This window comes from Psychrobacter sp. CX90 (assembly GCF_057396305.2).
The window spans coordinates 749727-807397 of the sequence record NZ_CM182008.1; the positions used below are offsets into that span (position 1 = coordinate 749727).

The 57671-nt window shown below is 37.8% G+C and carries 39 protein-coding genes (1 of these 39 only partly in view); 19 read left to right on the forward strand and 20 right to left on the reverse strand.

Annotation, left to right across the window (positions count from 1 at the left end):
• Nucleotides 1-19 precede the first annotated feature (19 nt).
• From hscB to AC2SLN_RS03060, 6 genes are all read right to left on the reverse strand, one after another.
• Nucleotides 20-574 carry a Fe-S protein assembly co-chaperone HscB gene (gene hscB, locus AC2SLN_RS03035; RefSeq protein WP_486548650.1) on the reverse strand — a complete coding sequence of 185 codons (555 nt, stop codon included), beginning with the start codon at nucleotides 572-574 and terminating at the stop codon, nucleotides 20-22.
• Nucleotides 575-997: 423 nt separating this feature from the next.
• Nucleotides 998-1318, reverse strand: a complete 321-nt coding sequence (iscA, locus tag AC2SLN_RS03040; RefSeq protein ID WP_486548649.1) for an iron-sulfur cluster assembly protein IscA — start codon at nucleotides 1316-1318, stop codon at nucleotides 998-1000.
• A gap of 208 nt (nucleotides 1319-1526) precedes the next feature.
• Nucleotides 1527-1919 (reverse strand): Fe-S cluster assembly scaffold IscU, encoded by a 393-nt coding sequence (iscU, locus tag AC2SLN_RS03045; protein WP_486529962.1) that lies wholly within the window; start codon nucleotides 1917-1919, stop codon nucleotides 1527-1529.
• 135 nt (nucleotides 1920-2054) lie between these two features.
• The gene (locus tag AC2SLN_RS03050) at nucleotides 2055-3281 is read right to left on the reverse strand and encodes an IscS subfamily cysteine desulfurase (protein WP_486548648.1); all 1227 of its coding nucleotides are present in this window, start codon (nucleotides 3279-3281) and stop codon (nucleotides 2055-2057) included.
• Nucleotides 3278-3787 (reverse strand): Rrf2 family transcriptional regulator, encoded by a 510-nt coding sequence (locus AC2SLN_RS03055; protein WP_486529960.1) that lies wholly within the window; start codon nucleotides 3785-3787, stop codon nucleotides 3278-3280. The genes AC2SLN_RS03050 and AC2SLN_RS03055 overlap by 4 nt, the downstream gene beginning before the upstream one ends.
• A 393-nt stretch (nucleotides 3788-4180) precedes the next feature.
• Complete coding sequence (locus AC2SLN_RS03060; RefSeq protein WP_486548647.1) at nucleotides 4181-4825, reverse strand: hypothetical protein; 645 nt, start codon at nucleotides 4823-4825, stop codon at nucleotides 4181-4183.
• A 702-nt stretch (nucleotides 4826-5527) separates the two neighbouring features.
• Between AC2SLN_RS03060 and AC2SLN_RS03065 the strand changes: the two genes are divergently transcribed.
• Both AC2SLN_RS03065 and AC2SLN_RS03070 read left to right on the forward strand, forming a co-directional pair.
• Complete coding sequence (locus AC2SLN_RS03065; protein WP_486529958.1) at nucleotides 5528-5800, forward strand: HU family DNA-binding protein; 273 nt, start codon at nucleotides 5528-5530, stop codon at nucleotides 5798-5800.
• Nucleotides 5801-5938: 138 nt separating this feature from the next.
• Nucleotides 5939-7813 carry a SurA N-terminal domain-containing protein gene (locus AC2SLN_RS03070; RefSeq protein ID WP_486548646.1) on the forward strand — a complete coding sequence of 625 codons (1875 nt, stop codon included), beginning with the start codon at nucleotides 5939-5941 and terminating at the stop codon, nucleotides 7811-7813.
• A 156-nt stretch (nucleotides 7814-7969) separates the two neighbouring features.
• Here the strand turns inward: AC2SLN_RS03070 and purH are convergent, their stop codons facing one another.
• The 6 genes from purH to mrcB all read right to left on the reverse strand — a co-directional run bounded on the left by purH (nucleotide 7970) and on the right by mrcB (nucleotide 16198).
• Nucleotides 7970-9574, reverse strand: a complete 1605-nt coding sequence (gene purH, locus AC2SLN_RS03075; RefSeq protein ID WP_486548645.1) for a bifunctional phosphoribosylaminoimidazolecarboxamide formyltransferase/IMP cyclohydrolase — start codon at nucleotides 9572-9574, stop codon at nucleotides 7970-7972.
• A 349-nt stretch (nucleotides 9575-9923) separates the two neighbouring features.
• A complete protein-coding gene (locus AC2SLN_RS03080; protein ID WP_486548644.1) occupies nucleotides 9924-10244 on the reverse strand; it encodes a helix-turn-helix domain-containing protein in 321 nt (106 codons plus the stop codon).
• A 278-nt stretch (nucleotides 10245-10522) separates the two neighbouring features.
• Complete coding sequence (locus tag AC2SLN_RS03085) at nucleotides 10523-11578, reverse strand: zinc-ribbon domain-containing protein (protein WP_486548643.1); 1056 nt, start codon at nucleotides 11576-11578, stop codon at nucleotides 10523-10525.
• 253 nt (nucleotides 11579-11831) lie between these two features.
• A complete protein-coding gene (gene prmA, locus AC2SLN_RS03090) occupies nucleotides 11832-12746 on the reverse strand; it encodes a 50S ribosomal protein L11 methyltransferase (RefSeq protein WP_486548642.1) in 915 nt (304 codons plus the stop codon).
• A 70-nt stretch (nucleotides 12747-12816) separates the two neighbouring features.
• Nucleotides 12817-13680, reverse strand: a complete 864-nt coding sequence (locus tag AC2SLN_RS03095; RefSeq protein WP_486548641.1) for a tetratricopeptide repeat protein — start codon at nucleotides 13678-13680, stop codon at nucleotides 12817-12819.
• A 109-nt stretch (nucleotides 13681-13789) separates the two neighbouring features.
• Nucleotides 13790-16198, reverse strand: a complete 2409-nt coding sequence (gene mrcB / locus AC2SLN_RS03100) for a penicillin-binding protein 1B (protein WP_486548778.1) — start codon at nucleotides 16196-16198, stop codon at nucleotides 13790-13792.
• A gap of 542 nt (nucleotides 16199-16740) precedes the next feature.
• Between mrcB and AC2SLN_RS03105 the strand changes: the two genes are divergently transcribed.
• Nucleotides 16741-19821, forward strand: coding sequence for a heavy metal translocating P-type ATPase (locus tag AC2SLN_RS03105; RefSeq protein WP_486548640.1), 3081 nt, complete (start codon nucleotides 16741-16743; stop codon nucleotides 19819-19821).
• Nucleotides 19822-19924: 103 nt separating this feature from the next.
• On the opposite strand, the gene AC2SLN_RS03110 is transcribed toward AC2SLN_RS03105, so the two are convergent.
• Complete coding sequence (locus tag AC2SLN_RS03110; RefSeq protein ID WP_486548639.1) at nucleotides 19925-20644, reverse strand: Bax inhibitor-1/YccA family protein; 720 nt, start codon at nucleotides 20642-20644, stop codon at nucleotides 19925-19927.
• A 515-nt stretch (nucleotides 20645-21159) separates the two neighbouring features.
• Between AC2SLN_RS03110 and AC2SLN_RS03115 the strand changes: the two genes are divergently transcribed.
• Together AC2SLN_RS03115 and AC2SLN_RS03120 are read left to right on the forward strand one after the other, a co-directional pair.
• Nucleotides 21160-22146, forward strand: a complete 987-nt coding sequence (locus tag AC2SLN_RS03115) for an NAD(+) kinase (RefSeq protein ID WP_486548638.1) — start codon at nucleotides 21160-21162, stop codon at nucleotides 22144-22146.
• 87 nt (nucleotides 22147-22233) lie between these two features.
• A complete protein-coding gene (locus AC2SLN_RS03120) occupies nucleotides 22234-22542 on the forward strand; it encodes a YeaC family protein (protein ID WP_486548637.1) in 309 nt (102 codons plus the stop codon).
• 240 nt (nucleotides 22543-22782) lie between these two features.
• On the opposite strand, the gene AC2SLN_RS03125 is transcribed toward AC2SLN_RS03120, so the two are convergent.
• From AC2SLN_RS03125 to AC2SLN_RS03145, 5 genes are all read right to left on the reverse strand, one after another.
• On the reverse strand, nucleotides 22783-23157 hold the full coding sequence (locus AC2SLN_RS03125; protein ID WP_486529947.1) for a HopJ type III effector protein: 375 nt from the start codon (nucleotides 23155-23157) through the stop codon (nucleotides 22783-22785).
• A gap of 111 nt (nucleotides 23158-23268) precedes the next feature.
• Complete coding sequence (csrA, locus tag AC2SLN_RS03130; protein WP_486529946.1) at nucleotides 23269-23514, reverse strand: carbon storage regulator CsrA; 246 nt, start codon at nucleotides 23512-23514, stop codon at nucleotides 23269-23271.
• Between the two features lie 454 nt (nucleotides 23515-23968).
• A complete protein-coding gene (locus AC2SLN_RS03135) occupies nucleotides 23969-25252 on the reverse strand; it encodes an aspartate kinase (protein ID WP_486548636.1) in 1284 nt (427 codons plus the stop codon).
• Nucleotides 25253-25658: 406 nt separating this feature from the next.
• Nucleotides 25659-28373, reverse strand: a complete 2715-nt coding sequence (alaS, locus tag AC2SLN_RS03140) for an alanine--tRNA ligase (protein ID WP_486548635.1) — start codon at nucleotides 28371-28373, stop codon at nucleotides 25659-25661.
• 426 nt (nucleotides 28374-28799) lie between these two features.
• Nucleotides 28800-30572, reverse strand: a complete 1773-nt coding sequence (locus AC2SLN_RS03145) for a DUF389 domain-containing protein (RefSeq protein WP_486548634.1) — start codon at nucleotides 30570-30572, stop codon at nucleotides 28800-28802.
• A 312-nt stretch (nucleotides 30573-30884) separates the two neighbouring features.
• On the opposite strand from AC2SLN_RS03145, the gene AC2SLN_RS03150 reads away from it, so the two are divergent.
• Nucleotides 30885-31076 (forward strand): hypothetical protein, encoded by a 192-nt coding sequence (locus tag AC2SLN_RS03150; protein WP_486548633.1) that lies wholly within the window; start codon nucleotides 30885-30887, stop codon nucleotides 31074-31076.
• A gap of 289 nt (nucleotides 31077-31365) precedes the next feature.
• Here AC2SLN_RS03150 and AC2SLN_RS03155 read toward each other — a convergent pair whose 3' ends face one another.
• A complete protein-coding gene (locus AC2SLN_RS03155; RefSeq protein WP_486548632.1) occupies nucleotides 31366-32688 on the reverse strand; it encodes an MFS transporter in 1323 nt (440 codons plus the stop codon).
• A gap of 485 nt (nucleotides 32689-33173) precedes the next feature.
• Here AC2SLN_RS03155 and AC2SLN_RS03160 point away from each other — a divergent pair, with 485 nt between their 5' ends.
• Both AC2SLN_RS03160 and AC2SLN_RS03165 read left to right on the forward strand, forming a co-directional pair.
• Nucleotides 33174-36503, forward strand: a complete 3330-nt coding sequence (locus AC2SLN_RS03160; protein ID WP_495057351.1) for a BamA/TamA family outer membrane protein — start codon at nucleotides 33174-33176, stop codon at nucleotides 36501-36503.
• Nucleotides 36504-36804: 301 nt separating this feature from the next.
• Nucleotides 36805-41862 carry a translocation/assembly module TamB domain-containing protein gene (locus AC2SLN_RS03165; protein ID WP_486548630.1) on the forward strand — a complete coding sequence of 1686 codons (5058 nt, stop codon included), beginning with the start codon at nucleotides 36805-36807 and terminating at the stop codon, nucleotides 41860-41862.
• Between the two features lie 285 nt (nucleotides 41863-42147).
• Here AC2SLN_RS03165 and hemP read toward each other — a convergent pair whose 3' ends face one another.
• A complete protein-coding gene (gene hemP / locus AC2SLN_RS03170) occupies nucleotides 42148-42312 on the reverse strand; it encodes a hemin uptake protein HemP (protein ID WP_486529938.1) in 165 nt (54 codons plus the stop codon).
• Between the two features lie 332 nt (nucleotides 42313-42644).
• On the opposite strand from hemP, the gene AC2SLN_RS03175 reads away from it, so the two are divergent.
• From AC2SLN_RS03175 to AC2SLN_RS03225, 11 genes are all read left to right on the forward strand, one after another.
• Entirely contained in the window at nucleotides 42645-43829 is a 1185-nt protein-coding gene (locus AC2SLN_RS03175) for an NUDIX domain-containing protein (RefSeq protein WP_486548629.1), read from the forward strand.
• Between the two features lie 378 nt (nucleotides 43830-44207).
• Nucleotides 44208-44408 (forward strand): hypothetical protein, encoded by a 201-nt coding sequence (locus AC2SLN_RS03180; RefSeq protein WP_495057352.1) that lies wholly within the window; start codon nucleotides 44208-44210, stop codon nucleotides 44406-44408.
• 495 nt (nucleotides 44409-44903) lie between these two features.
• Complete coding sequence (locus tag AC2SLN_RS03185) at nucleotides 44904-46346, forward strand: glyceraldehyde-3-phosphate dehydrogenase (RefSeq protein WP_486548627.1); 1443 nt, start codon at nucleotides 44904-44906, stop codon at nucleotides 46344-46346.
• A gap of 488 nt (nucleotides 46347-46834) precedes the next feature.
• On the forward strand, nucleotides 46835-48055 hold the full coding sequence (gene obgE / locus AC2SLN_RS03190) for a GTPase ObgE (protein WP_486529934.1): 1221 nt from the start codon (nucleotides 46835-46837) through the stop codon (nucleotides 48053-48055).
• A 296-nt stretch (nucleotides 48056-48351) separates the two neighbouring features.
• Nucleotides 48352-49533 carry a glutamate 5-kinase gene (gene proB, locus AC2SLN_RS03195; RefSeq protein WP_486548777.1) on the forward strand — a complete coding sequence of 394 codons (1182 nt, stop codon included), beginning with the start codon at nucleotides 48352-48354 and terminating at the stop codon, nucleotides 49531-49533.
• Nucleotides 49534-49679: 146 nt separating this feature from the next.
• Nucleotides 49680-50834, forward strand: a complete 1155-nt coding sequence (gene hemE / locus AC2SLN_RS03200) for a uroporphyrinogen decarboxylase (RefSeq protein WP_486548626.1) — start codon at nucleotides 49680-49682, stop codon at nucleotides 50832-50834.
• 154 nt (nucleotides 50835-50988) lie between these two features.
• Nucleotides 50989-52056: an N-acetyl-gamma-glutamyl-phosphate reductase gene (gene argC, locus AC2SLN_RS03205; protein ID WP_486548625.1), complete on the forward strand. Its 1068-nt coding sequence runs from the start codon at nucleotides 50989-50991 to the stop codon at nucleotides 52054-52056.
• 258 nt (nucleotides 52057-52314) lie between these two features.
• Complete coding sequence (locus tag AC2SLN_RS03210; protein ID WP_486548624.1) at nucleotides 52315-53085, forward strand: hypothetical protein; 771 nt, start codon at nucleotides 52315-52317, stop codon at nucleotides 53083-53085.
• A 399-nt stretch (nucleotides 53086-53484) separates the two neighbouring features.
• Nucleotides 53485-53874 carry an ATP-dependent Clp protease adaptor ClpS gene (locus tag AC2SLN_RS03215; protein WP_486548776.1) on the forward strand — a complete coding sequence of 130 codons (390 nt, stop codon included), beginning with the start codon at nucleotides 53485-53487 and terminating at the stop codon, nucleotides 53872-53874.
• Nucleotides 53875-54482: 608 nt separating this feature from the next.
• Complete coding sequence (locus AC2SLN_RS03220; protein ID WP_486548623.1) at nucleotides 54483-57128, forward strand: AAA family ATPase; 2646 nt, start codon at nucleotides 54483-54485, stop codon at nucleotides 57126-57128.
• A gap of 22 nt (nucleotides 57129-57150) precedes the next feature.
• A protein-coding gene (locus tag AC2SLN_RS03225) for a uracil-DNA glycosylase (protein WP_486548622.1) crosses the window boundary here: on the forward strand, nucleotides 57151-57671 show its 5' portion. It continues 232 nt past the right edge of the window; 521 of the gene's 753 nt are visible here — the first part of the coding sequence; its start codon is at nucleotides 57151-57153; its stop codon lies off the right edge, out of view.

The following is a 57671-nucleotide window of genomic DNA, read 5'->3' on the forward strand; positions in this document are numbered from 1 at the left end:
AAAAGTACGGAATGTTTGCTTATAAATATATGTCGTCGTCATTGTCAGATTGCTGATGTAAATCATCGATGGCGATATCCATATCTTTTTTAAGTTTAACGAGAAACCTTAGTTTCTGTGTGGCATCGATAGCTACGGGCCAATCCTTGTTTTGATAAGCAGCTTCAAAACGTGTTGATTGTTTATGTAACCGTTCATCAAGATTAACTTGCAGTGATTTAATGGCAGACAAATTAGAGGAATGGGCTGCGTCATCTAAGTTTATGCGCATATCCATAGCATCATCCAGAAAGCCTAAATCAGAAATTGAAGCATTCATATCCATCTCTTGACCAGAAAGCTCTAATAAATAATTGGCACGACTATCAGGATTAACGAGAATATTGTAAGCATGGTTAATAAGAGCAGAGTTTTTCTGCGAGTTTGGCGGTAGAGACTCATCTGACTTATCAGGATGAAACTGCCTTTGTAATTGTCTTAAACGAGTATTTAATTTTACAGAATCAATCTTAAAACTGATAGGTTGATCAAACAAAGCAAAAAAGTTAGCAAAGGTAGGTTCAGTGTTAGTCATAGTCAAGGGGTGCTGTTAGGTGGTTTAATGCATTATCATAATATGAAATATTAGTGAATAACTAATAGATAATAAATAACTGATATTAAGTAACTGATATTAAGTAACTGATATTAAATAACTATGGGTCAATTACAGAATGAATTAATGATACTACATCATTACAGTTCTATACGTTAGATTGCTTATAAGCTCGTTTACTACGGCGATTCACTTGAAATATTGAAGCTATATTAAGTCTAAACAGCTATTTATTCAATGAAAATAGGTTCGATTCAATAAGCTTGGCAAGTTAGCTTATATTAAGATTGTTATTGTAAAACCAAAACTGACGAGGCTTAGTCGTCAGATTAGATTTTTTATAAATTGAATAATACAAATATTAAGCGGTAGAGTGGCAACTAAGTTATGAGTTTATAAAAGTTAAACAGTAAATGATTCACCGCAGCCACATTCGCCTTTTTGGTTCGGATTCGTAAATTTGAAGCCTTCATTCAATCCTTCGCTGACATAATCCATTAGTAAGCCATCAAGATACACCATACTCTTTGGGTCCACAAAAATATTGACACCATTACTTTCAAATCTTTTATCACTCTCATCAGGCTCGTCGACAAATTCTAATACATAGGCAAGCCCTGAGCACCCTGCCGTACGGATGCCAACTCGAATTCCTTCACCGTGACCACGGTTGCTAAGATAATCTGTAACGTGTTTTGCAGCACGTTCGGTCAATTCAATCATCAAGACTTTCCTATTATTAATATATCAGTTATTTATACTAATTTACTAAATGTTTTAGACTTAGTAATTTAAATGTGAACCTTGAAAATTCCATTAAAGACTACGTAATGAGACGTTAGCAAAGCTTAAACAACTCTGATACTTATTGGAAATAATATCTTTCTAACAAGTAATATCTTTCTAAATAGTATCTTTCAACCAGCTTTAATTAAGCAGTCGTCGATTCAGATTTAATACGGTAGTCATTAATCGCCGCTTTAATAGCATCTTCAGCCAGTACAGAGCAATGTACTTTGACTGGAGGAAGTGCCAGCTCTTCTGCAATATGTTTATTTTTAATCTCAGAAGCTTGATCCAAAGTTTTACCTTTTAACCATTCCGTTACCAGTGAGCTTGATGCAATAGCAGAGCCACAGCCATAGGTTTTAAATCTGGCATCTTCAATGATACCATCATCCCCAACCTGAATTTGTAAACGCATAACGTCACCGCATGCTGGAGCACCGACCATGCCCGTACCAACATTGGCAGCATCTTTATCAAGATTGCCAACATTTCGTGGGTTTTCATAGTGGTCAATTACTTTATTACTATAAGCCATTTTTATTCTCCTGGGTTCTAGCCTAGATATGTAAGTTACTTATTTAAATCATGATTGATTATGATAATGGTACTATGAATAAACCTATTAAGAGTTACCTTCATTCATGACGCATCTGTGTTCGTTCGGCTTAGTTTAGTGTTCCGCCCACTCAACTGAATTTAAATCTACACCATCTTTATACATGTCCCAAAGTGGGGACAAATCTCTTAATTTATCAACGGCTTCATGGATTTGTACTAAGATAGTATCAATGTCTTCTTCTGTCGTATAGCGTCCAAAGCTGAAGCGAATGGAGCTATGCGCAAGTTCATCTGGACGTCCAATAGCACGTAACACGTAAGAGGGTTCAAGGGTTGCTGATGTACATGCAGACCCTGAAGATACCGCCATGTCTTTAAGTGACATCATTAGCGATTCACCTTCAACAAAGTTAAAGCTAATATTAACAATGTTAGGAATACTGTTTTCAGCACTGCCATTTAGATAAATTTCTTCAATATCCTGAATACCATCCCAAAGTTTTTGACGCAGTTTTTTAGCGTGCTCATGATCTTGTTGTAAACGCTCGGCTGCAATAGCAAAAGCCTCTCCCATACCAACTATTTGATGGGTTGCAAGCGTTCCAGAACGCATACCACGTTCATGACCACCACCATGTTGTTCAGCCCGTAATCGGATACGTGGCTTACGGCGTACAAATAACGCACCAATACCTTTAGGACCATATATTTTATGGGCGGAAAAACTCATTAAATCTACTTTAAGTTCTTCTAAGTTAATATCAACCTTACCAGCGGCTTGAGCACCATCAACATGAAAAACAACCCCCGCTTCACGAGTGATTTCGCCAATCGCTTTAATATCTGTCAGGGTGCCAAGCTCATTATTGACCATCATTAACGATACTAAGATAGTATCTTCACGCAATGCCTCTTTAACTTGATCGGGCTTGATAAGACCAGTACTAGGCTCTGGCTCGAGATAAGTAATTTCAAACCCTTCTTGCTCTAATTGACGACAAGGATCGAGTACTGCTTTATGTTCAATTTTACTGGTTATGATATGTTTACCACGACTCTCGTAGAAATGCGCAGCTCCTTTTATAGCAAGGTTATCAGATTCAGTAGCGCCAGAAGTAAACACAATCTCACGAGGATCAGCTCGAACTAAATCAGCAATTTGCTGACGTGCAATTTCGACAGCTTCTTCTGCTTGCCAACCATAACCATGTGAACGAGAAGCTGGGTTACCAAACATACCGTCAAATGTCATGTACTCAGACATCTTCTTAGCTACCTGAGGGTCGACAGGGGTGGTTGAAGCATAGTCTAGATAAATAGGGCGATCTTGATTGCTCATGCTGGGTGAACCTCACTGGCTGAGAAAATTATTTTTGAATTAAGTCTATCGGATACTGTTTCAGATAATAATTGTTGACGATGTGATACATCTGGAACATTTTCCATCTGTAATAATTGGGCTAAAGATATATTTTGCAAGTACTGCTCAATATGTTTTGACAAAGCACACCATAAATCATGCGTTAGGCACATTGCTCCGCCTTGACAGTTTCCTTTGCCTTCACATTGCATAGAGTTCACGGATTCATCTACCGCAGAGATAATGGCCATGACATTAATATCAGTTAATGGCTTAGCTAAATGATAGCCTCCTGAGGCTCCGCGCGTACTTGTTACCAATCCTGCTTTTCTAAGCTTTGAGAATAATTGCTCGAGATAAGAGATCGAAATGGATTGCCGTTTAGCAATATCCGATAATGAGACAGCTTCAGAGGAATTACCGTCTTGAATTGCTAAGTCAAGTAGGGCTGTAACAGCATATCTTCCTCTAGTCGTTAAACGCATAATCTATCTCCACTGATATTGCTATAAGTTTGTATGTAACCTATTATAGTTAATCCCGAGTAAAATAGTCAAGATTAATTATTGTATTATTAGTTATGTTTTGTTTTAGGTTAGTAAAAGAAGGTGAGAGTAGTTTTGAAGGGTTTTAATGTATTATTCTGCATCCAATAGCTGGATTATTTTTAATAAAGCAGGTTTTATTTACGAGAGTTTATTTATGAGAGTAGCCTTACAGTAGGTCTTATTTACTGTAAGTGGGCTTACACCAACACAAACAAAAATGAATGTATAATAGTTATTAACTGATGAGATAAGTGATATAGAAAAAAGTGATATAGAAAACGGTCATACTCATATATGTTATTTATAAACGAACGTCAAACATGACTAACGTTACATAAACAACCACCCTATAAGGGATACTACGGCAACGATGGAAGCTACTACTAAAGCTATTAGAGTGGTTTTTAATTTGCTTTGTTCTTCTTTTATGCTAACTTCAAGCTCACGGTTGCGTACAGATAATGTAGTAATCTGTAATTGTTGTTCTTGTACTTTAGCTTTATAGTCAGCCTCCTTTCTTTGTTCGACGTTTGGCTCTTTACCTTTACTATTTTTATTACCTTTGACAGTTTCAATAACGCCTTTCAAGAGACTAGCAAAGCCTAGTTGAGTTAGAAACTGACGTAATTGAGTAACTGTTTCGGTATTACCGCGCATAGTTAGCTTGTGAACTTGCTTAGTATCGTTGCTAAATAGTGAGCTTATTAGCTGATGACTAAAAGCATTAATAACCACATCCGCTTCAGCGGTTTCTTTAGAAATAGTGCTATCTAACAAGATGCCTCGAGCCGTAAATGTCGCATAAAACTGCACATGCGGTAGGTAACTTCTTATAGACACAACTGTATTTTTTTTTGCTAATGGATACATAGCTTGGCGAAGTTTTGGATCAACTCTCAAAACTATTGTAATTGCTGACTCTGCAAGTACAAGAGCTACATTCAGTAGAGAGTTAGAGATGGAATGTTGACTCATATTGAACCTATTGTAGATTTAAGACTCTAGTTAAAAGCTAAGATAATTAACGATAATGATAATATAGTGCTAAAATGATGTATGTAATTTACATCGCATTATTATTGAATATCAATATTATAAATTATTATAAATTTTTGATGATGGGAATAATATCATATTGAAAGGTCGCACCATAGCTCATTTAAACGATGACTAATGTCAGCTTGTTGATTTAATAATCTTGATCGCATTATGTGCGGAGTCTTTTTTAATATATAACGTAAAAAATTCATGTTTTCAACTTTGATAACTGCAATTCATTTATATGCCCTAAGTTTTTTTAAATTTTTTCCATAATTAAATTATCTATTATTAAAGTTGCTATCGTTTGTGACCAAAGTGTCACAAGTGTTACTTACTAAAAATTTAATAGCTGATATGATAAAGCCTTAACTTTCTTAAAATAGCGTAAATTTTCTTGAAATAGACCGTTAAATAGCTTAAAAAGTACTAATTTGAGAAATATTGTGTAAAATTACTTGCACAAAGCTGTGCCCCTTGCTATAACTGCATTTACCGCTTAATGTATTAGAAATTACTCTATTTGAAAAGTTTACGTTTTGTCATCATTACGTCATTTTTTTGGGTTAAGTTGTTGCTTATTTTTTTGTTAAGCTATAAAATTTACGTTGAATTACATTCATTTTGAAGGAATACCTTATGAACAAATCAGAATTGGTTGATAGCATCGCTGAAAAAAGTGGTCTTAATAAAACCCAAGCGTCAGAGGCATTGAATGCCATGATGGAAAGTGTAGGCGAAGCTTTAGAAAATAATGAATCAATTTCGTTGGTTGGTTTTGGTACTTTTAGCGTTAAAGATCGCAAAGCCCGCACCGGTCGTAATCCTAAAACTGGTGAAGAACTACAAATTCCAGCAAGCCGTGTACCTCATTTTAAAGCAGGCAAAGGTCTTAAAGATCGTTTAAACTAAGCAAATAATTTTTGCTTACTTAAATACGTTTAAATGTAAATAATAACGCACCTAGGGGTGCGTTTTTTTTGTGTGCTAGACTATTTTCACGTATGATATTGCGATACTTTAATTTTAACTTATTAATTGATGATTGCTATGGATTCCATTCGAGATTTTTTAAAAAGCTGGCCAGGTAGAATTCTTCTTATAATTTGTTTGTCGCCTTTAGTCATACTTGGGCTTGAAAGCTATTTTAGTGGCGGATCAAGCGCAAATGATGTGGCCAAAGTGGGTGATCAAGTCATTACACGCACTGAGTATCAAGAAGCTATCAATAATAAACGAAGTGAGCTTGCAGCTTCAGGTATTGACGCAAGCTATATCAATAATGCTCAGCTGAATGAAGAGGTTTTAAAAGGCTTGATTAACAGAGCATTATTACGTCAGCATTCAGAAAAACTGGGCATGCATTTATCGGATGAGATAATCAACGATATGCTGATACAAGATCCGCAGTTTTTAGATGAAAATGGCCAATTTTCTAATGAGCGATTTGCCTATGCTTTAAAGCAAGCAGGTATTACCAAAGATCAATTATTCGAGGACTATAGACAACAGCTGAATGTAAGACAATTGTTTTCAGGTATTGTCCAAACTGCCATTTATCCAAACTCACAGGTCGATAATTTTTTAGCTTTACATCTAAAAACCCGATCCGTTTGGGTACATCGATTGCCATGGAAAAATTTCGAGAAACAGGTTTCAGTTGACAACAATGAGATTGAAGCTTACTACAAAGAACATGCTAATGAACAAAATAGTTTGAAAATGGTTGATTTATCATATGTGGTTTTAGATCCCGCGAAAACAGCTTTAGAGCCAGTTACGGAAGAGGATATTCAAGCTCAATATAATCTTTTTAAAACATCTTATGGCGATCAGTATACTCAACAATTAAGTCAAATATTGTTAACGGGAGAAAATGCGACCAGTACAATTGAAAAAATACAAAAACGTATAAAGAATGGTGAGAAGTTCTCTGTGCTTGCTAAAGAGTTCTCTGAAGATCCTATTAGCCGAAAAAAGGGCGGAGATATTGGTACATTTAACCCTGAGGCATTTGGAGAAGATGGCGAAAAAGTTGCTTTGGCAATAAAAGACCTAAAAAAAGGGGAAGTCTCTGGTCCTGTAAAAACTAGCTTTGGCTACCAGATTTTTCAAGTTACTAATATTGAAGGTAATGACATACCCTCGCTAGATAGTATGCGGGAAGAATTAGTCACTCGGGCTGAAACTCAAAAAAGAGAATCGTTCATAGCCGATAAGATTACTCGAATTAACGAGATGGCAACAGACGGTGTTAGCATCGAAGATATTGCACAGCAAGAAGGGTTGCAGGTAAAAACACTAAAAGACTATACTGAGCTTAGCAATACGACCGTACTGAATCAACCTGCAATAATTGAGGCAGCTTTTGATGAGTTCGCATTACATGACGAGTCAGTAAGCACCAGCATTTCAGTAAATAATCAGATAATATGGGTACAGCCTACTAATTATCGTCCCATTAAACCATTAACACTTGAACAAGCTGCTGCAGATATCAAACAGATTTTAGTGAAGGAGAAGGCTACAGAGTTAGCTCTAGCTAAAGCTAAAGATATTGCATTAAAAGTGAATAATGGCGGCTTAGATGCGGTCGATATTAGCTTTGAATCTTTAGGAGAAGTCAGTCGCCAAACCCCTCAACTAACCTCTGTTGAGAAAGCAGTTGTATTTAGTCAAAATACCACACCAGATAAATTACTTGCTACCTCGCAGGCCACTGATATGGGCGCAACTGTATTAGTAATGGATGTTATTAATCAAAAAACAGCGGACCAAGTCTCTGCGGCTGAGCGTATGATGGTAGCTGGTAATGAGAAGCAAAGTCGTGGACTTGAGGAGTTTTCTGATTATTTGGATTACTTAGAAACGGCGACTAAGGTGGTTAAAAATGAAAGTGTTATTAATGAGATTGCAGGAATATAAAACATAATAGGTCTGAATATCTGTGAACGTTTATGCCTGTAAAGTCCCGTTATATAATAGGTAACAAAAGAAGCCGTCAATATTGACGGCTTCTTTTTAGTCCAATGTAAAGAATGTGCATAAAAGATAAAGAATATGTATAAAAGTTATTTACTTTTAATGACGGAAATGACGCATACCTGTAAATACCATGGCGATGCCATGCTCATTAGCGGCCGCAATAGTTTCATCATCTCGAATCGAGCCTCCTGGTTGAATAATGGCTTTTATTCCGACACCTGCTGCATTATCGATACCATCTCTAAATGGGAAGAATGCATCTGATGCCATAACTGCCCCTTGAGTAGTAAGATTAGCATGCTCTGCCTTAATCGCTGCAATGCGAGCTGAATTAACTCGGCTCATTTGTCCGGCGCCAATACCTATTGTGCGTTTTTCTTTACCATATACAATAGCATTAGACTTAACGTATTTGGCGACGGTCCAAGTAAATAATAAGTCTTCAATTTGATCGGCGGTTGGCTTAAGATCCGTTACTATTGTAAGCTCACTTTCAGTTATCAGATCAAGATCTTGATTTTGAACAAGTAAGCCCCCAGTTACACGTTTATAGTCAAGCTGGGGTTGACGCTGTAGCGGGCTAGGTAAATTACCACAAGTTAATACACGTACATTTTTCTTTTTAGCGGTAATATCTAGAACACCTTCTTCTATACTGGGTGCGATAATAACTTCAGCAAACTGAGTATCTATAATAGCTTGTGCAGTTTGAGGTGATAACGGCCGGTTAAAGGCGATGATACCGCCAAATGAAGATTCAGGATCAGTACTAAAGGCTATTTTATACGCTTGAGTTTGATCAGAATGAATAGCTACACCACATGGATTAGCATGCTTAACAATGACACAAGCTGAGTGTTCGAATGATTTTACACATTCAAGTGCCGCATCAGTGTCAGCAATATTGTTATATGATAACTGTTTACCCTGATGTTGTTGAGCAGTTGCGATACTAGCTATAGCATTTTTACTATTTCGGGAGTTACTATTTCGAGAATAACTATCTTCTACATAAAAAGCTGCTTTTTGATGCGGGTTTTCTCCATAACGTAAATCTTGTAACTTGGTCATATGCACATTAAAAGTACGAGAAAAATCTTCAGGCTGTTCAAATGATTGAAGACGGCTACCGAGGAAGTTGGCAATCATACCGTCATAGTGAGCAGTATGCTCAAACGCTTTAACGGCTAAATCATAACGGGTTTTTTGTGAGAGATGCCCTGCTTCTTTGAGCTCACTCAACACTTTCTCATAGTCATTTGGATTAGTAACAATGGCAACATGCTCATGGTTTTTGGCGGCCGCGCGGACCATAGTGGGTCCACCAATATCAATATTTTCAATGGCATCGATTTTGGTAACATTAGGATTTGCAACTGTTTGAGCAAAAGGATATAAATTGACAATAACTAAGTCAATAGGTCGTATACCGTATTCAGTCATTACGCTATCATCTTGACCACGGCGACCTAAAATACCACCATGAATTTTAGGGTGGAGTGTTTTTACGCGCCCGTCCATCATTTCAGGAAATTCAGTGTAGTCAGCTACTTCTGTTACCGCTATCCCTTTATCAGATAATAAACGATAAGTGCCTCCTGTCGAAAGTAAATCATAGCCAGCATCAAGTAACCCTTGAGCAAAAGTATCAATTTTAGATTTGTCTGAAACTGAAATAAGAGCATAGGGCTTTGTAGTCATAGTAGTTTCCAATTATTTAGGATAGGTAATGTAATTTAAACGACCTGATAGAAGAATTTAAGAGTGGCGTAAAAGTTAGAGGTGTATTCCCACTCGTTCAACACACACGCATAAACAGATAATATTTATAGAGTGTAGAATCAAAAAAATTAGATATTATAACAAAGTTAAACTTATATTTTCCTAGCAACTAACTAGCGCTTTTTGGCTTAAAGGTTGTGAATTTTTGCAGCTTAAAGTTTTCCAAGCTAAAAATTAAGGTGGCTAAAACTTGACGTAACAAAAAAGTATGCCATTCACGTAAGCATCTATTTTTTAAAAATTAATTTTTTTAAGACAACTCTAGACGTCACATGAGTCCATATAATTCTAGTTTTTTTCTCAAAGTTCCGCGATTTAACCCCAAAATTTTCGCAGATTTAGATTGATTACCTTGTGTCTTTGCAAGCACCACCTCCAATAGGGGTCTTTCGACTTCTTGTATGACTGTTTGATATAAGCTGGTAGGAAGTTGGTCGTCTAATTCTGATAAATACTGGGTAACTGCTACATGTACATGGTCACGTAGAGGGGTTTTTGCTGAAGTATGACAAATATGAAGTGAATCTCCATTTTTAATAGCCTTCTCAACAATAGATTCTTGACTAGGCGTTGAGGTAGTTATATCCATTCTAATTATCCCGAGCAAATATAATATTAAAAACACAAAAAAGGCATAGAATTATTTAATATTAGTGAACTATTATCAGCATGTGCTGAATAAAACGACGTAAGCATGCAGTATATTTTACAAAAGCGTATACCTTGTGGCAGTAATGCCTTGAAGCATTATAATACTATTAATTGATTAAGGTTAACTGTATTTAATGTCAGCTGACCTTTATGAGCTGGAAGATAATATTAGTGTCGTTAGAGAGTTTTTAATGGAAAATTGCTAAGAAACAGTTGTTAGTAGAAAGGGGTAATCTCTATTTTACTAATGTTTCTTTTTTCAATAGGTACCGTTAGCATAAAAATACTAAGCTGTGAGTGCCCGATAATACGTTGCGGTGTTAGCAAGTATTCTTCTGGCAAGGCTATAAAGTCACCAATAATACCTTTTGATCCATAAATCTTTACTTTGATGTTTGGAAATATTTGATCTTCCCTGCTCATATTAGTAATGGCAGCCATAATGTCAGTAGCATTTGCTTTAATACTACTCGGTTTAAATATCTGGTTTGTAATTGAAATTTTAGAAATATCTGCGTTAGGTATGGCACATGTTAAAATATTGCAGAAGCTCTGTAAATAATGCCTATGTGATGGATTTTTGACCAAATTATCTAGGTTAAAGAATGTGTATTGAGCGATTAAAAGAAGCGTCAAAAACAAACAGCCTATAAACCAAACAAAAGGCGTAATATAGGGTGCGGCCTTTGCTCTTTTACTTAGCTTTTCAAAATTTGTTTTAGACGAGACAGGTTTGAAAGTTATATGTTCAAATGGAATGCTAAGATCTGCATTAGTGCTAACATAATAAGGAGGGGCGCCATTTAAATCTATTGGAGGGCGTTTAATAGACCAAGAGGCATAAGTATCCTTTTTATTATTTATGTGAGTATTACTTAAATCATAAAGTTTATCTTTGGTCTGAAGTTCTGTGATTGGCTTCGACCATTCATCACCAAAATCATCAGAAAAAGGGTTTTCTCCTTCGAAATCGAATTTATCAGTGTCGTTAATGGCAAAACTCTCTAAATAATTTTGAGAATCATTAGATTGTTTTAAGCCAATATTTTCTTGGGAAAGGGGTGTTGTGTGTTTATTGTCTTGCGGGGTGTTTTGGCTATTTTTTTGATAAGTAGTATCCAAAAAAGAATGATTGACCATGTTCTCTTTAATAGTAAAAGAAGTCTGGCAGTGTCCACATTTAGCCTTAGACTTTCCAGCAGAAACCACATCGAGGCTGACTTGATATTTTGTTTGACAATTAGGGCATTGGATGTAAATAAAGTCATTCATAAAAATTTAAGGGGCTCTAATAAAAATATAATCAACGAACTACAAAGTTGCTAATAGTAGAGTCGGTTAATGTAACATCCGTAATAATTGGAATTGTATTATTGATTTATGTTTAATTGTTAAAGTTTACCAAAGCTTTAAAGATTATATTTGAAAGACTTGACAGCATTAATTACGCATTGCAGCTATAGACAATTTTAGATAATCTCAGTCCAATTATCTTATATATACTAGCAGATGTTGCTATCTATCGCTACAGTTTATACTTGCCTGACAGGCGATGCCAATGCGCATCTTCAAATTTCTCATACGAATGATTCGAGCTAAGATCGAACCAAGGTTCATAGGCCATTATGACATCATTAACTTGGTCTGCAATTAGCCCAGAAAGCACGATACTACCATTTGGTTTGCTTAAAGTAGCAAAATAAGGAGCTAGATCGATTAAAGGCTTAGCCAATATATTGGCAATAATGATATCCGAGTCGAGAATATTATTGTTATTAAGCTCTTTTGAGAAGTCCTCTGGCAGATAGGCGTTAAGTTTATCTTTAATCCCATTGCGTTCAGCGTTTTGATTGGTTGACAGGACAGCTTGAGGATCAATATCAACACTATAAACCTGTTTAGCGCCTAATAATAAAGCGGCAATGCCTAATATTCCTGAGCCGCAGCCATAATCAATAATAACCTTATCTCTAACATCTTGATCGGACAACCAATCTAAACAAAGGCGAGTGGTAGCGTGATATCCTGTACCAAATGCTAGACCAGGATCCATCATTATATTAATGGCATTCGGATTAGGGGGTGTCATCCATTTTGGCACAATCCACAAATTATTAGTGCATTCAATCGGATTGTAGTGAGACATCCACTCTCGTTCCCAATCTTTATCTTCAAGTGGGGTTGTCCAAACACGGCTGGCATTAATTTGACTAGCGATATCATGGGCTATTGTTTCAATACTGTGCGCGCTGCCTGCTTCAAATAAACCCGTTAAGACAACGTTATCCCAAAGTGGTGATTGTCCAGGCAGAGGTTCAAATAAAGGCTGATCTCCAGCGTCCTCTAGGCTTATAGAAAGTGCGCCTTCCTCGAGTAACAAGCTCTCTGCTAACTCAACATCCTTTTTTTCGCATTGTAGATAAAGTTGTTGCCAATTCATAAAAATCCTTAAAGGCTTGCCTATTATAAGCAGTACTTGATATGTTCTAATAAAAGTTTACAGGCGCTACTTATTTAGATAAAGCAGCCCTAGCTTCATTGATGACTCTTTGATTGCCTTGCATTTGAGCAGATTTTAACACCAGCTGCCATAGGGCTTTTTTTCTAGAAGTAGATTGAGCAACAACTAAACCGCGCCTTGCCATCGCTTCCGCTTTTAAGGCTTGATTTTGTTTCAAGGCAACTTGCCCTAAATAGAAGTAAACCGCTGAAGATTGTGGTGCGAGACGTTGTGCTCTAGTAAAAGTGCTTTGGGCTGAGGATAGCTGACCTTGACGAAGTTGTCTAACTCCCGTGTTCATTAGTTTTCTAAATGCAGGAATATTATCGCCGTTTTGAATTGCTCTTGAAGATATTGTCTTTTGTTGCGAATTTTGTCTTGCCTGTTCTAGAAGTATTTGTCTTGCTGTTTTGGCATCATTTTCTGGGGGCTTAATGATATAGATAGAATTAGGTTTATCGGATGAAGGTTTATTTTCGCTAATACTTGGGATAACTGGTTGTTGTTGGTCATATTTCTTGCTATTTGTTTTAGAGCTGGATTCAGGAGTAGGGGCAGATAAATCAGGTTGTGATGGATTTGTATAATCGCTAGGTTGCTCTTGTATAGTGTCATTACTAGGCTGTTGTAAAGGCTTGTTTTTATTTTGGATTAATTTTGTACTTTGATGTTGGGTACTTTGATGAGAGCCCTCATTGATAGTCTGCGAATCTGCTTGATAAATGGTGGGGTAGTTTGTGGTTTTATTTGGTTGAGGGTGTGGCACTCCAGTGGTTGTTTGGCAGCCAGTCAGTGTTAGGAAACCAAAGCATGATGCCGTTATTAGCAACTTATCTATTTTTTTCTGAGTATCATTATTCGTATTAGTCAGCATTTTGAAAACCCAAAAGTTATTGTTTAAAAGTATGAAAGCAGAATATAAATTGAATCGTCTATACTTTTAAACCAGCACAGACGTTTGTATTGATCAAATAATGATAAACTTAAAACCATTCAAGTGCCTGATCGTACCAAGTACTGTCATTAGCAGGCTCACGACCATTACTTTCACTGCTTATATTTCCCGATGGCGTGGCTACATTATCTTCATTTTCAGTAGGACTATTAGGTTGTTGTTCACCAGCCCCTTGTTCAGGTGCAGCTTGCCTACTTTGTTCACGTAGTGCCTCTTGTTGACTTTGTAGCCACTGAATTTGCTTACGAGCCTGCTCTTGTTGATAGAGCCTAATAGCACATTCACTAGCCTCCTCAGGTATATATTTACTACGTACCGGTAGATACTTCGCTTGAGCACAACTTTCATGCGAGAGCTTACCAGTACCGTTTTCTAACCACATCCATTCAATGTTTTCAGGTTGGGCCAAATTAACAGGAGTCAGGCGTAATCTTCCCATATAGTCTTTCCAAACAGGGAGTGCGCCGCTACTACCACTAAGACCTATAGGCTTATTGTCATCACGCCCCACCCATGCAACGCTAACATAGTTGCCACTATATCCTGCAAACCAAGCATCTCGATAGTCATTGGTCGTTCCTGTCTTACCAGCAAGCTTTAACTGGCTTCCGAGAGATTGTAAAGACTTGGCAGTTCCATTACGTACCACTTCTTGCATCGCATAATTGGTAAGATAGTTCACATCAGGTGGTACGCTTCGTTTGGTATCAAGCCCCGAACGTTGTAGGATTTTTCCTCTGTCATCAACTACTGAGCGAATACTGATAATTGGGGTACGAAATCCGCCGGCCGCTAACACTTGGTAGACGCCAAGCATATCCATAGGGCTAAGCTCAACAGATCCTAATAGAACCGAGGGATAGGTGGGGATTTCAGTTGTGATACCTAAGCGGTGGAGCTGATTGATGAAAGTACCTATACCGAATTCCATACCCACATTAACCGCCGCTTGGTTATAGGACTTGGCTAATGCTATAGTTAATGGAACATATCCATGATCTCGACCATCGTAGTTTTTAGGAGACCACGTAGTACCATCTGATAAGGTCACCGTCACCGGATTATCACTAACTTGACTCGCTAAATTATACTTGCCGCTCTCTAGTGCGGTCATATATATGAAAGGCTTTAGTAGGGAGCCAACCTGTCGTTTGGCATCAACGGCCCTATTAAACCCAGTAAATTCACTTCCACTACCTACAACAGCTACAAGTTCGCCTGAAGCTGGATTAGCACTGACCAATGCTGCCTGCAAAGATTTAGTTTTAGCGCTTTTCTTACGTAATGCTTTAAGTTGTTTGGTAACTGCTGAATCAGCTGCTGATTGTGCGATTGGGTCAAGGGTACTAAAGATACGTAACCCTTCATTTTTTAAATCTTCTTGGTGGTAGTTAGCCTTTAACTCTCGTTTTACTATATCTAAAAAATCAGGGAAGCGGCTTTTACCGACGTTTGGTTTTTCAACAACATCTAGCGGCCTTTTAATTGCTTCATCATAAGTCGATTGGTCAATTTTCCCCATGGTCAGCATATTCATAAGTACGGTATTACGACGTTCAAGGGCACGCTCTGGGTTACGTCTTGGATTATAAGCAGTCGTCCCTTTAGCCAATCCAACTAACATAGCTTGTTGATCAAGTCGTAACTCTTTAAGAGGCTGATCAAAATAAAACTGTGACGCTAACGCAAAGCCATTAATTGAACGGTTACCATTTTGACCTAAAGTAATTTCATTTAAATAGGCTTGCAAAATTTCATCTTTATCATAATGTAGCTCAAGCAGTAATGCCATAACTGCCTCATTGGCTTTACGTTTGAGTGTGCGATCTGAGTTCAAATAAAAGTTTTTAACCAATTGCTGAGTTAGGGTAGAGCCCCCTTGCATAGATTGACCTTTTAAATTATTCAATACAGCCCTAGCAATACCTCGTATTGATACACCTTTGTGGTCATAAAAACTACGGTCTTCAGTTGAAATTAGAGCATCGATTAGGGGTTGAGGAACATCTTCAATGGCCACGACCATTCGGTCTTCATTATTATCCGGATAAATCCCACCAATGGTTATAGGCTCAATGCGAACAATACCCGTATCACTCGGCTGCGTACTTTTGATGCTAGTAATTTGCGAGTTTTGGATATTAATTTTTATGACTTGGTCTGGGTCAACATCATTGGCACTATATTTAAAACCTCGAGTATGTATTGTATATTGGCTAGAAGATTTACTATAAGTACCGGTTTGTTTATAGTTGGCACTCACTTTGTAATTAAGCATACCAAGCCAAGATTCTAGATTTTTACTGGTTAGCGGTGCTCCTTTATAGAGCTCTAAAGGTTGTGAGAAAACTTTAGCAGGTATATTCCAGCGTTTACCTTCAAACTTAGCGGTAATCACTCTATCTTGTTTAATAAGATACATTGCTAAAAGCAACATACCTACAATCAAGATGATTAATAATAACAAGCTAAAAACCACCCCGCGTTGATGGCTTTGGTTTGGTTTGCCAGCAGGGCTATTGGATAAACTGAATTTATTTTGGGAAACCGCTGACGCTTGCTTTGCTAAGGTTAATTTTGGATAAGATGAATTGCTTTGCACGATAGAATTACCAACTAAAAAAAGACCAGATTATAATGACTTAAAACAATGATTTTTTCAACGTGGTTAAGGTTAATACACAATTAAATCAACATTATTTCATCTTTTTCATTGATATTACACATAACTCAAACTACTTAAGGGTACATTTATGATAGTTACAAACGCAGGGTGCCAAATGAAAAAGTATAAATCAAAATGATGTTTATGTTTTCAGTACTTTAAACTGTCATACGACTGGCGTTAACCATTCAATGATGGATGAATTAAGATAAGGTAACTTGTGGCAAATTCTTATTTATAAAACTTACCCCACGGTTTTACCTGATACAATAGCACATACTTTTTGTTCAATATTTAGTGCTGTATACAATAATATGACTCATCAGAATAACGTGCCTTCGCTTAAGCATAATGCTCCTTCTTCCGCGATTATGAATAACCAAGTCGCTTACGATATTAACGACTTAGTATTGCCAGATGAAGGCTGCTGCTTCCATTGTGGTGATCCCGTCCCAACCCCCCCTTTTACTGCATTTATACTTGGCGAGTCTAGATTAATGTGCTGCATGGGCTGTCAGTTAGCGGCAGAGAGTATCGTAGAGGCAGGGTTAGAGCAATATTATTTAGACCGTTCAGAGATTAATAGAACAGCCAGTATGCCCACTGAGCTCGAACGTTTGCAAGCTTACGATCATGATGACATCAAGTCCCAGTTTATCTATTCACAGGAGGGGGCATCTGTCGCAGAATTGTCCGTTAATAATTTGCGCTGTGCTGCCTGTACTTGGTTGATTGAATCAAGACTCTATGAGCTTGATGGGATTAAGCAGTGTCAGGTTAATTTAACTAACCAACGTATGCGAGTTATATGGGACGAAAAAAAGTTGCCCATTAGTGAGATTTTAATGACGATTAATAAGATTGGTTATGATGCCAAACCTTATCGTCAAGATACACATGAAGCGATGCTGGCAAGTTACAACAAAACCATGATGATTCGGTTAGGTATAGCGGCTTTAGGGGCGATGCAGGCGATGATGTTTGCCGTTGGAATATATTTTGGTAATTACAGCGGCATGTTAGTTGAGCAGCGGGATTTTTTACGTTGGGTATCATTATTTGTCAGCATACCTGTTTTCTTTTATTCAGCCGTTCCCTTTTTTACCTCTGCATGGTCTGCCTTAAAAATTCGCCAAGTTAATATGGATGTGCCGGTTAGTATCGCTTTAACCGTAACTTTTTTTGCAAGTTTATACGCAACTATAACCGGTGGGGGCGACACCTATTTTGATTCAGTCAGCATGTTTGTGTTCTTTTTGCTTGCAGGAAAGTATATAGAGCATAATGCCCGCTTAAAAGCCGCTAATATGGCGAATGACTTAGTAGTGGTTGAACCAACCATTGTACAAAAGATAACCTCTGAACCAAAGTTGGCTCTCTCGTTAGTCGATGCATTATCCAATAATGCTTTAAACAAAAGTAATGAAGCAAGCGCCGCTGAGCCCAATACCAGTAGCTTCAATGTAGATCGCCAAAATAATAAAGATAATGGTAGTCTTGACCTCTACCTTGATACCAATAATGTTTCTAAAAAAGACACTGCTCTTAATAAGTCTTCAATAACAGAGGCGTTTTCAAGTCATGCAATCAGCCTTAGCAAGCTTAGCCAACTGAAAAAGTTGGGCGAGTTGATTCAACATGCTCAAAATTCAGCGCCTAGTGAACGCAACTATATTTCAGCAAATGAAATAAAGGCTAACGAACCAAATGAGATAACCCATCTAGAAGATCTAGGGCATTCAACACGGATAATTGACCTATCAAGCCCAGAAGATAAATCATCTAAAAATATAGATACAAGAGGAAGTGATACCTTACCAGCGACTCAAATGGTCACATCTCACTCTTTAAAAATTGGCGACGTTATTATGATTGAGGCGGGGTCTGAAGTCGTTGCAGATGGAGTGCTGTGTAGTGAGACAGCGACAGTATCACAAAGTTTGCTAACAGGTGAGAGTAATCTTATCGTAAAAAAACGGGGTGATAACATTATCGGTGGCTCACAAAATGACAGTCAGCCCTTTATTATGCTAGTAACTGCCTTACCTGAAAATAGCCAAATTGCGTTAATTGACCGGTTAATGAACCGAGCAATGAGTGAAAAACCTAAAATAGCTGAGCAAGCGGACAAATGGGCTAGGTGGTTTATTGCCCGAATTTTATTGCTATCAATTATCGTATTCGTAGCGTGGTACTTTATTGATCCCTCGCAAGCAATTTGGGCAACAGTTGCTGTATTAGTCGCCACTTGTCCATGCGCTTTATCACTGGCAACACCTATTGCATTAACGGTATCGACAAATCGGTTAGCCAGTTATGGGTTTTTGACCACTCGAGGGCATACTATCCAAACCTTGGGCGAGATAAGCCATGTTGCTTTTGATAAAACAGGGACGTTAACTTACGGTAAGCCAAACTTGTTGTTTATCGATAATTTAACGACTCAACAAGGTTCGCTTAATCATACCAACTTTAATCATACCAAGGATGATTTATTGGCTATCGCTGCCTCATTAGAAGTAGGCAGTAGACACCCCATTGCTAGCGCGCTATTAGATGCTGCGTATCAATTGCATCTTCCTTCTGTCACTAAGCTTACACATTATCCTGCAGGTGGTATTGAGGCACAAGTAGCGGGCATTGGTAAAAATAACAAATACCGTTTGGGACATATTGACTTTGCCCTACAAAATGATAGTGTCAGTTCGGCTGTAGATAACCACTGTGACATTGATATCAACCTTAAAGCACATAACGCCAGCTCGGCAGTCCTGCTTTCTAGATGGGATTGTCAAAATATAGAGGCAATAAAAGAAAAACAAAAAAGAGAAGGCATCTGGCAGCCACTTGCCTTGTACTATTTCAGCGACAGCATAAGAGAGGGCATGGCAGAGATGATAGCTGCGCTACAAGCCAAAGATATTGAAACCCTTATTTTAACAGGAGACCCCAGTGATCATGCTAATAAAGTTGCTGCTGAGTTGGGTGTGAATCAAATGTACAAAGGATTGTCTCCATCAGATAAAGTCAACCATATTAAAAAGCTACAACAAGCTGGTCATGTGGTAATGATGGTAGGAGACGGTATAAACGATGCGCCTGTTTTGGCCGCTGCTAATATCTCTACTGCTATTGCTGGTGCGGCTGATTTAGCCCAAGTATCGAGTGACAGTGTCATCTTAAATGGTGCAGTGGCTTCTGTATATGATGCTAAACGAGTCGCTGATAAGGCTCAAGTTATTATTCAACAAAATATACGCTGGGCTATTGGCTACAACGTAGTTGTTTTATTTCCTGCTGCTTTTGGCTATGTTCCCCCTTGGCTTGCAGCCATTGGCATGTCTATAAGCTCATTGTTTGTCGTGCTAAACGCTCTGCGCCTAAAAAAAGAGTAGCATGAATGAAATATCAAAAAGGCCGCCGTGATCGGCAGCCTTTAAAATGAACATCTTGTTAAATTAAGACTGTTTACAACTTATACATAATTGAAAAAATAATTTAGTCATTAAAGTGGCTAAGCAAACGCATAAACTCAAAGTACATCCATACTAGTGTTGCTAACACACCAATACCAAATACCCATTCATAATCTTCAGAGACACCCATCGCAACACCACGTTCGATGTTATCAAAGTCTAATAATAAACTAAATGAAGCAATAACGACTACAAATAGGCTAAATCCAATCGAAATCATACCACCGTTGAACAAGAAGGGTAGGCTAGAGCCAAAAAGAACAAAACCCCATTGAACGATGTAAAGTAACATAATTGCAAATATGGCTGACATCATGATTGAACGGAACTTTTCGGTCACTTTAATCATGCCGGAACGATATAGACCTAACATAACAGCCGCAGTAACAAAGGTGGCGGCCAGTGCATTTGTCGGAATACTTGGGTCAATACCCATAAACATAATAGATACGCCGCCTAGAAATAAACCTTCCAGAATTGCATATGGGGCGGCAAATGTTTTGGCCTTTTGAGGTTTAAACGTTATAAACATAGCTAAGCCAAAGGCAATAAACATACTGCCAAACGTTACCATTTGAGCCATGCTAGCACTAATAGAGCCGCTAAGGATATAGAAGAAAAAACCGAGAGCCGCTATGGCACTAAGTGACAATAAAAAAGTGGTTTTACGGATGACGCCTTTTACCGTCATCGCTTCGCCGCCAACGGCCAGATCAGTGCGACTGACAATAGGATTTGCCATAATACTCTCCTTAATAATTTGAATAATGACTATGTTGAATAATGACCATAAAAGATGGGCGATAATTTAATAGTTCTTAAATAAAGGCAAAAACATGAATATATTTATTATGATAACTAAACTAAATAAAAATAGTAAATTTTTGTGAATATATAAAAACCGTAATCTACTAAAAGATAAATGATTTTTGAAATATAATAACTCTAAGATTAACAATTCATCGTAAATTATAAAAGAATGTTATAGAGCCATTTAATGCGAAAGCTTTAATAATATGGTACGCTTGCGGCCTAATAAAAATTGAATGGTCTTCATTGCGTTCATTACAAAATCATACTTTTAGAATGATTAAGTCTACCATTAGATTACGACTTAATTTATGGATGTTTTAGATTTTTTTTATATAAAATGTCTATTTTAACCGCCCTATGTTAAAAGCTCTATGTAACACGCTTATTTTAACATCCTTAGCCAAAAAGTATTATAACTTGATTAACTTATTAAGCTGAATTCTTATGGAAAATTCCGCCCAGTCTGATAAATTATTAAACCTAACTGAATCGCCTCACTTTCATTCTATTAAAAACCCTGCTTTTAGACGAATTGGCATCATGGGTAGAGCTAAAAAACGCAGTGTCGTGAACACTATAAAAGAGGTTGCCCATAAGATTAATATTATGGGACTGAGTTTATATATAGATTCTGATACTGCAAGTTTGCCTGATTTAGATCTGGATCAGCTAAGCGAGTATCAAATTGTAAAGAGAAGTTTAATTGGCGAATTTTGTGACCTTGTTATTGTTGTCGGTGGTGATGGGTCGATTCTTCACGCTGCTCAATCACTAGCACGCTATAGAGTTCCAGTACTCGGTGTAAACCGTGGTCGTCTTGGGTTTTTGACTGATGTGAACCCCCATGAAGTGGGTTTAAAGTTGCGTCAAGTGTTGTTGGGAGATTATCAGCTTGATCAACGCTTTTTATTAATGATGGAAGTTCACGAAAATAATAAAGTCATTCATCAGGACATGGCACTAAATGATGTCGTGCTTCATGCTGGTAAATCAGTACACATGATTGATTTTCAAATGAAAATTGATGGTTTAGATGTTTATCGACAGCACAGTGATGGATTGATAGTAGCAACGCCTACTGGGTCAACTGCCTATGCATTATCAGGTGGAGGACCAATTATACATCCAAGTATGGATGCAATTTGTCTAGTCCCAATGCATCCACATACTTTATCGAGTCGCCCTATTGTGGTTAGTGGTCAAAGTGAAATCATTATTAGAATTCATAAAGATAACCGTACTCAACCCATGGTCAGTGCGGATGGCAAACCAAGCATTTCATTAGATCAGCATCATAGATTATATATCCGCAAGCATCCTGATAAGCTGACACTACTACATCCTCCCGGCTTTGATTTTTATGAAGCATGTCGTACCAAACTTAATTGGAACGTGCATGCTGAAGAGTTTGCATTAGATGATTTGGATTAGGTATCACAAACATTGTTTTAAGACTAAATAATGAGTAGTGGGCAGCCAGCCCCTGTAAGCTAATTGAATTTAAAAGGTTTTATAAAAATGAATAAAGAAAATATCTTAGCCGCTATGACACCAGAGGTAGTGGCATCTTTTCGTACAGCCATTGAGATAGGAAAATGGCCAGATGGTACAAAATTGACCGCTGAACAGCGTGAAACGTGTCTACAAGCAGTGATGGTTTGGGAGCATGAAAACCTACCTGCGGAAGAACGTATAGGTTTCATACATAAGCCGGTGAAAGAAGATGGCACCATAGTCGGGGAGGAGTGCGATGTTGAACATAATCATCATTACCCCAATCTTCCCAATCCTACAGGTCAAATTCAGCCGGTAAAGTTCAAAAAATGACCTTTTAAAATACCCTGTTAAAAAAGGCATTTAGACAAATATAGTATTCATCCAAATATCGCATTATTTGTTACCTGATCACTGTTTCAGATACATTTTGTATTTCATACGACTTTGGCTATACTAAATATCAGCTGCTTATAGATCATTGCACAAAACGAGAGGCGATAAAAAAGGCTAACACGTTAGCCTCTTTTATTGCCAAGATAAACTATAAGCAAAGTGTTTATAATTAGGTTATTAAATATTTGCTACATTAACTTCAGGGCGCGGTGTCAATGGATTTTTTTCCATCAGAAATGCCTGCCAACCCCAATGCATAAAGTTACGGATATTAGCATGATCATTACCATTTGGTGAGGCTAAAACAGAGTCATAATGTTCACCAAATAGTTTTAGCGTATCTAACTGACTTAGACCATGAATTTTGGCAAAACCAAATATCTTTGCACTACCTTCATTTTGTCCTGGATAATTGTGAACCTCCCCGTTAACAAATTTAACGGGGGTATAACGATAAAAATCATCGATGAAATTTATAACATCATTAAAACCGATTGCTTTCTTATTCAACCCATTTAAAAGTGCGGATACGTCAGAATAACGGATACTCATAACAGTCTCATTATCATCAATTAATGGTTGTCAATTAAAGTAATTTAAAATAGTGCATCAATCTAACTAAGACACTATAAAAACGTTAACAAAAGACTTAAAGTTGCAATATTAACGATTAAAGAAATCATCATCGTCAAACGAAGCAGGGAAACTGTCTTGCTCTAAGTGCTGCATCTGAGATTGCATTGCACGTTCATGTTGAATGCGCTGATAAATTTCTTCACGATGCACAGCTATGTCTTTTGGGGCATTAACACCAATTCGAACTTGATTTCCCTTAACGCCTAAAACAGTAACACTAACTTCATCACCTATCATTAGAGTCTCGCCAACACGGCGAGTTAAAATTAACATGCGTCACACTCCTTATGTCGCAATAAAAAAGAATGACAAATGTCATAAGTAAATTTAAACATAACGTTGCCCTTAAAGTTTGCCCTGTAAAGAGGTAATCCTATATGCTTAGAGCCATCTCAAATATAGTAGCATGAAAATATGCAAACATATCTGTAAGTCAGCCTAAATTACGGCATACATCAATATTTTGCCCTGAAATACAGTAAAATATCTCATCATACTGATACTCAAAATAATGATACTTTGGGCCGCAACAGAACATGACATTATAATCATTTATTAAGCAACTGTCATTAAATATGCATTAATTATGGTTACAGTTAATTTAAACTATGTAACTCAGTCCGTTAATAATGCTTGGCTTTTTAATCTGCTTATAATAAATGATAAAAAGAGCTACTAAAGCTCTTTCATATATCTAAACATACAACAAAATGTTTTAGCCTGAAGTTTAAATTCCTGCAACTTTGCTTTCGCCATCTGTTCTATCTAGACCAAAGGCGGTGTGTAAAGACTTAACAGCCTTATCCAGATACTGCTCTTTAATTAATACAGAAATTTTGATTTCGCTGGTAGAAATCATCTGAATATTAATATTATTTTCAGCTAAAACTTGGAACATCTTACTAGCGACTCCTGCATGGGAGCGCATCCCCACACCAACTAAAGATACTTTAACCACATCACTATCACCATGAATTTCTTTAGCTTCAATATCTTCTTTTACGTCTTCTAGGATATTCAACGCTTTATCGAAATCTGGGCGGTTTACAGTAAATGTAAAGTCCGTTAAACCTTGAGTAGAAAGGTTCTGTAGGATCATATCTATTTCAATATTTGCATTACTAATTGGTGTTAAAATGGAAGAAGCAACGCCGGGGTGGTCAGGCACACCGCGCACTACAATCTTAGCTTCATCTCTATTAAATGCGATGCCTGAAATGACTGGCTGTTCCATGTCGTCTCCTTCGTCTACTGTAATCAGTGTGCCAACATTCTGGCGAAAATTTTCGTCAAAACTACCATCAAGACTCTCATCAAAGCTTGAGAGAACACGTAGAGGTACTTGGTATTTACCAGCAAATTCAACCGCTCGTATTTGCAATACCTTTGAACCTAGACTGGCCATTTCTAACATCTCTTCAAAGGTAATTTTATCAAGCTTACGTGCTTTAGAGGTTACCCTTGGATCTGTGGTATAAACCCCATCCACATCGGTGTAAATTTGACATTCATCGGCTCCAAGTGCGGCTGCCAAAGCCACCCCTGTGGTATCAGATCCCCCACGCCCAAGGGTAGTAATATTACCTTTATCATCCACACCCTGAAAACCTGCGACAACCACAATATTGTCAGCATCTAATTCGCTTTTAATATGGTTGCTGTCTATATGCTCAATCCGAGCTTTGTTGTGCATACTATCGGTCAGTATAGCGACTTGACCACCAGTAAATGAACGGGCACCTATTCCTAGCTCGTTAATTGCCATAGATAATAATGAGATTGAAACCTGTTCTCCAGTAGAAACCATTTGATCGTATTCACGAGGATTGGGGTGTTTACTGATCTGAAACGCTAAATCGATTAGTCGGTTTGTTTCCCCACTCATTGCTGAAACCACCACCACCACTTGATGACCATGGTCATGCCAGCGTTTTACCCGCTTTGCAACATTTTTGATACGGTCGATACTGCCCATAGACGTACCGCCATATTTTTGTACAATCAACGCCATGTTGAACCCTTTTTAAAATTTGGCTATTGCGAATTGCTTATTCCAAAGATTAAAACATTAAAAAAATTGGACGATTAAACAAAGTTGCAATGCAATTTATTAATTAAACTTGATTTATGGGCATAGTGCCATAAAACAGTCGTATTTTATAACATAACCTTGGCATACCATCAAAGGTAGAGTAGGGGTTTAATGATGGTAAATAGTTATTATATTTATAACTTATTGATATTAATACCTAAATTTGGCATTAGTGATTAAGCTTAAGAACTCATTACTTCTAATTTATTAAATAATCCATTTCTTTAATGACTTTATCATTAAGTGTTAACCATTATGACTTTAGCATAGGTTTAGTAGGTCTGGTCCTCATGATTTAAATGAGGACACTTTCTTAACCTAGTGACTACTCATAAGTCATAAGCTGTGACTCTAACCAGCGGGGTAGTTGGTCAAGTAATTTTGATAATTGCTGGCTATTTGGTGCGCCACCTTGAGCGTAATCTGGTTTACCACCACCCTTACCCCCAAGTTCAGTTGCTATGTGTCTAATAATATCGCCAGCTTTGATAGTAGAAATCAGACTTTTACCTACAGACGCAGCCAGCGCGAGTTGTTCGTCTTTTTCGCCAATCAATATGATGATATGATTTTGTAGCTTCGACTTCATATCATCCATCAAACCTCGCATTGATTTACCGTCAATTCCAGATATTTTAGCGATAAGTACGTTATGTCCCGCTATCTGTTGAACATTCTCTACCAAGGCGGCTGCTTGACTACTGGCGAGTTTTTGATTTAAACGTTCGATCTCTTTTTCCAGTTCACGCTGCTTATCTGCCATGGATTTAACTCTATCCGCTACTTCATGACGTTTTGTCTTGAGTTGGTTAGCTAGTGTGGTTAATTGGCTGTCGGCTTGTTGAACATACTTAAGTGCACCAATACCGGTTAGTGCTTCGATACGGCGAATACCTGCTGCTATTCCAGCTTCAGATGTGATTTTAAATAAGCCAATATCTCCTGTGCGTTTAACATGCAGCCCACCACATAGCTCGATAGAGAAAGGCAGGTCTTTTCCATCAATATATTCATGTGTACCCATTGTCAATACACGCACAGTTTTGCCATATTTTTCGCCAAATAAAGCAGCTGCTCCTTTTGCCATTGCATCATCAATATCCATGTATTCAATTTTTGCTTCAACATTTGCTAAAATCTGTTCGTTTACCAAACGTTCAATTGTTGCTAAGTCTTTTGCACTTACTGGCGAATCAAATGAAAAGTCAAACCTTAATACGTCGCTAGTAACGAGTGACCCTTTTTGATGTACATCATTACCTAAAACCTTTCGTAAAGCAGCATGGAGTAAGTGGGTCGCTGAGTGGTTGCGGGCACTTGCTGCGCGGAGGGCTGAGATGACCTGTGCTTCAGCAACTTGGTTAATCTCCAGACTACCCATATTTACCACACCATGATGAATAATGGCCTGCCCAGATTTTTTAGTGTCTTGAACACTAAATACGCCACTGTTTGTACGAATTTCGCCCACCTCACCAACTTGGCCACCGCCTTCTGCATAAAAAGGAGTGCGGTCTAAAACAATCACGCCTTCCTCCCCTTCGTTAAGTGAGGTTACGTCATTACCTTCTTTGTAAACACCAATAATTTTGATGTCTTTTTCAAACAATTGATCATAACCAATAAATTCAGTTGGTATGTCAGCTTTAATACAACTTGAATAGTCAACATCAAATTTTCCTGCATCACGAGCACGCTGACGCTGAATATTCATCTGCTCATCAAAGCCTGCCTCATCTATAGTGATACCTCGCTCTCTGGTAATATCGGCAGTCAAATCAACTGGAAAGCCATAAGTATCATATAATTTAAAAGCAGTTTCGCCTGACAAAACATCACCGGACTTTAGGTTTTGTAGTTCGCTATCTAATAAACGCAAACCATGAGCCAGCGTTTTGGCAAATTGCTCTTCTTCTTTTTCAATAGCGGCCTCAATATAGGATTGTTTTTCAGTCAGCTGTGGATAGGCATGACCCATATCCTCGACAAGAGGCGACACCATCTTGTAGAAAAACCCTTCTGTAGCACCCAACTTATTACCATGACGTACTGCACGACGGATGATACGGCGAAGCACGTACCCACGTCCTTCATTACTTGGTAAGACACCATCAGCAATCAAAAAGCTCACGGCACGAATATGATCAGCGATGACTTTTAATGATGCTTGACCCTTGTTTTCGACCTCAAGAATTTGTGCAGCAGCAGTGATTAAATTAGCAAACAAATCGATTTCATAGTTACTATGAACACCTTGCAAAATTGCACTGATGCGTTCAAGCCCCATGCCAGTATCTACACTGGGAGCTGGTAATGGCTGCATTGACCCATCTGGCTGACGATTGAACTGCATGAAAACCAAATTCCATACCTCTATATAGCGGTCGCCATCTTCTTCTGGCGTGCCAGGTAGACCTCCCTCAACGTGTTCCCCATGGTCATAAAATATTTCTGTACAAGGTCCACAAGGTCCAGTGTCGCCCATTGCCCAAAAGTTGTCAGAAGCATAGGGAGCACCCTTATTATCGCCAATACGGATAATACGATTAGCAGCTAAACCAACTTCGTTATGCCAAATATCAAAGGCTTCGTCATCTGTTGCGTAGACAGTCACATACAACTTATTCTCATCGAGTCCTAACCAGTCTTTTGAGGTCAGAAACTCCCAAGCATATTGAATTGCATTTTGTTTAAAATAGTCCCCAAAAGAGAAGTTACCCAGCATTTCAAAGAAAGTATGATGGCGGGCCGTGTAGCCAACATTATCTAAATCATTGTGCTTACCGCCTGCACGTACACATTTTTGCGAGGTAACGGCACGAGTGTAGTCACGTTTCTCAGAGCCTAAAAAACAATCCTTGAACTGGTTCATACCCGCATTGGTAAACAAGAGGGTTGGATCGTTAAATGGTACCAAGCTTGATGAGGGCACCTGTGTATGCTGCTTACTCACAAAAAAATCTATAAACGCTTGGCGAATATCAGCTGAGCTAAAAAACTTATTAGAATTAGGTTGTGTGTTATTGGCAGGCTGAGTCACTTGAACTCCTTTAAGGGCTGAAGGCGAAAATATTGTATGTTCAAAATAGGGTATATTTAAAACACTGTGCTTTCTAAATGGGGGCTATTGATAATTTTTAACAGCCCGCATAAGGCAATGAAAATTGGGCTAAAAAATTCGGGTATAAAATTAATAACGCTAAAGTTTATCACATTTAACGCTAAACATGAGTTACATAATAAAAGCTTTATTACTAATTTAAAGCTGATCTCTGCAAGTTTGATACATGGCTAGATAGCTTAATAGCCAAGCGGCTTACTGCACTGAGACTGCTTGTCTATACCATACTTTTTATTATATGCTTACCTGAAGATGGTGTTGCAATCTAGCTCTCTAAGATATACATAAACCCATATATATAAGATTAAAGACCCATATTAAGATAAGGCCTCATAAAACTGCTTTTTACTCTTGCGATAGAATTTTTGCATCTGTATTGCTAATATTATCTTCGGTAGAAGGGCTTGAATTGATCACAACGACAGGTAAATAACGAATCTGTATCAAGACAGGCTTGAAACCTGAATAGGATCGTTTAATAAGATCGTCTACTTTGCTTTCAATAATTTTTGCATCACCAACTGAGGGTTGGGTTTCTCCGCGAATCACAGCACGCACCGTTTGATGATCATCATGATTAACAAACTGTGCGGTTGTTAATATATTGCCAGTTTGTTCAAAGTAGGTATTAATGGTTTTTTTAACCTCATTTTCAAACTTTTGTTGTTTTGTAATCGTATTAAAGTTATAAGTTAAATATCCACCAATACCCACTAAAAGTATTAGGGGAACGGTATTGCGTCGAAAAAAAGCAATCAGTGTGCTGGTTTTATAATCATCTTTAACCAGCCTTCTAAACCCAGTAAACCAAAGCACCAGCGCATTGGTAAATTGAATAGCAATTATGTTTGTTATGGCTAAAAGTAGCGCACCGAGACCAAGTGATCCTTCGCCATGCGCCATTAATATGCCACTGGCAGCAAGTGGTGGTACTAGAGCAGTGGCTACCGCTACTCCAACCACTGCCACCGATAGGTGCGGCGATATCATAGCGTAAGCACCCGCCGTACCACCGGCTAAAGCAATCATCAGATCCATTGAAGTAGGCTGTGTTCTCGATAGAATTTCAGTGGTTAAAGGGGTATCTTGATGTAACAGTCCAACGATAAATCCTATGCTAACCACCATCAAGCCCCCTGCTAAAACTGTGAATAAAGATTTGCGTAAGAATGGGGTTCTATAATCAATTAAAGCCAGTGCTACTCCCGTAATTGGGCCAAGCATCATAGCTACCAACATTGCACCAATAACGACTGCTGAAGAGTTGATAACCAAACCGTAGCTGGCAATAATCGCAGAAAGGGCATTCATAATAAAATACATGCGGCTCGGCATCGCGTTTGCTTCAATACGAACACGTATACCTTTATAATCAATTTTAACTTGGTTCTGCTGAGTTGCTAAAAACTGTTTATAAGACTCTAGCTGGGCTTCTTTAACCTCCTGCTCTTTTTCTTCACCACTCAATCCCTCATCTAATTTAGCTTTCTTTGTTTTATCATTTGAATCAATCGAAGATATATCAGAATTATCAATGCTATATGTGCTACCAGCCGAGTCATTTGTCATTGTTTGATTCTCATGGGGCTTTAAAGATGAGCCATCTCTGCTAATTTGTTTAGATTTCGCATCTTGCAAGTGACCAGGGGGATTGTCATCTTTTTTCGATTTGTTTTGTGATAAATCATTCGCATGAGAAGGCGGCTCTAAGGCGGGCTGGTATGGATGCTGAGTTAATTTTTGAGCACTCATTTGTGTTGAGACATCGGCTTTAGTTTTAGGGTCGATTTCAGTCTTTTTATGAATGGCGGGCACAAAAATACAAGTCTCAAAATTAGGAAGGTTATTTAAATAGAATAATTGTTTAGCCAAAAAAGGAGGAGTGTCAGCAAAGATAACAGGAGTATTTGGTTGCTGATCCTCATAATCGCTAGCTTCTACAATAGCAATATCCTCTAATGGCAACTCAATGAGTTGAAGGTTAATAACAATAAAGGGATAGTGGAAGTTTATTCTCTTATTAGGAACCGTTTTATAATGGTAGAGGGATAGATCGGTAATTGCTGGATTTGTAAAAAATTGATAATAAGGAACAGGCAACAAGCTAATTTGAGACATAGTAAACCTAAGACAGATTTAATGGTTCGTGGAGTCAAACTTATAATATGGTTAGTATAGGAGTGGTTAAAACGTGTGCGGTAAAAACAGGGTTAACTCATCATCATGTTAATTAAAAAATAAGGTTTTTAAGCTATTAAGCGTTAAAATAACAGACTGTTTTCACAATTACTAACATTATAGCAATTTAATGACAGGGTTACTTGAACAAAAAGCGACTGCTGAATAGCGAGTATATTTTTAAAAACCCTTAAAAAACTTGTGGAATTAGTGTATAAATACAATATCAACAGTTAACTTAAGGTAAACAGTATGAACTTACAGCTATTTAGTATCATTTTGTCTATTTCATCTACCGTATTGATAGGGGTTTTGATGGTTATCGCACTGGTGGTAGGATTTGATGATATACCGGAGATTATAGGCGCAGTTATCGTGGGACTGATTATTTCTATTCCAATCGCTTATGTTATTACTAAAAAAGTAAATAGAATTAAAGAGTAGCTTCAAAAGGGTGGTTCACATTTAGCGGTAAACTCATATCTACTATTCATCTATAAATTATTAACAAGAATAAATCCTTACCAATCTGCCTAATTTTATGATTAATATTCTAAAAAGACGTAGATTGGTTTTTTTTGTCATTTTTTTCTGCATATTTTACGCGTATAGTTGATTTTATAAAGTTGAGTACATAAAAAACACGGTTCAAGCGCTTATTAAGCTTTTAAACTTATAGTATGTTTTTTAACCTATATTGCAATCGAGCTTATGCCAACATCTACCTAATATATTAATGGGCAAAGCCGTCATCTTTTATTGTCATTGTGTCTTTAAGTTTATTGAGTTTAAAGTAGAGAAAAATACCGAACAATAAATTTAGGAGGCCTGTGAATAAAAATAGTTGTGGCAAAGACAATTTAAATAGATTTAAAATTACAATAGCAAATATTGCAGACGTAACCATAAATATCGCATTAAAAATATTATTAGATCCAATAATTCTAGCACGATGGCTAATAGGCGAATAAGCTTGCATCGATGCATAGAGTGGAACAATGTATATACCGCCACTGAATCCTAAAAAGAATAAGTCAGTAAATACTCGCCAACTACCCGCTAATGCACTAACCTCGCTAAGGTTTAATAATCTATCAGTGGCTACGTTTAAATTTGATAGCGACAAATACAGGTCGAAAGCGAAAACACTTAAACCTAAAATTCCAAATGGTAATAGCTTAAAGCTGACTTCATTTTTAGTCAGCGTCTTACAAAGTAATGAGCCTGTCGCTACCCCGATTGAAAATAAAGTAAGTAGGAATATCACGACCGATTCATTGCCGTGTAAAATGACTTTGCTGAACTCAGGCGTTTGTGTTAAGAAGGTGGCGCCATAAAACCAAAACCAACTGTTACCTAGAATAATGTAGAAAAGTAATGGCAATGAATATAGATATTTTACAGTGTCTAGACTGGTGGTAAATATATTCCAGTTAATTTTAAGACTAGGCTGTACAGCAGGCGTTATAGGGACCAGCTTTGCGCTAAATAACCCCAAACCTGCGATCAAAATTATGAGGCCACTGACCCAATATAAATAATAATCCATTTGAGTCATTATGCCCGCAAAAATCATACCCAATAAAATTGAGAGGGATGTTCCTGTCTGAAATAAACCATTAGCCCCAACCAGCTCTTCTTTGTGCATAGCTTGAGGAAGATAAGCGTATTTAATTGGGCCAAAAAAAGTAGACTGTGCGCCTAACAAAAAAAGAGCAATAAATAACAGCCAATATAACTCCATGATCAGCCCAATAGCCGCAATTAACATAATCACGATTTCAAGCACTTTTATATAGAAGGTTAAACGCGACTTTTCGTATTTATCCGCCAGTTGTCCAGCAAGCGCAGAAAATAAAAAGAAAGGTAGAATAAATAGCATTGCTGCAAGATTATTGAGTAAGCTTATTGAGGCACCAAGCTTTGCAGCAGCTGAATAGGTTAGTACCAATAATAAGGCTTGTTTGAAAAAGTTATCATTGAACGCACCTAAAAATTGAGTAAAAAACATGGGTGTGAAGCGGCGGTGCTTAAATAGATTAAATTGAGATGCCATAATTTGGCTTCCTATCCTATAAATATATTACAATTGATGGGGGCTATTATAAACTGGTTTTAAAAAGCTAACGAAGAAGATAAATGAACCTTTAAAGACGTTAATAACTAAATTAGCCAGTAGACTAGGGTGATTTCCAAACCATTAATGGCTATCTAACTGATGATTTGTCAGGTTAGTACACTACATTATTGTAATGTCATCTTGTATAAGATGCCGACTTATAAAATTTGCTATAAGATTTAAATATTAACAGCCAAATCATTTGAGTCGAGGTATCATAACCTCTAATTATCAAACTTGTGTTAAATGTCTGTATTAATAGCTGTTAATTGCGTATTAAAATGCGTAAACGTCATCTGATATATTGCCGTTGTTCAATAGGCTATATTTAAATTGGTTTAAATAATAGGTCTAAATAAATGGGTAGACACACTGTGATTAAACAAAAAAATGAAATGATACGACAAATAGAATTAACGTCAATGTCAGTTAAAAATCATCGCCCTAATTCTTTTAAATATTCAAGACTGGCGTTAAGTTTGTCGGTTTGTTTGATGGCGCAACTATGTGCCCAGCAGAATGCGTATGGTCAAACAATACAAAGTAGCAGTGACAGCGATAGTAATGTACAAATCGGCAAAGGTACTCAACGTACAGAAGCTGATAGAAACAATGGTTTAGCTTCAGCTGTGACAAGTAGTACAGAACAAGAACAACTTGAAGAGGCATTGATTGCGTTAAAGCTAAAGCAAGCGGTTGAGAGAGGTCTTATTGATGAAAGCGTTTTAGAAGATTATAAGCGTGAAACCTTGAACACGCCAGTGCCGTCACGAGTACAAAATGCTGCTCAAGCTAAACCAAAGCAAGATTCTACTATCAAAAATACTCCCGCAATATCCAATAAAAACGTCAATGGAAATAATCCATTAGTATCAAAAAAATCAAATGTATTAGAGTCCTTTGATAACCGCCCACGTCCAGTACAAAGTAATAGCACTAACTTAGATGTCGCTGATAATATGAATCAAAAATTCGACAATACTTTAGCTGACAGCGATATCTCACATAGTGAAGCTGAAGGGTCTTTAGGCATTGATGAGCAAAGTATCAGCACCCCAGAAGAGCTTGAACAGACATTAGCTCAAATTGAAGTGTCTGATAACTTGGAGAGCACTTTGCCAGTCGCTACGCTCGACTCTACTGAATTACCAATTGGTCTGGATAGGGGGGCGGACGACTTAGGACTTATTCAACCCAATAATAGAAAAACCCTGGGTCTGGATGATATTGTGGCAGTAAATAGCGAAAATGAGAGTATAAATCATAAAGACGCGAGTATAAAACCAACCAATAAAAAGGGCAGTCAGGAATCGTCAGATACGAATATTTCAGCTGCCGCTGATAGCTCAGCTGGCATAGATCCAGATCAATATCTTCCTGAGTACGATGAAACATCAGCTAAAAATTTAGCGGATACTACAGTGACATCAGCTAATAAAGAGACGGCTGACGTAAACGAAACGGGCTTTTTTAAAGGTTTATATAATCGTTTATTTAACGATGGGTATGCAAGCTTACCTAAAATTAAAGCTAAAGTCTTTATCCCCGATAATCGTAAGCAAGATTCATCTGGCAATCCATTATTAGTTGAGGCAGATAAAGATTCGCAACCTGCTAGTAATATAAAAGCAGCAATGGAAAACATTACCATTGAATCTATCAGCGATTTTACCGCAGCTATGCCTAAGTTACGGGAAGTATCTACTAATGCTGCCCAAGCAGTTGGTTACTATGACATAAATATGAGATTTGAACGTGTTGATCAAAGCCACGTTAATGTGATTATTAACAAACTTGGTGAGCCTGTGCAGGTAAATAGTCGTATTGTAGACATTCGTGGTGATGGGTCAGATCTGCCTGAATATCAGTCAATTGCAGAGAATGCAGCCCCTTTAGAGGCTTCGACTTTTAACCACGGGCAGTACATTAAAACTAAATCAGATATAGAAACTGTTGCAGAAGACTTTGGTTTTTTTGATGCGCAATGGTTGAACAAATCAGTAGATATCATATTGCCTGATAACACCGCAGACGTTGACTTAATTTACAACACTGGAAAGCGTTATAAGTTTGATGAAGTCGTATTTTATACGATCGATAAAGAGGCAGGCAAGCTGACCACCGACCCCGATAAACTGCCAGTTAAACCCGAGCTTTTACATCAGTTGTATGACTTTGAAAAGGGCGATGATTTTTATCGCCCTTTGATTACTGATTTTGCCAATAATTTATCTGAAACCCGCTATTTTAATGCGGTAAACGTTGAAAGTGTTAGGCCTGTTACTTTAGACTCAAACAATTCCACACTAGGGTTTGAAAATCAAGATAATATTGATGATGGAGTAGGTATTGATAATGATACAGACAAAAGCGTTTTAGTTGATCAACAAGCTGACACAAACGCACTGCAAGATGACACTGAAATGCAGCCTATTGAGTATTCAATAGATGATCAAACCAGCGAGCGGTTACAGGCAATTAAAACTAAGGCTGAACGTTTGTCTCAGTTGCCTGATGATAGAGTTCTAGATACCGAAAAAGAAGATGCAAAAAGCCTGTTAGGAAAAGTAAGTAACGCTATTAGTAATGCTGTAGAGAAAATATTACCTGATAATGAAGACGACTTATCTGATGCTCAAATATTAGCAAATGGTGCTCAAAGTAGGCTTGATAATCGCAAAACGTCCGAAGATGTTGCTGAAAACAAAGCGGTACCCCTATATGTTTTCGTTACTGCAGACAAGCCTAAAGATGTTGATTTGGGTATTGGTTATGGCACCGATACAGGCGTGAGGGCAGTGGCAAGACTTGAGCATAATCTTATTAATCGTGATGGTTATCAAGCAGGGATAGAAGTGGGCGCATCTGAAATTAACAAGTCTATCAGTCTTCATGCTAAACGCCCATGGAAGCATCCGCTTGATGATACCTTATCAGCAAGACTATCCTTTGTACAAAAAGACGCTAATCAAGGTCAAGGTAATTTAGACCTACTGACCAATACCATAGAAGCTGGGCTTGCGCGTAAAATCCGTAGTGATTCAGGATGGAACAGAACTTATTCAGTACGCTATCGTCTAGATGAACTAGAAAGTGGTATTAAGGGTACTAAAAGAGCAGACTTACCGGTCCCATTTAATCGTGAGAGTGCTCAGTTTGATCAGCAAGCCCTATTATTGGGTTATGCGATTGACAAAACATCTACTGATGATTTGACTAACCCAACTAAAGGCTGGCATCAGTTTTATTCTATTGAAGCGGGTTCGGAAAATGTAGTAACGGATACGAATATGGCCATTGCTAGAGCGGGAATAAATGGCGTTTATAGCTTTGGCGATTATAATAGGCACCAACTTGTCGGAAGTATTGAGGGGGGCTATATTTGGGCTGACGATTTTAATAATGTACCTTATATGCTCAGATTTTTCGCTGGTGGAGACCGTAGTATTAGAGGGTATGACTACAATAGTTTATCCCCTCTTGAAAAAGGATATCTTACAGGTGGTCAAGTTCTCGCATTAGGTAGTACCGAGTATAATTATGAATTCAAGCCTGGTTTGCGTGGGGCAGTGTTTGCTGATGTTGGTAATGCTTATGATACTGACTTTTCAAACGATACTAAGCTGGGTGTCGGTGTCGGTGTACGCTGGGCCTCACCGGTTGGTATGGTTAGGTTGGATTTAGCTGCTGGTGTGTTAGAAGATAGTATTCCAGTGCGTCTTCACTTCTTTATTGGTTCGCCTCTACAATAGTTCGAGAACGCTAAATATTGAGCAGGTTCATCAAGAGTAGAAACGTGGAGCATAGGGTTACTGATGTTTGGCATAGCAACCAAACTAATATGACAAAGTGTCGTTATCCGATTTCATTGCCCCAAGTTTGAATATACATTACTATAGGGCAGTTTTTTGCTTTATCAGCGTGACAATCAGCTTAGCCAATACTCGATATATTTTAATGCAGATTGTCGTTTAGGTTATATAAATATTTGACTTACTGTTATTTGTTTTTATGATCACTTTAATATGATTATTTTAAAAAGTTGTTTTATCCATGACCCTATCGCAAACGCCCTCTCCTAAAAAACCTGAAGATCCTGCTCAGCGTGATGCAGAACGAGTAAAACGCCATTACCCGTTATCCTTTTTACTAAAGCTATTGGCATTTTTAGTTGCCATATTTTTGATTATATGCATTGTTTTTTACTTCATGGCAGGCACGCCACGCGGTACTAAGTTTATAGTTGAGAAAATCATCTCAGAGACAGGGGTAGATATTGAATATGAAAGAGGGAACCTGCGTGATGGTTTGGTTGTCAAAGATATTGCCTTAAGTGTCAATAAAGACATAGATATTCACTTTTTAAACACCTACGTAAAAATTGGTTGGCGTGCTATTTTTATGAAAGAGGTGCATCTCAGAGATGCTGAAATTGATAAAATAGAAATTGTCAATCGTAAGCCCTCTACAGGTGAGCCTTTTGAATACAACAAGTTAGAGTTGCCTGTTAATTTGCGATTTGATAGAGCACGTATCAACAGCATTACCTATAATCAAGTTGGTAATGAGCCTATCGTGGTAACAGATGTTTCTGCTGATGACTTAAATTGGGTAGGTACAAAATTAGAGGTTGGAGATGGACACTTCCAATATAGTGACGTGGTTAATATTGCTGACTTAACTGGTTTTATAGATTTACATGATAACTATCCGTTAGATCTTGATGCCACAGTCACGCTAGATAGTTTCGAAAATATTTATATTGATCCACTTAAAGTCCAAGCATCGGGTAGTCTCAAACGTACACATGGATTAGTCAGTAGCAAATACAACGATAGCAATGTCAATGGCGAGTTTGTGGTACAAGGCATGGATAAAAATGCTCCGTTTGATGCTAAGTTGACATGGGACGAAGCCACATTACCCTATGCTCAAAGCCAAAATATAACATTACAAAATGGCTTAGCAGTGGCTTCTGGCGTTATATCAGATATTGATTTACGCATTAAAAGTCGCATTCTTGCAGAAAATATACCGACTGGAGAATATCATGGCCGGGCGCATATAAATAATAGCAAGATGCATATTGAACATCTATTAGCAGATACCCCTGAAGGTCGAGTAAATGTCAAAGGTATATTAGATTGGGAGAAAGATTTTACCGCCAAGCTATTGGCTAATGGCCGTGACTTTGACATCAGAGCATTCGTACCAAAAGATGCTGTGCCCTATGCTCCAAAAATAATTAATGGTCAGTTAGCGTTTATATTGTATACCAAAAACAAAGATGGTTTGCTACAGATGAATGCTGATTTACAGCAACGAGATGGCGAACATATCAACGCTAAGATAGTGAGAGGCGAGCAGCCAAAGAATCCAAGGTTTGAAGCACCATGGTTCATTACGGGTAGTTGGCAGAATTACCGCCGTCTTAATGTCCCAAGTATTGGTAATATAAATAGTCCAGTAGGAAGAGGAAATGTTATCGTCCGAGATAGTCGTATATGGGTCGATGCAGATGCTAAAATCAATGAGCTTAATGCCGCCCCAGTTGGAGACTATAAGCTGAAATTGAGTAAGGTTAATAATCGAATCAATATTCGATCATTTGACTATGAAGGTGTCATTGGCAATTTAAATGGACAAGGCAATATCTTATTAGCCAGCAAAAATAAACCACTAAGTTGGGAAATAACGGCTCGTACTAAAGCGCTTCTACTTAATGATTATAATAAAGATGTGCCAGTTAAAAGGTTAGTTGGTAATATAGATGCTAAAGGTCAGTTCATTGATATCAGCAAAAAAGTCAATGGGAAAACTTTGAGTGGACAGCGTCATATGATTACTGTCAAGGGTGCTGATTTAAATGCCATTTTAACCTCGCAAGTTGCGCCTAGCTCATCCAGTAAAGCCGTAGATAAGCGTAACGACAACAGAAGTCGCCAAGCGACTGTGTCTGAAAATCGCTATGTAACAGTGGCTGGTATAGCAGATGCAGCAGTTGACATTATTGAAGGTAAGTTAGAAAATTTTGATGCAAGATATAAGGGGACTCTAGGCTCACAAGGAGTTCCAAAAGGTCAGTATGAGGTAGATGCTAAGGGCACTTTACAGAACATAACCATCAATAAATTCAATCACGAAGGTAAAGCGGGAAGACTGATAGCCTCAGGAAAAGTGAATCTTATTAATGGGGTAGCATGGGATGTTAAGGCGAATGCCAACGCTCTAAATATTGGCTTTTTTACTCCAAAAACTGAAGGTGTTATTTCTGGAAACTTAATCACATCGGGTCAATGGCGTGACAAAAAAACAGCCAAAAATCAACGTGACAATGGAGTGCTAGAAGCCTTTAATATTAAATTTGATGGTAGCGTAGATACACCAACTCTACCACAAGGTAAACTTATAATTGATGCTGGTGGTAATGCTAAAGCCATTAAAGTACGTCAGTTTAGTCATATTGGCGCTGCGGGTCAGTTGCTTGCTAAGGGAACAGTGGATGTTACTGATGGTATTGCATGGAATATAAATGCTGTCATGGATCAGTTTAATGTGGGCTATTTTGTTAAAGATATGCCTAGTAGTCTGACAGGTCGAGTTGTAAGTACTGGTCGCTGGAAAGATTCGGAACAACGGATTCAAATAAGCCAACTAGAAGTAAATGGTCAGTTAAAGGGCAAACCGCTTGTTGCCAGAGGAAATTTAAATACCATTTTGCACCTACCCAAAGATATGAACGCTTATCTTAAAACGTTAAGAGCCGCAGATGTTAAAGGGCAAGCCTCTCAAGTGAACGCGCTTATTGATACGCTTAAGGTGGATGATTTATTAGTTAAATGGTCGAATAATCAAATAGTGGCCAATGGTAATGCAGACCGTTTACAAGCTAAGGTTGATATTAGCAGTTTATATCAACTCTCAGACAACCTGACAGGGTCTTTGGTGGGTGGTATAACGCTTATTCAACCAGATGGCAGATCATTGCCAACACTATATGTTGATTTGATTGGTAAAAAGGTGACTCTGCCAAATTTTGTTCTAAGCAACGGCTCAATTAAAGGAAAAATTGCCGATCTTGCTAAGAGTAACAGCAAACTCGTTATTAATGCAGACGGTCTGGAGGCTTCAAGTACTAACTTTAATAACATTCAGGTGGTATTCAGTGGCACTGAGCAAAATCATTCATTGTCATTAAATGGCACAACCAGACGAGGTACATCTGAAGTAGGGATTAAGGCCATAGTTAAAGGTGGGTTTGAGAGAAGTGCTAGGCGCTGGAGCGGCGTACTTGGTAATGGTAATATTTCTACCAATCATGTATCTCTAAAACAAAACCAGCCAGCTCAGCTTATAGCCACTTTTACTGGAGACTCACCGCAAATTCAGTTGGCGGCACATTGTTGGCAAGCAACAGATCAAACTGGCAAATTATGCTTACGTGAAAAATTGATTGCGTCTGCCAATAAAGGTCAGATAAATCTAGCCATACAGCAGATAGATACCACGTTATTTACCCCATTTTTACCCAAGGATTTAAGTTGGCAAGCTAAGCTTAATGGTAAAGCCGTTATCGCATGGCAGCAGGGTAGCAACCCTTCAATTAATGCTACTTTATACTCCGATAATGGTAAGGTGGGCATGACTCAAGAAGATGTGACATCGGTAACGTTGCCTTACAAACGCGTCTCTTTAATTGTTAAGTCTTTTGAGGATGGGTTGAAGTTACGAACAGATATAAATAGTGGTACAGGTGCACGAGGATACGCGGATATCGTGGTTGATCCTTTTAAACAAGATAAACCAATATCAGGTGCATTGGTGTTAAACGAGTTTAATCTTGCGATCATCAAACCATTCTTTCCGGGTATGCGCACCTTAAAAGGCAATATTACGATGGCAGGTGGCTTGGGTGGAACGCTAACTAGCCCTGTATTCTTTGGCGACGCGAACCTTAAAAATGCCAGTGTTTCAATACTAGATTTACCAGTTAATCTAACTAATATTAATGCTAAGGCAAAAATACGCGGCCAGAGTGCAACCCTCGATGGCACTTTTATGAGTGGAGAGGGAACGGGTAGTCTGGGAGGTTCAATTAATTGGCAACAGGATTTGCAAGCTAAGTTACGCTTAAAAGGTGAGCGCTTAGTACTTACCCAGCCACCACTTTTGTTTGCGGAAGTCAGCCCAGATCTCAATATCATTGTTAAGCCTAAGCAGCAGTACGTTAATATTGTTGGTGCTGTGTCAGTGCCTACGGCGACAATAAGACCACCTGAAGCAAATGAGGATGTCATTACTAAATCTAGTGATGTGGTGGTATTAGATCGTCGTCTCATTGGTAATATCGATGAAGTTCTAGCGATATCTAAACCTTGGTCTATCAATGCTGACATTGGTATTGACCTAGGTAACGATGTTGAATTTCGCGGATTTGGCGCTGTATTACCCCTTGCCGGTGCCATTCATGTTACTCAAAAAGGTCAGGGTGTGATGAATGCACTTGGCGTTGTCCAAGTCAGTCGTCGAAGTGATATCGATGCGTTTGGTCAAAATCTTGAGCTAAACTACGGTCAAGTTCGATTTAATGGCGATGTCATGAATCCTCGTCTGAGTATTGAAGCAATTAAAAAAATTGAAGGTCAGACAGTAGGTGTTAGAGTTAAAGGTAACGCCTCAGATCCTAATATTGTCGTGTTTAATGATGCAGGATTAACACAGCAGCAAGCGATGAATGCGTTAATAACAGGTAGGATATCGAACCCAGGCGCTACGCAGACAAGTGAAGAGGGCTTTAAGTCTGAGGTAACCAATCATCTAGCTGCGGCAGGTTTAAGTTTAGGCTTGAGTGGCACACGTAGTTTAACGAATACATTAGGTAATGCCTTAGGTTTACAGCGACTGACAATTGATGCTTCAGGCTCTGATAAAGATGCAAATGTTAATGTGACGGGTTACATTACACCAGACTTGTATATACGTTATGGTGTCGGGGTGTTTAATGCCCAAAGTGTTTTAACGTTGCGTTACCAGTTAACTAATAGAATTTATGTAGAGGCGACCTCATCAGCAGAAAGTGCGATTGATTTTGTCTATAGCTTCCAGTTTTAATCCCTATGTACTTAATTGATACGCGCTTAGTTAATATGGATTTTATTAACAGGTTTAATGTATTGATAATTTATTGCCGTTAGCGCAAAATTTGTCATGATTAAACGCCCTACTAGGTAAGAGCTGTAATGGTTTTCTCAATCATTCGCTGCAAGGTATCGTTTTATTTGAAATCATTTCATATTGAAATTGAATAAGTGATGCATTAAAAAAGTACAACTCGTGGGAGCTGTACTTTTTTTTATATATCGTGATGCGTGTAAAAGAAAGTGGTTTAAGCACTATTTACTTTGTTAGGATAAGACGGTTGTTTCTAGTTAGTCTTAAACGATATTCCTCGCCCTCATGCTGAATTCTCACCTCTTTTGTTAAGGCAAACAAATGCTGAGACTGAAGCATAGGGAGCTGGTTGTCACGTAGACGTAGTGAGCGTGAAATAATAGTAGACATGGCTGAATCCTTTTAAAAGAAGTTGCTGTTTTAAGTGAGTGGAAACTCGATTAAACTATGTTTGAAATTGCAATGATAATTACTTTATCCAGTCATCTTTTAGATCTACTGTGGTTATATCTACTAAGAAAATTGACTGCATGATAAAAATTGAATAAGAAAAACGTTAATAAGATATATTCAATTCACAAGTTGAGTCTTTTTTCTATTTGATAATAATTATCATTTATATTTATTATTCACAATTACCTTGAACATTGCAAGTTTTTTTTTAATTAAATTCATCCACTTTCATTCTTTGCGCTTTAAATCTTTGCATAGTGGGGTTGCTAATGTATAAAAATAGTAAAGGTAAGCCGATCAGCGTAGCAATAGGTGTTATCCACTATAATGATCAGTATCTACTGGGATTTAGAAATGGTCAGCAACATCAAGGCAATCGATATGAATTTGTTGGAGGTAAAATTGATGCTCACGAAAGACCTGATCAAGCTTTGATAAGAGAGGTAAAGGAAGAAGTTGGTTTAATAATTGATAGTACAAATGTCATCAATCAACTAGGCGTTCTAAACCACACCTATGTTGAACAAAAAGTCGATCACATCACGTCGGTAAAAAAGGTTTGCTTGCATGTGTTCAGAGTAACGCTATCGCAGCAACAGTATCAACAGCTGATAATAAAAAATGAAGGGTGTGAAGGGCAAACTCTAAAATGGGTTAGCTTAAAAAGCTTAGTGGAGGGGCAATATAAGCTGCCGGATGCCAACAAATCTATCTTAGAGTGGTTAAAGCTGCCTAATACAATTGTAATAACGTATGACTTATTATTAAACGCATTAAATGTTTTCGATAATGATCTTGATAAAACAAATGATGCCTTAGCTGTATTTGAAGGTTATCAATCTCTAAATGACAATGATATATTAACTCAATGGTTAGTCTTTCATTCAGAAAAGCTTCCTCACAAAGGGTGTGTTTATGTTCGACTCAAGCGGGCGACTATGGAGCAACAGCGACACGCTATCATTTCTTTAATAGAAAAAAGACCGGACTTACAATTAATCATTAATAAAGATGTGGCTGCAATTCTTAGCGAAAAAATGGCAGCACATGGTATGGGATTACCTAAGCAGATTATTGCCCAGCACCTTACCCATAATCAATTGACAACGCTAGTAAAGGATAAGAAAACCTTATCTCAGTTTGACAGTCAGCAACTTAACTTACCGATTGTGGTAAGTTGCCATGATGTTGAAAGTATTCAGCACGCAAATGCACTGGCTCAACAAAGAATTGAAAAGGCTCTATCTCCAGTCGTTGGTGCTTTTATCTCTCCAATCGCAGTGACTCAGTCTCATCCTAATCATAAACCTTTAGGATATGAAAAATTTGCAAAACTTGCGGAAGCAATGCATGTACCCGTGATTGGGTTAGGGGGGTTGGACCCTAGTGATTTAATAACCGTTCGGCAGCATGGTGGCGATAAAGTTGCAGGTATACGTCATTTCATGACTTAAAGCGTATATGATTTATCCCTGCTGAAAACGTTTAAAGGTTCAGCAGACCCTAATATCAATAAAGATACGTATTTGAAAATTTATATTTATACACATTATTTACAAACCGTTGCTTATATATACATTATTTGTATGGTGCTGAAAGTAGAGGAGGCTATACTAGCTTTAAGTTACTACCTATTACCATTACTACCTATTACCAACTAATCAAAATATATGATTTGAGAACTTTCTCAAGTTAACATTTATTTTAAAAGACTTATATTTTAAAAGACTTAAGTTTTTAAATATGAAGAATCTATTTAAGATAGATGACGCTATAACACGAGGTATACTATTATGTCTGATTTAAATAATGCTTTTCATGAACGTCGTTTCATGACAACTTTACTAAAGCATACCGGTATCGCTTTGGCTATTTTAGTGCCATTAGCCGCATATTCATCGCTTGCTGAATCAGCTACAATATCTACATCTACGCAAAGTAGTTCAGATACCTCTTTAATGACAGATAAAGTAGCAAACGTAACACCTTCTACACCTATTGACAATCAAATGACTAATAGTGTTTCTCATTAAAAATATATTGATTGATATGTTCTGAAATTGATATGTCTTGAAATAGGCGTTTGATATAATATCATGGTCAAGTAACTATATATTTAGTAATATATTTAATAATAATTTTAAGGCTCTAGGCTCTACTAAATGCTCTAATAACTGGGTTACGCAAACTACAAAAAGTATTTTATTATAGTTTCTAAGTGTTTCTCTAATTGACTCTGCTATCTATCTCTTTACATAGCTAGCCATTTATTAAAATTAACCTTAATACAGCAACATTTCTAATGCCATTGTTGTATTAAGTTTTTTTTAGTAGGTTAGTATTATATATCCGCTCACTTTTACCCTTTCAACCATAAAAATTTACCTAGTATAGTTTAGGTATTCATTAGGCTGGCTTAAATAGGGATTTTCATTTAAAATTGACCTCAAAAGGTAAGTAAGTTAAATAAAACAGTTAACATTCTGTTGATTGACAGTTTGTACTGATTTTTCATTGATTATTATAGGATGACTATTGTGAGTAACGCTGATTCGTGCCGTAAGTTGCATCAAGACCACTTGACTGCATACCAAAAACAAGAAACAAAAGCGCTTAAGCTGGTTAGTCTATTACATGATCTTTATACAAATAAAGATATAAAAGTGACATTGTTTGGTGAGTCTCTCAATGGGCTGTCAACCGCTGATCTGTTAACTAAATTACAGCAATCCTCTACTCGCAATAATGGCGCTGCCTTAACCATTGATGCCGTATTGGCAGTTGTTGAAGATATTAAAGACGTAGATGATTTACAAACTGCCATTGTTGAAGTAGGGCAACTACTTAAACATAACGTTAGGGTTGTTGACGCAATTAATAAGATTGATAAAACCCTGACAGCAAATAGTGAGGCTACTGATGTTGTATTATACGGCTTTGGACGTATTGGCCGTATCCTAACCAGATTGCTGCTAAATGAAGCTGCGACTGATAAAGGATTGCAATTAAAAGCTTTTGTGGTGCGTCCGGGTAAACAGGGAGATATTGCTAAACGCGCCTCTCTACTAGAGCGTGACTCTGTCCATGGTACGTTCAAAGGTTCAATTGTTGTTGATGAAGAGAATCAAGGTATTATTGTTAATGGCCGCTTTATTCAGGTTATTTATGCTAATGACCCTAGTGAAATTGATTACACCAGCTACGGCATTAACGATGCAATTGTGATTGATAATACCGGTATCTGGAAAGATGAGGAAGGCTTAGGTAAACATTTGCAAGCTAAAGGTGTCAAAAAAGTATTGCTGACTGCTCCTGCTAAAGGTGACATTAAGAATATCGTATACAATGTCAATAGTAATACCATTGGCGATGATACTATTGTTAGTGCTGCCAGTTGTACTACCAATGCCATTACTCCTTCATTAAAAGTGTTAAATGATAAGTATGGTATTGAAACTGGCCATGTAGAAACGATTCACGCATTTACAAATGATCAAAACCTCATTGATAACTATCATAAGGCTGACCGTCGTGGTCGTAGCGCTGTATTAAATATGGTTATTACTAGTACAGGGGCTGCTAAAGCGGTCGGTAAAGCGCTACCTGAATTAAATGGTAAACTTACTGGTAACGCTATCCGTGTGCCAACGCCAAATGTAAGCATGGCCATTTTAAATTTAAATCTAAAGGAAGCTCCTGAAAGCGCAGATGCGTTAAATAGTTTTTTTAAAGAGGTGGCAAATAGCGACAAGTGGCAATCACAAATTGCTTATACTGATTCGACCGAAGCTGTATCCACCGATTTTATCGGAACCAAGCAAGTTGGTATTGTTGACGCACAAGCTACGATAGTTACTGATAATCATGCTACTGTTTATATCTGGTATGATAATGAGGTAGGTTATAGTACTCAAGTATTGAGAGTTGCTGCGCAAATGGCTGGCATTAATTATGTTAATATCAGCGTTTAATAAGTATGGCTGTAATAAGCGTGCTAAATGAGTGACCGAGAGCATTATTAACAATGCCCGATAATCTTTAAGGTTATCGGGTATTTATTTTTTTATAATGCTGTAGAATATGGCATGAAATTTTAATACTGTTTTAAATGCCGCGTATAAACTGACGGGTTGTAAGTTCAATGTTTATAAACTTATGATTTATACTTTTAGTGACGTATAGGTATATGAAGGGTCAACGTGATGAGTTTTGAGGGTTTTCTAAAATATTACCTATATATCGATTATTACACACTAGCTATATTTATATAATATTAAGTGAACAGTTAGTCTACAGGTCATGGTGTTAAACTTTGTCGTACATTTCCAGTGTTTATGCTATTAGAGCTTTAAAATAGCTGCGTTTAAGATTAGGAATAATCTATAATTTATAGCAATTTAATGTTATTTATATATCAAGAATTATTTATATATTAAGAGAAGTTAAGGGAGCAAGACCAATGCGATTTATTGATGAAGCAATTGTTACTGTCAAAGCAGGAGATGGCGGTAACGGCATTGTGAGCTTTCGTCGTGAAAAATATGTGCCACGTGGGGGCCCTGATGGTGGAGATGGGGGGAAGGGAGGTGATGTTATTGTTGTGGCAGATGATAATACCAATACACTCGTAGATTACCGATATACCCGTCGTTATGATGCTGGTCGAGGCGAAAATGGACATAGTAAAAATTGCTCTGGAAAAGGTGCAGACAATATTTATCTGCGTGTACCAGTGGGTACCACCATTATAGATAACGAGACAGGCGAAGTTATCGGAGATTTGACTGAAATGGGTCAAGAGTTACTTATTGCTAAGGGTGGAGATGGTGGATTAGGGAATACTCATTTCAAAAGCTCAACCAATCAAGCGCCGCGTAAAGCAACTTCGGGTTTTGCCGGTGAACTAAAAGAATTAAAGTTTGAGCTAAAAGTAGTGGCTGATGTTGGATTAATTGGTTTACCTAATGCGGGAAAATCAACTTTTATTAGACAAGTTTCTTCAGCCAAGCCAAAAGTAGCAGATTACCCATTTACGACTTTAGTGCCAAATCTAGGTGTCGTAGATGTTGGCTTACAGCGATCATTCGTTATGGCTGATATTCCAGGGTTGATTGAAGGGGCATCTGAAGGGGCTGGCCTTGGCATTCGTTTTTTAAAGCATGTTGCTCGAACTCGTAGACTACTACACATAGTTGATATAAAACCAATTGATGGTAGCGACCCTGTTGAGAATACTGAGGTTATTCTTAATGAGTTAGAAAGGTTTTCTCCCGAGTTGGCCAATCTACCGCAAATATTAATTTTAAACAAAATTGATCAAGTGCCGGATGCTCAAGAACTAAATGAACTGTGTACTCACATTGTTGCTGAGCTTGGGTGGACAGGAATGGTATTTCGTACCTCTACATTGACCGGTGAAGGTGTGGATGACGTTAAGTATCATTTAATGAATGAGATTGAACGTGAACGAGAGCGTGAAGAGGAAGATCCAATATTTGCTGAAGCGCAAAAAGAACGGTTTGAACGCTTAGAGGCGGAAGTAAGGCTGAATACCGAAGAGCAAAAAGAAGCCTATCGAGCTGCTAGGAAAGCGCAACGTGAGGCGGCAGCTGAGCTTGGATTAGATGACGATGATGCTGACGACGATAATGATGGTGTAGAGATTATTTATGCACCATAAATGTTACAGGGTAATAGTTTCTTGCAGCGTGTCAATAAATTTAACCTGATGTTTTTCATATTTACTCATGTAAATGAGCTACGATGATGTATCATTGAAGAGCACGATAGTGTTGGCTAGACCCTAACACATCATTACCCCATTCATTATTGACCTATCAACACTCAAACGAATTTGGTTTTATTGTCAATAATGTGTCATTTATATTTAAGTCATTAATAGTTTTGAATTTAATTTAAATTTTTAGGAGATTTATGAGTATTCAAAAGAAACGCGAAGACTCACATTCTAACCCTATGAAAGTAAGCATTCCAAAACCGACTGATGCAAATGATGAACGATTTATTAGTCAAGGACGTGACTTTAGTATACAACGAGTAATTGTAAAAATAGGGTCATCTTTGTTAACTAATAATGGCAAGGGATTAGATCGAACTGCCATATATGAATGGGCTAGCCAACTTGCTAAGCTTCATAAAGAGGGTAAAGAGGTCATTATTGTGTCTTCAGGTGCGGTTGCTGAGGGCGTGGTAAGGATGAATTTGGAAGAGCGTCCTAAGAAGTTAGAAGCACTGCAAGCTTGTGCAGCTATTGGACAAATGGGGCTTCTTCAAACGTGGTCGTCAGCATTGATTCAAAGTGGCATACAAAGTGCACAGATTTTACTAACCCATGATGATTTAGCTAACCGAGAAAGGTATCTCAATACTGCTAATACATTAGATAGATTGCTAGATTGGCGTGTTATACCTGTCATTAATGAAAATGATACTATCACAGTTGATGAAATAAAGTTTGGTGACAATGATACGCTGGCTGCTATGACAGCTGCTATGGTTAGTGCAGATTTATACATTATTTTGACTGACCAAGAAGGTGTGTTTACTGATAACCCAAGAGACAATCCGGATGCAAAAATGATACTGCAAGAGCGTGCAATGGCAGACTATCTTTTCGATATAGCAGGTGAAGGTGGTAAGCTTGGTAGTGGCGGTATGCTCACAAAAATACGCGCTGCACGGCTAGCAGCGATGGGCGGGTGTCCTACCGTTATAGCAAATGGTAGCAAAGATAAGGTTATCACACGTATTGTGCAAGGCGAACCTGTGGGTACGTTGCTTAAAACCAACCAAGCTGACAAAATAATTGCACGCAAGCAGTGGCTGGCTGCACATTTACGTATGGCAGGCACGCTATTTATTGACTCTGGTGCAGTCAATGCCATTACTATTCAAAATAAAAGTCTACTTCCGGTTGGGGTGGTCGAAATACAAGGCGACTTTGATAAAGGGGATGTGGTGGCTGTTGTCGATATCAATACAAAAGAACGAGTTGCCGTTGGTCAAGTTAACTTTGCTGCCTCGGAAGCGCGACGTGTGGCAAGAGAGCGTACCCAAAACTTTGATAAGATTTTAGGCGAATCTGAAGACCGTGTGGTTATGATTCATCGTGATGATATGGCGATAGTCAATAAATAATATATGTACTCACTTCACTATGTCATCGGCACATAATTAAAAATTAGGTTTATGGGTATACACTTCTGAGTCCGTTTTTGATAAAAGTGTTAATACTAAGTGCTGACATTATGAGGCTACTTTCAAGCTTTCTATAAGAGAAAAAAATGACAATAAATAATGCTTCCTCCCCTGAAATTGATTCTATTGTAACAAGTGATAAATTTGCCCCTTTAAAAAACGATCGTTTATTGAGAGCATTACGCTTTGAGACGGTCGATGTCACGCCTGTTTGGATGATGCGTCAAGCAGGAAGATATTTACCAGAATACAAAGCTACTCGAGCGGAAGCTGGAGACTTTTTAAGCCTATGTAAAGATACTGCACGGGCGACGGAAGTTACATTGCAGCCTCTTAGGCGCTTTGATTTGGATGCCGCTATATTATTTAGTGATATTTTAACCATCCCAGATGCTATGGGGCTTGGTCTTTATTTTGAGGCAGGTGAAGGTCCTAAGTTTAAGAAAACAATTCGTACTGAAGCAGACTTAAAGCAGTTACCAACTTTAGATGTTAATGATTCACTTGATTACGTGATGCGGGCAGTGACAAGCATCCGTAAAGAGTTAAATGGTGCAGTGCCTTTGTTTGGTTTTTCTGGTAGTGCTTGGACACTTGCGACTTATATGATTGAAGGTGGCAGCTCAAAAGACTACCGTCATACTAAAGAGCTTTTATACGGTAAGCCTGAATTCTTGCATTTAGTTTTAGACCATATCGCGATTGCAGTTGTAGACTATCTTGATGCTCAAATTAATGCTGGTGCGCAATTAGTGCAGATATTTGATAGTTGGGGCGGTGCACTAGCACACCGTCAATTTATTGAATTTTCTCATCAGTACAATAAAAGAGTGGTTGCTCAATTAAAACAGCGTCATCCAGATATTCCCGTTGTGTTATTTACTAAAGGGGGCGGGCTATGGTTAGATGTTCAAGCGGATAGTGCGGCAGATTGTTTAGGGCTAGACTGGACAATGCCAATAGATCGCGCTAGAAGAATTTTAGCCAATGAACAAGAAGGGCTGACTACAAAACATAAAAATAAGCGAACGAACAAAGCCATTCAAGGAAATTTAGATCCTGCAACGCTGTATGGTTCGGCAGAAACCATAAAACAAAATGTTAAGCAAATGCTTGATGATGCCTATTCTACTGGCGAGAAATCAGGGTATGTTGCAAATTTGGGTCATGGGATTACCCAATGGGTAAATCCTGATAATGCGAAGATATTTGTTGATGCTGTACACGAATATCAAATATAAACATTGGTAATAGGGAATATGTTTTAAAATATTGAGTTTAGAACCTCTATTAGAAGAAAACATATCTAGTTTCTGATAATGATAAAACGGTTTCAATTTAGAATATTTAATTTTCTTATCGAATTTTGATGCTCAAAAAGGGTTAGGAGATACCATGCTACAAGCAGCTATAGTCGGTGGAACAGGATATACAGGTGTTGAGCTAATTCGATTACTATCAGTTCATCCAAAAGTGTCCATTAAATGGCTCACCTCACGTAGTGAAGCAGGCAAGCCAGTCACTGAAATATTTCCTAGTTTAAGTGGGTTCACAGATTTAATATATAGCGACTTAGGCGAAGGTACTGTTGAGGCACTATCAAAGTGTGATGTGGTATTTTTTGCGACACCTCATGGTGTCGCTATGCAGCAGGCTCAAGCATTGGTTAATAACGGAGTTAAGGTTATTGATTTGGCAGCCGACTTTAGACTCCAGTCGTTAGAGGACTTCGAGAACTGGTATAAGCATAAACATGTTTGTCCTGATTTACTAAAAGAAGCCGCTTACGGTCTACCGGAAGTTAATCGTGATGCTATAAAATCCGCTAAAGTTATTGGAAATCCAGGATGCTACCCCACAACAGCAATATTGGGATTGAATCCGATTATCAAAGCACAAAATAAACTGAATGAAGCACTGGTTGAAAAACGTATTATTATTGATGCTAAATCTGGCGTATCAGGTGCAGGTAGGCAAGCTAAGCTTGATTTAAACTATGCAGAAACAACCGATAATTTTAAGGCGTATAGCGTTAGTGGACATCGACATCTGCCAGAAATAGAACAGGGCGTACATCAAATTTTAGAGAGTGTATTTACCCATAATATTCGATTTGTGCCGCATTTAGTTCCTATGATACGTGGTATGTTTACCACGATTCATTTGAGCTTAACTGAAATGGGTATTGAGCAGGATTTACAAAGCTTGTATGAGACTGCTTATAAAGATGAGCCGTTTATTGAAGTGTTACCAGCTGGAAAGTTGCCTGATACGCGCAGTGTGCGAGCAAGTAATAGAATGCATATTTCAATATATCAAAACAATAGCAGATTTGAGGCGACTATTTTAGTGGTTCAAGATAATTTAGTGAAAGGGGCTGCAGGCCAAGCTATTCAATGTATGAATGTAATGTTTGGCTTTGATGAAACACTTGGTCTTAACCAAATTCCTGTTGTACCCTAATCCTGTCACAATTTCCTATAGTAAAATGTTTTTACATTAAAACTTTTAATTTTGATGAATAAGTTCGCAGCTTTTAACGAGGTCGTAAGAGTGTGATAGGCTGCGAGCAACTGTTAGGTATAATAATAATACTTAGGTATAATAGCGTGCCCCAAAAGTCTGTTGAAAAGAAAGTAGTAATGCAACATTGCGACTTTCGCAAATTTCAATTTATAAACAGACACACCTAATACGAGCCGAAATAAAATGTCAACTGAGATGAGCAAGTCTAATCCCACATCTGCTAAGAGACCATTACCCAATGTGTTGAGTCCTTTTTTATTAGCGCTATTTGCCTGCGCTGTCATATTGACAGGCATCATTATGGCAGTTTTTGGGCATAAATTTGGGTATCAAAGGGGATTCAATGCTTCTCAGTCTAATATTAACGCACATGGTATTAATGCGGAGCTGACCTCTCAAGAAGTTAAAGAGCTGACTCGCAAAGTTGACTCGCTTAATCAATCATTAAATGCAGCTAAACAAGAAAGAGATATTAGCTTAAATAATCTTGGTGTTATGCGTAAGAAACTTGAAGATATAGAAGTGGTTAATTTACAGTTGCAGCAAGTCAATGATTTTTATGCCGATGCTTTGATTGAGCAAAAAGGATTACCCTTACAAGTTATGGGTGCCAAAATTGAACCATTACCTGAAAATGCGTTTGAGTATCGATTTGATGTAGCAATGCTTGCTGCAGATGGAAAATCACATAAGTTGAGACCGCAGTTAATACTGCTTGATGAGACCAGTCTAGTAGAAGTGCCATTGCAACCATTGACCTACGATATTAAGGGTATTTCTAGAATTAGAGGTAGGTTTATAATGCCTACTGGTTTTCAGCCTCGTCAGGTCAAACTTATTTTAGCAGCGAATAACGAACAAGTTGAGCAGATATATAACTGGCGTTTATCCAGTCCAGTGGATAAAATGCCAATGTCGCTCTCTGAAGTGCCTAAAACCGATCAACGTCCTGTGACAGAGGATTAACGATATTCAGTGGTGTTATACATAATGAATATATTAACCTCTTTAGTTATCTATAAACTAAAGATAGTTACTCTAAAAGCTATTGATTATCCAATTATCGTCTCTAATGTTTATGACGTAATGCCAGACGGCAGGTTTAATTTTAATAATACCCATTAAATTATTAATACTAATTTGATACTCTAAATTAAGATACATAAATAAAGTGCTGTAAAAACCAATATAGTAGTGAGCTAAAATAGAGTTGAATAAGATATGAAGCTAGTTAACTGCGTTAAGTAGTTAAAAAAACATTTGGATAAATATAGGATACTCGGCATAGAATCGATACCCATTATGAAAAACGTAAAAATATTACATGACGCCCCAATTACGTGCCTTTTAAACCAATCAAACCAAATGGGCGACTGGCATCATCCTGCTACCTTACCGGTCATTAATCCTGTAAAGAGATTGCCTACCATAATGTCGGATGATGATGAAGAGCATCAAAAAGATGTTGATGTATTAATTGCTGAACCAGAAATTGCTCAGCCACCTATGTATGCCGTCATTATGTATAATGACAACTATACACCGATGGAGTTTGTGGTTTATATCTTAGAATCTGAATTTAAGCATTCAATCGATAAAGCCGTTCAAATCATGTTAGATATCCATCATAATGGACGTGGGACTGCTGGTATATATCCTAAAGATATTGCGGAAACAAAAGCAAAAAAAGTTAATATGATTGCGCGTAAGGAGGGTTATCCACTTTTAACTCAAATAGAACCTCATCAAGAGTAATAGTGCATCTTTTAACTTCTCTCTCTATAGGTTAAATCAGTTTTTAAATATACATTAATAACTGAAATATAATTTCATTAAATTTTTACATAATTTTTACAACTCATTATATATACTTAGATTATATTAATGAGTGTATTGTTAATAAATGATAACTAAACCTAAACCTGCGGATAAGATTTTCTTAAAGGTTTTACCTAGTAAAAACTTGTTATATAGCACATTTTGCTTTTATTTTGCTATTTTTTATTTTTCTATTAGAGCAGAGCGGTTCTTAGACATTACTAAAACTCTTTATGAGTTGCTCTTCTTAAAAAGTCCAATATTAGACCTGCTTCTTCCCTTTAACACCCCTTTCACGTGGTATTACCCTCTCATTTTATATTAATAATTACTTAAAACCTTTGCCATCTTTAAAAACATCTTATATAACGACTTGATATTTGTAGTTGTTAACCCTACCTACTAGGTATGAGTTATCATTAATTGTCTTTGATTTATAACGAGAATTTGGACTATATTAATGATGTACATTCCCATTTTTAAGCAAATACTTATTATCTTATTATTCAATTACATTATTTAAATAAAAATATCAGGAAAGTTCTATGTTAAGTCGTCATCTTGAAGTTTCATTACGGTTAGCCATGACGTTGGCGAGACAAAAATCACACGAATACTTAACGGTGGAGCATCTTCTTCTGGCTTTGCTTGAAAATAATAATGCCTCAACTACATTAAAAGCTTGTGGTGCAAATATTGCTGAGTTACGTACTGATCTGGAAGCATACATAGAGAAGCACACGCCTACGATTGATGAAGATACCGAGCAAACCCCACAAGCTACCCAAAGTTTTGATCGTATTTTACAGCGTGCTATTTTTCATGTGCAATCCATTGGTTCTGGACGTCTTGTGCAAGGCTCAGACATCTTAGTTTCTATGTTCTCAGAACATGATACCTATGCTGTATATTTACTTAAAAAACAAGGCGTAAGTCGTCTAGAGCTAACTCAGTATTTGTCACATGGCAATGAAGAGGATGAGGTACGCACGTCAGCTAAGGGTGAAGAGGGTGCTAAGAAAGATGAAAGAGCCAAAAAAGATCCGCTAGCAGAGTTTGCTACAAACCTAAATAAGCGTGCGGCTGAAGGTAAGACTGACCCTTTAATTGGTCGGGAGGTTGAAATTGAGAGAACGGCACAAGTCTTATGCCGTCGGCGTAAAAATAACCCGTTACTCGTAGGGGAGCCGGGTGTTGGTAAAACTTCAATCGCCGAAGGACTTGCTTGGCTTATTATTAACGACAAAGCGCCTAAACCTCTTCAGGGCTGTGTGATTTATAGTCTAGATATAGGCTCATTAGTTGCCGGTACAAAATACAGAGGGGATTTTGAGAAGCGTATGAAAGGGCTATTAGACGCTCTAAAAAATAAGCCTAATGCTATTTTGTTTATTGATGAGATTCACATGATCATTGGGGCTGGTTCATCAATGAGCAGTAATATGGATGTCTCTAACCTTATCAAACCTGCTCTAGCAAACGGCGAATTAAGATGTATTGGTTCAACTACCTATACAGAATACCGACAAGTATTTGAAAAAGATCATGCGCTATCACGTCGTTTCCAAAAAATTGATGTGAATGAGCCAAATATTGAAGATAGCATTGAGATATTGCGAGGGTTAAAACCTCGTTATGAAGAGTTTCATAATGTCGAATATACAGATGCTGCCTTAGTCAGTGCTGTTAAACTGTCAGCTAAACATATTCATGAACGTTTTTTACCAGATAAAGCCATTGATGTTATCGATGAAGCTGGTGCTTATAAACGCTTAGGCATCACGCCAGACTTGGATCAAATTGAAGACGAAAATCAATTAATTGATGAAATTACGAAAAACGAATTTCATTTAGCGCAGTCTGAAAAAAATCAGCAGCCACCTAGTACACAAGTTGATAAACAAGAAGACAGCCAAGAAGGCAAAGAAGAACAACTACTAGAAGATGCAACTGATATATCACAGGTTGAAAAAGACTCAGACATCGCTTTTGAATCTGACAACTCAGAAGATCCGGTTGACCGAGATAGTAATGCTGTCAATGATAAAAAGAATGTGTTAGATACGGATTCGACTTTGGAGACAGAGTTAGAGAATGTGGAAGCTACTGTCATTGATGTTGAAGATATTGAAGCAATTATTGCCAAACTTGCTCGTATTCCACCAAAATCTGTATCTAATGATGATAAGTCTTTACTCGAGCATTTAGAGCGTGATTTAAAACGTTTAGTATTCGGTCAGGATGAAGCTATTAAAACCTTGTCTGATGCGATAAAGCTATCACGGGCAGGGTTAAAACCAGCTGATAAACCAATCGGTTCGTTCATGTTTGCAGGACCTACAGGTGTTGGTAAAACTGAAGTGTCTAAACAACTGGCTAACTTGATGGGTATTGAGCTAATACGCTTTGATATGTCAGAGTATATGGAAGCTCATACGGCTTCTCGGTTAATTGGTGCACCTCCTGGGTATGTTGGATTTGATCAAGGTGGTTTATTAACGGAAAAGATTAACCAACATCCCCATTGTGTGCTACTTTTGGATGAAATTGAAAAAGCACATCCAGATGTGTTTAACCTGCTGTTACAAGTTATGGATCATGGTACGTTGACAGATAATAATGGTCGAATGGCAAGCTTTAAGCAGGTCATTCTAATTATGACCACAAATGTCGGTGCTGAGAATATTAGCCGTGCCTCTATGGGCTTTACTAAGCAGGATCATAGTAAAGATAATACAGAAGCAATGAATCGAGTATTTACGCCTGAGTTCCGTAATCGTCTAGATGCTATTATTCAGTTCAATCCACTTGATCCGATAGTGGTCGTATCTGTAGTGGATAAGTTCTTAGTGGAATTACAAGCGCAACTTGATGATAAACAAGTGGTACTTGAAATCGATGATGCTGTACGTGATTATCTTGCTGAGAAGGGCTATGATCGTTTGATGGGTGCAAGACCAATGCAGCGGTTAATCCAGAATGAGATTAAGAAACCATTAGCCAATATGGTGCTGTTTGGTAATTTATCTGAAGGTGGCGCGGTTCATGTTACATTGAGTGACACACCCTTTGAGCAGCCATTAGATGAAAACGGCAAAGCTGCTGCTGAAAATAGCCGTATTTTACTGACGGTTGTTGAAAAGCATAGTCATCATAATAAACAATTTGAAGAAGGACTCGAAGAGAGTTAATTAAACCGTTTAGAGTTATTATATGCAGACATTTTCTGAAGCTCCAAAGGATATATTAAACGTTAAGACAGAGGCTGAGAAACAAGCGATTTTAGCCCGTGTACAAATGCCTGAGGATTGGAAACAGGTATTAGCGGATGAGTTACTCTCTCAAAATATGGACAGCTTGCGGGATTTTTTAAAGCAAGAATATAAACTTGGTAAAATTATATATCCACCAGCTTCTAAAATGTTCAATGCATTTAATCTCACACCCTTCAATAATGTTAAGGTGGTAATTCTAGGACAAGACCCATATCATGGCCCGGGTCAAGCGATGGGCTTGTCTTTTTCTGTCCCTAAAATAATACCTAAACCGCCATCCTTAAATAATATTCTTAAAGAGATGGCTGATGATATTGGCACCACTTATTCTGCACATGGCGATTTGACGCATTGGGCAAAACAAGGCGTGTTACTTTTAAATACATCGCTCACTGTAGAAGAGGGCAATGCAGGTAGCCATCAAGGTAAAGGCTGGGAGCAGTTTACTGATGCTGTCAT

Bases quoted from the DNA above. Each gene is read 5' to 3' on its own strand.
- AC2SLN_RS03135 (WP_486548636.1), bottom strand. From the start codon at position 25,252: ATGGCGTTGATTGTACAAAAATATGGCGGTACGTCTATGGGCAGTATC.
- AC2SLN_RS03110 (WP_486548639.1), bottom strand. From the start codon at position 20,644: ATGGCAAATCCTATTGTCAGTCGCACTGATCTGGCCGTTGGCGGCGAA.
- AC2SLN_RS03095 (WP_486548641.1), bottom strand. From the start codon at position 13,680: ATGCTGACTAATACGAATAATGATACTCAGAAAAAAATAGATAAGTTG.
- AC2SLN_RS03065 (WP_486529958.1), top strand. From the start codon at position 5,528: ATGAACAAATCAGAATTGGTTGATAGCATCGCTGAAAAAAGTGGTCTT.
- proB (WP_486548777.1), top strand. From the start codon at position 48,352: ATGAAAGTAAGCATTCCAAAACCGACTGATGCAAATGATGAACGATTT.
- AC2SLN_RS03070 (WP_486548646.1), top strand. From the start codon at position 5,939: ATGGATTCCATTCGAGATTTTTTAAAAAGCTGGCCAGGTAGAATTCTT.
- obgE (WP_486529934.1), top strand. From the start codon at position 46,835: ATGCGATTTATTGATGAAGCAATTGTTACTGTCAAAGCAGGAGATGGC.
- AC2SLN_RS03050 (WP_486548648.1), bottom strand. From the start codon at position 3,281: ATGAGCAATCAAGATCGCCCTATTTATCTAGACTATGCTTCAACCACC.
- mrcB (WP_486548778.1), bottom strand. From the start codon at position 16,198: ATGTTGCTTTTAGCAATGTATCTTATTAAACAAGATAGAGTGATTACC.
- iscA (WP_486548649.1), bottom strand. From the start codon at position 1,318: ATGATTGAATTGACCGAACGTGCTGCAAAACACGTTACAGATTATCTT.
- AC2SLN_RS03165 (WP_486548630.1), top strand. From the start codon at position 36,805: ATGACCCTATCGCAAACGCCCTCTCCTAAAAAACCTGAAGATCCTGCT.
- hscB (WP_486548650.1), bottom strand. From the start codon at position 574: ATGACTAACACTGAACCTACCTTTGCTAACTTTTTTGCTTTGTTTGAT.
- AC2SLN_RS03210 (WP_486548624.1), top strand. From the start codon at position 52,315: ATGAGCAAGTCTAATCCCACATCTGCTAAGAGACCATTACCCAATGTG.
- AC2SLN_RS03180 (WP_495057352.1), top strand. From the start codon at position 44,208: ATGACAACTTTACTAAAGCATACCGGTATCGCTTTGGCTATTTTAGTG.
- AC2SLN_RS03125 (WP_486529947.1), bottom strand. From the start codon at position 23,157: ATGAGTATCCGTTATTCTGACGTATCCGCACTTTTAAATGGGTTGAAT.
- AC2SLN_RS03060 (WP_486548647.1), bottom strand. From the start codon at position 4,825: ATGAGTCAACATTCCATCTCTAACTCTCTACTGAATGTAGCTCTTGTA.
- csrA (WP_486529946.1), bottom strand. From the start codon at position 23,514: ATGTTAATTTTAACTCGCCGTGTTGGCGAGACTCTAATGATAGGTGAT.
- AC2SLN_RS03105 (WP_486548640.1), top strand. From the start codon at position 16,741: ATGACTCATCAGAATAACGTGCCTTCGCTTAAGCATAATGCTCCTTCT.
- AC2SLN_RS03220 (WP_486548623.1), top strand. From the start codon at position 54,483: ATGTTAAGTCGTCATCTTGAAGTTTCATTACGGTTAGCCATGACGTTG.
- AC2SLN_RS03115 (WP_486548638.1), top strand. From the start codon at position 21,160: ATGGAAAATTCCGCCCAGTCTGATAAATTATTAAACCTAACTGAATCG.
- iscU (WP_486529962.1), bottom strand. From the start codon at position 1,919: ATGGCTTATAGTAATAAAGTAATTGACCACTATGAAAACCCACGAAAT.
- AC2SLN_RS03145 (WP_486548634.1), bottom strand. From the start codon at position 30,572: ATGTCTCAAATTAGCTTGTTGCCTGTTCCTTATTATCAATTTTTTACA.
- AC2SLN_RS03085 (WP_486548643.1), bottom strand. From the start codon at position 11,578: ATGAATGACTTTATTTACATCCAATGCCCTAATTGTCAAACAAAATAT.
- AC2SLN_RS03175 (WP_486548629.1), top strand. From the start codon at position 42,645: ATGTATAAAAATAGTAAAGGTAAGCCGATCAGCGTAGCAATAGGTGTT.
- hemP (WP_486529938.1), bottom strand. From the start codon at position 42,312: ATGTCTACTATTATTTCACGCTCACTACGTCTACGTGACAACCAGCTC.
- AC2SLN_RS03120 (WP_486548637.1), top strand. From the start codon at position 22,234: ATGAATAAAGAAAATATCTTAGCCGCTATGACACCAGAGGTAGTGGCA.
- AC2SLN_RS03055 (WP_486529960.1), bottom strand. From the start codon at position 3,787: ATGCGTTTAACGACTAGAGGAAGATATGCTGTTACAGCCCTACTTGAC.
- AC2SLN_RS03080 (WP_486548644.1), bottom strand. From the start codon at position 10,244: ATGGATATAACTACCTCAACGCCTAGTCAAGAATCTATTGTTGAGAAG.
- AC2SLN_RS03185 (WP_486548627.1), top strand. From the start codon at position 44,904: ATGACTATTGTGAGTAACGCTGATTCGTGCCGTAAGTTGCATCAAGAC.
- AC2SLN_RS03160 (WP_495057351.1), top strand. From the start codon at position 33,174: ATGTCAGTTAAAAATCATCGCCCTAATTCTTTTAAATATTCAAGACTG.
- argC (WP_486548625.1), top strand. From the start codon at position 50,989: ATGCTACAAGCAGCTATAGTCGGTGGAACAGGATATACAGGTGTTGAG.
- purH (WP_486548645.1), bottom strand. From the start codon at position 9,574: ATGACTACAAAGCCCTATGCTCTTATTTCAGTTTCAGACAAATCTAAA.
- AC2SLN_RS03155 (WP_486548632.1), bottom strand. From the start codon at position 32,688: ATGGCATCTCAATTTAATCTATTTAAGCACCGCCGCTTCACACCCATG.
- prmA (WP_486548642.1), bottom strand. From the start codon at position 12,746: ATGAATTGGCAACAACTTTATCTACAATGCGAAAAAAAGGATGTTGAG.
- hemE (WP_486548626.1), top strand. From the start codon at position 49,680: ATGACAATAAATAATGCTTCCTCCCCTGAAATTGATTCTATTGTAACA.
- AC2SLN_RS03215 (WP_486548776.1), top strand. From the start codon at position 53,485: ATGGGCGACTGGCATCATCCTGCTACCTTACCGGTCATTAATCCTGTA.
- AC2SLN_RS03150 (WP_486548633.1), top strand. From the start codon at position 30,885: ATGAACTTACAGCTATTTAGTATCATTTTGTCTATTTCATCTACCGTA.